This window comes from Dyadobacter chenhuakuii, assembly GCF_023821985.2.
Classification (GTDB): Bacteria; Bacteroidota; Bacteroidia; order Cytophagales; family Spirosomataceae; genus Dyadobacter; species Dyadobacter chenhuakuii.
Genome location: NZ_CP098805.1, coordinates 5,075,001 through 5,132,671, shown reverse-complemented (window position 1 = coordinate 5,132,671; position 57,671 = coordinate 5,075,001). Strand labels below are relative to the sequence as shown.

General features: G+C 45.4%; 47 protein-coding genes and 2 rRNA genes (2 of these 49 cut by a window edge). 29 read left to right on the top strand and 20 right to left on the bottom strand.

What is annotated here, in order from left to right; genetic code table 11:
• Positions 1–568, bottom strand: partial view of an efflux RND transporter permease subunit gene (locus NFI80_RS21440; RefSeq protein ID WP_235166283.1) — the beginning only. It extends 2,540 nt beyond the left edge of the window; only the first 568 of its 3,108 coding nucleotides appear in the window; the start codon lies at positions 566–568; its stop codon lies beyond the left edge, outside the window.
• 54 nt (positions 569–622) lie between these two features.
• A complete protein-coding gene (locus NFI80_RS21435; protein WP_233797542.1) occupies positions 623–1,693 on the bottom strand; it encodes an efflux RND transporter periplasmic adaptor subunit in 1,071 nt (356 codons plus the stop codon).
• A gap of 270 nt (positions 1,694–1,963) precedes the next feature.
• On the opposite strand from NFI80_RS21435, the gene NFI80_RS21430 reads away from it, so the two are divergent.
• On the top strand, positions 1,964–8,071 hold the full coding sequence (locus tag NFI80_RS21430) for an alpha-2-macroglobulin family protein (protein ID WP_235166282.1): 6,108 nt from the start codon (positions 1,964–1,966) through the stop codon (positions 8,069–8,071).
• Between the two features lie 14 nt (positions 8,072–8,085).
• Here NFI80_RS21430 and NFI80_RS21425 read toward each other — a convergent pair whose 3' ends face one another.
• The 5 genes from NFI80_RS21425 to NFI80_RS21405 all read right to left on the bottom strand — a co-directional run bounded on the left by NFI80_RS21425 (position 8,086) and on the right by NFI80_RS21405 (position 16,713).
• Positions 8,086–9,297 (bottom strand): DegT/DnrJ/EryC1/StrS family aminotransferase, encoded by a 1,212-nt coding sequence (locus tag NFI80_RS21425; protein ID WP_235166281.1) that lies wholly within the window; start codon positions 9,295–9,297, stop codon positions 8,086–8,088.
• A gap of 28 nt (positions 9,298–9,325) precedes the next feature.
• Positions 9,326–11,104, bottom strand: coding sequence for a purple acid phosphatase family protein (locus NFI80_RS21420; protein ID WP_235166280.1), 1,779 nt, complete (start codon positions 11,102–11,104; stop codon positions 9,326–9,328).
• Between the two features lie 151 nt (positions 11,105–11,255).
• Positions 11,256–12,974: a SusD/RagB family nutrient-binding outer membrane lipoprotein gene (locus NFI80_RS21415; RefSeq protein WP_235166279.1), complete on the bottom strand. Its 1,719-nt coding sequence runs from the start codon at positions 12,972–12,974 to the stop codon at positions 11,256–11,258.
• 38 nt (positions 12,975–13,012) lie between these two features.
• Entirely contained in the window at positions 13,013–16,357 is a 3,345-nt protein-coding gene (locus NFI80_RS21410; RefSeq protein WP_235166278.1) for a SusC/RagA family TonB-linked outer membrane protein, read from the bottom strand.
• Positions 16,358–16,494: 137 nt separating this feature from the next.
• Complete coding sequence (locus NFI80_RS21405) at positions 16,495–16,713, bottom strand: hypothetical protein (protein ID WP_233797548.1); 219 nt, start codon at positions 16,711–16,713, stop codon at positions 16,495–16,497.
• A 172-nt stretch (positions 16,714–16,885) separates the two neighbouring features.
• Between NFI80_RS21405 and NFI80_RS21400 the strand changes: the two genes are divergently transcribed.
• The 4 genes from NFI80_RS21400 (at position 16,886) to NFI80_RS21385 (ending at position 20,640) form a co-directional block, all read left to right on the top strand.
• Positions 16,886–18,310, top strand: a complete 1,425-nt coding sequence (locus NFI80_RS21400; RefSeq protein ID WP_235166277.1) for a BamA/TamA family outer membrane protein — start codon at positions 16,886–16,888, stop codon at positions 18,308–18,310.
• Positions 18,311–18,428: 118 nt separating this feature from the next.
• The gene (locus NFI80_RS21395; protein WP_235160565.1) at positions 18,429–19,019 is read left to right on the top strand and encodes a hypothetical protein; all 591 of its coding nucleotides are present in this window, start codon (positions 18,429–18,431) and stop codon (positions 19,017–19,019) included.
• 5 nt (positions 19,020–19,024) lie between these two features.
• Positions 19,025–19,732: a peptidylprolyl isomerase gene (locus NFI80_RS21390; protein WP_235166276.1), complete on the top strand. Its 708-nt coding sequence runs from the start codon at positions 19,025–19,027 to the stop codon at positions 19,730–19,732.
• The gene (locus NFI80_RS21385) at positions 19,732–20,640 is read left to right on the top strand and encodes an SDR family oxidoreductase (RefSeq protein WP_235166275.1); all 909 of its coding nucleotides are present in this window, start codon (positions 19,732–19,734) and stop codon (positions 20,638–20,640) included. The genes NFI80_RS21390 and NFI80_RS21385 overlap by 1 nt, the downstream gene beginning before the upstream one ends.
• Before the next feature lie 3 nt (positions 20,641–20,643).
• Here NFI80_RS21385 and NFI80_RS21380 read toward each other — a convergent pair whose 3' ends face one another.
• The 5 genes from NFI80_RS21380 to NFI80_RS21360 all read right to left on the bottom strand — a co-directional run bounded on the left by NFI80_RS21380 (position 20,644) and on the right by NFI80_RS21360 (position 24,917).
• Complete coding sequence (locus tag NFI80_RS21380) at positions 20,644–20,874, bottom strand: Uma2 family endonuclease (protein WP_256565295.1); 231 nt, start codon at positions 20,872–20,874, stop codon at positions 20,644–20,646.
• 3 nt (positions 20,875–20,877) lie between these two features.
• Positions 20,878–22,524 (bottom strand): alpha-glucan family phosphorylase, encoded by a 1,647-nt coding sequence (glgP, locus tag NFI80_RS21375; protein ID WP_235166273.1) that lies wholly within the window; start codon positions 22,522–22,524, stop codon positions 20,878–20,880.
• Between the two features lie 69 nt (positions 22,525–22,593).
• The gene (locus tag NFI80_RS21370) at positions 22,594–23,340 is read right to left on the bottom strand and encodes a hypothetical protein (protein ID WP_235166272.1); all 747 of its coding nucleotides are present in this window, start codon (positions 23,338–23,340) and stop codon (positions 22,594–22,596) included.
• A gap of 94 nt (positions 23,341–23,434) precedes the next feature.
• Positions 23,435–24,001, bottom strand: a complete 567-nt coding sequence (locus NFI80_RS21365) for a hypothetical protein (protein WP_233797556.1) — start codon at positions 23,999–24,001, stop codon at positions 23,435–23,437.
• Positions 24,002–24,152: 151 nt separating this feature from the next.
• Positions 24,153–24,917 carry a 3-keto-disaccharide hydrolase gene (locus NFI80_RS21360; RefSeq protein WP_235166271.1) on the bottom strand — a complete coding sequence of 255 codons (765 nt, stop codon included), beginning with the start codon at positions 24,915–24,917 and terminating at the stop codon, positions 24,153–24,155.
• 192 nt (positions 24,918–25,109) lie between these two features.
• Here NFI80_RS21360 and NFI80_RS21355 point away from each other — a divergent pair, with 192 nt between their 5' ends.
• The 3 genes from NFI80_RS21355 to NFI80_RS21345 all read left to right on the top strand — a co-directional run bounded on the left by NFI80_RS21355 (position 25,110) and on the right by NFI80_RS21345 (position 31,633).
• The gene (locus tag NFI80_RS21355) at positions 25,110–26,954 is read left to right on the top strand and encodes a 3-keto-alpha-glucoside-1,2-lyase-like domain-containing protein (RefSeq protein ID WP_235166270.1); all 1,845 of its coding nucleotides are present in this window, start codon (positions 25,110–25,112) and stop codon (positions 26,952–26,954) included.
• A 29-nt stretch (positions 26,955–26,983) separates the two neighbouring features.
• Positions 26,984–28,918, top strand: a complete 1,935-nt coding sequence (locus NFI80_RS21350) for a c-type cytochrome (protein ID WP_235166269.1) — start codon at positions 26,984–26,986, stop codon at positions 28,916–28,918.
• 174 nt (positions 28,919–29,092) lie between these two features.
• A complete protein-coding gene (locus tag NFI80_RS21345; protein WP_235166268.1) occupies positions 29,093–31,633 on the top strand; it encodes a hybrid sensor histidine kinase/response regulator in 2,541 nt (846 codons plus the stop codon).
• On the opposite strand, the gene NFI80_RS21340 is transcribed toward NFI80_RS21345, so the two are convergent.
• Together NFI80_RS21340 and NFI80_RS21335 are read right to left on the bottom strand one after the other, a co-directional pair.
• Positions 31,621–32,991: a sigma-54-dependent transcriptional regulator gene (locus NFI80_RS21340; protein ID WP_026628732.1), complete on the bottom strand. Its 1,371-nt coding sequence runs from the start codon at positions 32,989–32,991 to the stop codon at positions 31,621–31,623. The two genes, NFI80_RS21345 and NFI80_RS21340, sit on opposite strands and share 13 nt — an antisense overlap.
• A 129-nt stretch (positions 32,992–33,120) precedes the next feature.
• Entirely contained in the window at positions 33,121–33,453 is a 333-nt protein-coding gene (locus tag NFI80_RS21335) for a hypothetical protein (protein ID WP_235166267.1), read from the bottom strand.
• A gap of 536 nt (positions 33,454–33,989) precedes the next feature.
• On the opposite strand from NFI80_RS21335, the gene NFI80_RS21330 reads away from it, so the two are divergent.
• From NFI80_RS21330 to cysM, 13 genes are all read left to right on the top strand, one after another.
• Positions 33,990–34,715: a ferritin-like domain-containing protein gene (locus NFI80_RS21330; protein ID WP_235166266.1), complete on the top strand. Its 726-nt coding sequence runs from the start codon at positions 33,990–33,992 to the stop codon at positions 34,713–34,715.
• Between the two features lie 27 nt (positions 34,716–34,742).
• Positions 34,743–35,534, top strand: a complete 792-nt coding sequence (locus NFI80_RS21325) for a ferritin-like domain-containing protein (RefSeq protein WP_235166265.1) — start codon at positions 34,743–34,745, stop codon at positions 35,532–35,534.
• 229 nt (positions 35,535–35,763) lie between these two features.
• Positions 35,764–36,996, top strand: coding sequence for a sulfite oxidase (locus tag NFI80_RS21320; protein ID WP_235166264.1), 1,233 nt, complete (start codon positions 35,764–35,766; stop codon positions 36,994–36,996).
• A gap of 21 nt (positions 36,997–37,017) precedes the next feature.
• Entirely contained in the window at positions 37,018–37,440 is a 423-nt protein-coding gene (locus NFI80_RS21315; protein ID WP_235166263.1) for a hypothetical protein, read from the top strand.
• A gap of 47 nt (positions 37,441–37,487) precedes the next feature.
• Positions 37,488–38,036, top strand: a complete 549-nt coding sequence (locus tag NFI80_RS21310) for a thermonuclease family protein (RefSeq protein ID WP_235166262.1) — start codon at positions 37,488–37,490, stop codon at positions 38,034–38,036.
• An 18-nt stretch (positions 38,037–38,054) separates the two neighbouring features.
• Positions 38,055–38,717 carry a hypothetical protein gene (locus NFI80_RS21305; protein ID WP_235166261.1) on the top strand — a complete coding sequence of 221 codons (663 nt, stop codon included), beginning with the start codon at positions 38,055–38,057 and terminating at the stop codon, positions 38,715–38,717.
• A 96-nt stretch (positions 38,718–38,813) separates the two neighbouring features.
• The gene (locus NFI80_RS21300) at positions 38,814–39,935 is read left to right on the top strand and encodes a hypothetical protein (RefSeq protein ID WP_235166260.1); all 1,122 of its coding nucleotides are present in this window, start codon (positions 38,814–38,816) and stop codon (positions 39,933–39,935) included.
• Positions 39,936–40,013: 78 nt separating this feature from the next.
• Positions 40,014–41,405 (top strand): hypothetical protein, encoded by a 1,392-nt coding sequence (locus NFI80_RS21295; RefSeq protein WP_235166259.1) that lies wholly within the window; start codon positions 40,014–40,016, stop codon positions 41,403–41,405.
• A gap of 29 nt (positions 41,406–41,434) precedes the next feature.
• Positions 41,435–41,944: a GNAT family N-acetyltransferase gene (locus NFI80_RS21290; RefSeq protein ID WP_235160580.1), complete on the top strand. Its 510-nt coding sequence runs from the start codon at positions 41,435–41,437 to the stop codon at positions 41,942–41,944.
• A gap of 142 nt (positions 41,945–42,086) precedes the next feature.
• Positions 42,087–43,802, top strand: a complete 1,716-nt coding sequence (locus tag NFI80_RS21285) for an AMP-binding protein (protein WP_235166258.1) — start codon at positions 42,087–42,089, stop codon at positions 43,800–43,802.
• Positions 43,803–43,909: 107 nt separating this feature from the next.
• The gene (locus NFI80_RS21280) at positions 43,910–44,641 is read left to right on the top strand and encodes an alpha/beta fold hydrolase (protein WP_235160582.1); all 732 of its coding nucleotides are present in this window, start codon (positions 43,910–43,912) and stop codon (positions 44,639–44,641) included.
• An 82-nt stretch (positions 44,642–44,723) separates the two neighbouring features.
• The gene (locus NFI80_RS21275) at positions 44,724–45,932 is read left to right on the top strand and encodes an alpha/beta hydrolase family protein (protein ID WP_235166257.1); all 1,209 of its coding nucleotides are present in this window, start codon (positions 44,724–44,726) and stop codon (positions 45,930–45,932) included.
• Between the two features lie 6 nt (positions 45,933–45,938).
• Positions 45,939–46,811, top strand: a complete 873-nt coding sequence (cysM, locus tag NFI80_RS21270; protein ID WP_235166256.1) for a cysteine synthase CysM — start codon at positions 45,939–45,941, stop codon at positions 46,809–46,811.
• Positions 46,812–46,888: 77 nt separating this feature from the next.
• Here the strand turns inward: cysM and NFI80_RS21265 are convergent, their stop codons facing one another.
• Complete coding sequence (locus NFI80_RS21265) at positions 46,889–47,308, bottom strand: cytochrome B (protein WP_233797575.1); 420 nt, start codon at positions 47,306–47,308, stop codon at positions 46,889–46,891.
• A gap of 106 nt (positions 47,309–47,414) precedes the next feature.
• Between NFI80_RS21265 and NFI80_RS21260 the strand changes: the two genes are divergently transcribed.
• From NFI80_RS21260 to NFI80_RS21250, 3 genes are all read left to right on the top strand, one after another.
• Positions 47,415–47,717, top strand: a complete 303-nt coding sequence (locus NFI80_RS21260; RefSeq protein WP_235166255.1) for a DUF4286 family protein — start codon at positions 47,415–47,417, stop codon at positions 47,715–47,717.
• A gap of 227 nt (positions 47,718–47,944) precedes the next feature.
• On the top strand, positions 47,945–48,322 hold the full coding sequence (gene hpf / locus NFI80_RS21255; protein ID WP_026628748.1) for a ribosome hibernation-promoting factor, HPF/YfiA family: 378 nt from the start codon (positions 47,945–47,947) through the stop codon (positions 48,320–48,322).
• Positions 48,323–48,454: 132 nt separating this feature from the next.
• Positions 48,455–48,868 (top strand): MaoC family dehydratase, encoded by a 414-nt coding sequence (locus NFI80_RS21250; protein ID WP_235166254.1) that lies wholly within the window; start codon positions 48,455–48,457, stop codon positions 48,866–48,868.
• A gap of 55 nt (positions 48,869–48,923) precedes the next feature.
• Here the strand turns inward: NFI80_RS21250 and NFI80_RS21245 are convergent, their stop codons facing one another.
• Positions 48,924–49,103, bottom strand: a complete 180-nt coding sequence (locus NFI80_RS21245) for a BF3379 family histone-like protein (RefSeq protein WP_026628750.1) — start codon at positions 49,101–49,103, stop codon at positions 48,924–48,926.
• 253 nt (positions 49,104–49,356) lie between these two features.
• Positions 49,357–50,628: an aminotransferase class I/II-fold pyridoxal phosphate-dependent enzyme gene (locus NFI80_RS21240; protein WP_233797578.1), complete on the bottom strand. Its 1,272-nt coding sequence runs from the start codon at positions 50,626–50,628 to the stop codon at positions 49,357–49,359.
• A gap of 250 nt (positions 50,629–50,878) precedes the next feature.
• On the opposite strand from NFI80_RS21240, the gene NFI80_RS21235 reads away from it, so the two are divergent.
• The 4 genes from NFI80_RS21235 (at position 50,879) to NFI80_RS21220 (ending at position 55,455) form a co-directional block, all read left to right on the top strand.
• On the top strand, positions 50,879–52,384 hold the full coding sequence (locus NFI80_RS21235) for an acetyl-CoA carboxylase biotin carboxylase subunit (protein WP_235166253.1): 1,506 nt from the start codon (positions 50,879–50,881) through the stop codon (positions 52,382–52,384).
• Positions 52,385–52,578: 194 nt separating this feature from the next.
• Entirely contained in the window at positions 52,579–53,628 is a 1,050-nt protein-coding gene (gene queA / locus NFI80_RS21230) for a tRNA preQ1(34) S-adenosylmethionine ribosyltransferase-isomerase QueA (protein ID WP_026632829.1), read from the top strand.
• Between the two features lie 83 nt (positions 53,629–53,711).
• Positions 53,712–54,377, top strand: a complete 666-nt coding sequence (locus NFI80_RS21225) for a 2-C-methyl-D-erythritol 4-phosphate cytidylyltransferase (protein ID WP_235166252.1) — start codon at positions 53,712–53,714, stop codon at positions 54,375–54,377.
• Between the two features lies 1 nt (position 54,378).
• On the top strand, positions 54,379–55,455 hold the full coding sequence (locus NFI80_RS21220) for a winged helix DNA-binding domain-containing protein (protein ID WP_235166251.1): 1,077 nt from the start codon (positions 54,379–54,381) through the stop codon (positions 55,453–55,455).
• On the opposite strand, the gene NFI80_RS21215 is transcribed toward NFI80_RS21220, so the two are convergent.
• A complete protein-coding gene (locus NFI80_RS21215; RefSeq protein ID WP_235166250.1) occupies positions 55,452–56,594 on the bottom strand; it encodes an acyltransferase family protein in 1,143 nt (380 codons plus the stop codon). The two genes, NFI80_RS21220 and NFI80_RS21215, sit on opposite strands and share 4 nt — an antisense overlap.
• Before the next feature lie 7 nt (positions 56,595–56,601).
• On the opposite strand from NFI80_RS21215, the gene NFI80_RS21210 reads away from it, so the two are divergent.
• Complete coding sequence (locus NFI80_RS21210) at positions 56,602–57,069, top strand: hypothetical protein (protein ID WP_235166249.1); 468 nt, start codon at positions 56,602–56,604, stop codon at positions 57,067–57,069.
• 62 nt (positions 57,070–57,131) lie between these two features.
• Here the strand turns inward: NFI80_RS21210 and rrf are convergent.
• Positions 57,132–57,243: ribosomal RNA gene (rrf, locus tag NFI80_RS21205) — 5S ribosomal RNA — on the bottom strand.
• 176 nt (positions 57,244–57,419) lie between these two features.
• A 23S ribosomal RNA gene (locus tag NFI80_RS21200) occupies positions 57,420–57,671 on the bottom strand (it continues 2,570 nt past the right edge of the window).

Here is a 57,671-nt window from a genome sequence, read left to right as displayed (position 1 = left end):
CCATCCAGATCCGCATGGCGTATTTTTTCTGCCCAAAGATCCGGATCTCGCTCACGCCTTCAATAGTCTGCAAACGCTGCGCGATCACATTTTCCGCATAGTCACTCACTTCCAGATGCGACCGCGTATCGCTTTTGAATGTCAGCACGATGATGGGTTCCGAGTTGGCATCTGCCTTGGCAACCACTGGCGGCCCGTCGATATCCAATGGCAATGTCCGGGAAGCAGAGCCTACCTTGTCCCGCACGTCGTTGGCCGCGCGTTCCATGTCCACACCAATGTCAAATTCAACCGTTATCTGGCTGGTTCCCTGGCTGCTTGTGGAGTTAATGGACTTGATGCCTTCAATGCTGTTCAGCTGTTTTTCTAGCGGTTCGGTAATCTGGGATTCAATAATGTCCGCATTGGCACCCGTATAACTGGTCCGGATGGACACCACAGGCGGGTCAATGGAAGGGAATTCCCTCATTCCCAGAAATTTATATCCAAGAAACCCGAACAGTATGATCAGCAGGTTCATGACAATCGCCAGGACCGGTCGCTTGATAGAGAGTGTCGATATACTCATAATTGGGGATTAATGTCGGCTGACATTGGTTTTGACATGTTCACGATTCCTTCCTCAGTTCACCCGCACGGCCGTATTGGGCTTGATAGCGATAATCCCGGAGGTGATCAGCGAGTCGCCGGGCTGCAAACCTTCGATGATCTGTATTTTTTTGTCCGTACGCAATCCGGTCACAACCATAACTTCCTGTGCTTTGCCGTTTTTTACAACAAAAACCTTCTTTCCTTTCAAAACCGGCACAATGGCTTCGGTAGGGATCATCATGGCCGATTTGTTGGCATCCAGGTCTGCCAGGATCTTCACAAACATCCCCGGAACAAACCGCCCCGCAGGATTTGGCGCTATGGCCCGCACTTTCAGCGTTCGTAAACTTTCCTCCACTTTTGGATCTATTGCGAGGATTTTCGCATTGTAAGTTGAGGCATCACCGTCGAGATTGAACTTCACAACATTACCAACTCTGATGTTAGGCGCGTATTTTTCCGGGACAGTAAAATCCACCTTTACCGGATTGCTCTGAACGATGGTCACGATGGGCGTACCCGGCGCCAGATATGCGCCTTCGCTAATGTATTTCAATCCTACGCGGCCACTGAATGGTGCCCTGATCTCCGTTTTTTCCAGCTGCGCTTCCAGGACTTCCTTTTCAGCTTCCAGGATCCTGATGTTATTCGAAGTAACATCATACTCTTCCAGATTAATCGCTTCCACATTCAGAAGTTTCTTCTGGCGCGCTTCAATTTTCTTAGTAAGATCCTGATTGTAAGCAACTTTCTGCAATTGCGCTTGTAACTCTCGGTCGTTGATCTTGCCGATAAGCTGACCTTTTTCAATAAATGCGCCTTCTTTGATATTCAATGAAACCAACCTGCCCGATGCTTCGGCCATGACATTAACCTCTTCATTGGGAATCACCGTTCCGGACGCGAAAATCTGATTTTCAATCGTTTCTCTTTTAACAACATACACATTGACCGGCACTGCTGCTCCGCCGGACGAACCGCCTCCTTTGCTTCCCGCTCCTTTCACTTCCGAGGGCTTATCCTTTCCCGGCTTAGAGAAAACGAAAAGTTTTCCCAGCACGAGTACAATGATTATCCCACCAACCAGCATTATCGTACGCATATTTCAATCAAATAAATTTCGTTCAACTTGAATATTAATAAATTATATTTTTCCAAAAGGCTTTATTAAATATACTTCATATTGTACAAAGCGGCAATCAGCTCGTTTTTTACTTCTGCCGAATGTTAAATTCTAATGAAGCCTGGATACTTCATAACCGCCTCCGGATAAATGGTATCCTAAAACATTTCCGTTTTAGACTATATTTAGCGTAACGAGCATTGACGGCACATTACATTCATCATTGCATTTCATTCTCCCTAAAAGAACATGACAGCATTCCGGGCATACTTCCCTTATTTCATCACATTCTTCATTTGCTACTTACCTATGCACACCAACGGACAGGAAAAGCTCAAAAACTACGATGCCCAATGGAAAATCGTTGAAGCACACGAGCAAAAAAAATTACCAAAATCGGCGCTCGAAGAAGTCAGGAAGATTTATGATCTGGCCAAAAAGGAAAAGCAGGAAGCCCAGGTGATTAAGGCCGCAGTGTACATGGTCACGTTGCAAGCCGAAACACGGGAGGATCATCAAACGACAGCCGTTAAGGAGCTGGAAAAGGAGGTTGCGGAGAGCAAGGGCCCGGCAAAGTCCATCCTAACAAACCTGCTCGCTTCCACTTATTACGGATATTACAACAGGATCCGCTGGCAACTTTACCAGCGAACGGCCACATTGAATTTCATAAAAGAGGATATCGGCACCTGGTCTGCCGAGGATTTTCATGCAAAAATTGCTGCGCTTTATCTGGCATCCATTGCGGACGAAGCACTTTTGAAACGAACAAAACTGGAAACCTACGACGCGATCATTACGAAGGGAAACATGCGAAAGCTGCGCCCTACCCTATATGATTTACTGACAAACAGTGCATTACAGTATTTTTCAAATGACGAACGGGACATTAAGAAACCAGCTTACGCATTTAAAATCGACAAAGCCTCGGCTTTTGATCCGGCTGCCGACTTCATTCACCGCAAGTTCGAGACAAAGGACAGCACTTCGCTTGAATTCTTTGCCTTGCAGTTGTATCAGAAACTAATCGCATTTCACAGCAATGATCCGCAGCCTGATGCATTGATCGACATTGATTTGCAGCGGTTACAGTTTGTGCGGCAAAAGTCGGTTCATCCGGATGCAGAATCCCGGTATTATATGGCGATCAATCATGTGGCGGAACAATATGCGCAAACCCCGGCCGCAGCGCAAGCCTGGTATCTGATGGCCGCTTACCATGATACATTTGGAAATACATTCAAAGCAAACGGGGATACGACCCATCGTTTTGCCAAAGTCAAAGCGGCTGAAATATGTGAAAAAGTCATTAAGGAAAACCCTGAAACGGAAGGTGGAATTAATGCTTATAACCTTTTGAACAGCATTAAAAGGCAAGAATTGCAGTTCACTGCGGAACATGTCAACATTCCTGAAAAGCCTTTTCTAACCCTCGTTCAATATAAAAATCTCAGCTCGGTTTTCTTGAAGATCGTAAAAGCGACCGAAGAGATAAAACGGAGCGTTGACAAAAACGATATCAATGAAACCTTCCGGCTGCTTCACAAAGCGCCTGCATTGCGGAGTTGGGAACAAAAACTGCCTGACATGAAAGATTATCAGCAGTATGGCGTGGAAATTAAGGTGGACGGCCTTCCAAGAGGCGAGTATATGCTGATCGCCAGCTCGAAGGCCCACAGTTTGGACAGAAATTTTACCTCCGGTTTCAAGCCTCTTTATGTCAGCAACATCAGCTATGTTCAGCGCGATGAAGATTATTTTATCCTCGACCGTGACAGCGGACAACCACTTGCCGGTGCAAATGCCTCGATCTGGAACTCCGTATATGACTATAAAACAAGCAGTTATGTCAAAGCAAAACAATCCTCTTATATAACCGACAAAAACGGTTATTTCAAACAGAAAGAAAATCCGAAACGACCCCAATCGCAGGGCGTGTTACTGGAAGTCACGCATGGAAATGATCATTTGTTTATTCAGCAACCTGTTCATACTTACTATAACACAAATATTGATACTGCGCGAAGTTCGCACAGTGCCATTTATCTTTTTACGGACCGAAGTTTGTACAGACCTGGCCAAACCGTTTATTATAAGGGCATTGCTGCAAAAGGAAAGATTGTTTTACAAAATCAGCTTGAAGAAATTAAAGTAGTACTTAAAAACGCTAACGGCGAAGTGGTCGAAAAGGCAACCAAAACCGTGAATGACTTCGGGAGTTTTTCAGGGTCATTTGTCCTGCCTTCCGGAACGCTTAACGGCCAGTTTTCCCTCATAGCGAACGACCGGGACGTAACTGCTTTTCATGTGGAAGAATACAAGCGACCGCGATTTGCCGTGCAGTTTGATACATTGCGTGCATCCTATCAGCTGGGCGACAGCATTAAGGTGTCCGGAACAGGAACCGCTTATGCCGGCAATCAAATCGATGGTGCGAAAGTTGTTTACCGTGTGGTCCGAAGCGAGCGATATTTATATCCATGGATTTACAAATCCAGATATTTCCCAATTGCCGCCCCGATGGAAATCGCTCATGGTGAAACTGTTACTGATGCGTCAGGCAAGTTTCACATTGCTTTTGAAGCCATCCCAAATTTGAGGGCGAAGCAAGACCTGGAACCTGTCTTCAACTTTACGGTTTACGCCGACATTACGGATATAAATGGAGAAACCCGGAGTGCGCAAACAAATGTCAATGTGGGTTATAAATCCATTTTAGTTAAAACCGACATTCCGGAAACCATTGAGATCAACAAATTATCCGATTTCAAAATACGCACGGAAAATATGAACGGGACGTTTGTTCCGTCGCCTGTAACCGTAAAGATCACCAGACTTTCGCCGGAAAACAGGCTCATCCGCCCGCGTTACTGGGAGCGCCCGGACGTATTTGTCATGACCAAACCTGAATTTATCGCAGCTTTCCCAAATGATGAATATGATCAGGAAACGGACAAGGAAAACTGGCCGGAGCAAAGTGTCGTTTTCCAAAAAACAGCACAGACAAATGAAAAAGAGCCATTTCAACTCGATAAAGCGAAACTAGCAGCCGGCGTTTATAAAATTGAAATAACGGCAAAAGTCGAGCGGAATGCAGAGGTTAAGGACATTAAATACATGGAGCTGATTGATCCCGCGAACAATACGCTCATTTATCCGCAATACATTCAGGCAAAAGGCAGCATAACAATCGAACCAGGCGAAAAAACGAACATTCAGCTTGCTACGTCTGCCGAAAACGCATTCATAATCACCAGTTCCGGCAAAAAAAGCAAGCCGGACAACTTTTCATTTTTCAAATTAAATGCGGAAAGAAAGTCCTTCGACATAACTGCAACAGAAGCAGACCGGGGCGGTTTTGGTGTCGATTACCTATTTGTAAAGCACAACCGCGTGCACCAGTATCAGGATTTCGTGAGCGTCCCCTGGACTAACAAGGATCTAAAAATTGAATATCAGACATTCCGCGACAAAACCTTGCCCGGCAGCAAGGAAAAATGGACCTTAAAAATTTCGGGTTACAAGCAGGATAAAGTCGCGGCAGAAATGCTTGCTGGCATGTACGACGCCTCTTTGGATCAGTTTTACAAGCATGAATGGAATAAACCTGATCACTGGCCGGTTAGCCCGGGGCTCGCCAGGTGGGAAAACGGACTTAGTTTTATATACAAAGATGCCCAGGTGCTTTATTCGGGTGCTGAACCTTACAAGCATTTCGAGAAGCGCTACGACAATTTGCTAGGCCCTGATTATGGCGACAATGGCATCATATTGAGATTGAGTGGCAGGGCCGGCGGGCTAAGTGGCGGCGGCCGTAATGTGCGAAACAGAAGTATGGTAATGAGCGCTCCGATGTCTGCAAATATGATATCCGAAGAGGAAGTAAAGGAAGCGGTGGTTGCAAAGAAAATACCGTTTGGAGAAGACGCTGCCGCTTTAAATGAAGTGGTGCAAGTCGGTTATGGTGTTCAACGGAAAAAAGATAAGCTTAACACTATCCCACCAGCCTCTCCGCGAAAGAACTTCAACGAAACAGCATTCTTCCTTCCAGACCTTAAAACCGATAGAGACGGCAGCATTACATTCTCATTCACGATGCCCGAAGCATTAACGCGCTGGAAATTCCAGGCATTGGCGCATACAAAAGAGCTCGCATTGGGTTACAGCAGCAAAGAAATCATTACGCAGAAAGAACTCATGGTGCAGCCAAATCCGCCCAGGTTTTTGCGTGAAGGGGATCAGATAAGGCTTGCAGCAAAAGTGGTCAACTTGTCGGATCGTTCTTTAAAGGGGAAAATTTCACTGCAATTGATGGATACAGAAAGCAACGAGGCTATCGACGCATTGTTTGCGAATGTGGGAAATGCAAAGGACTTCAATGTTGCTGCCGGGCAAAGCACGGTGGCGCAATTTGCGATCAGCATTCCAAAACCTTATTCCAAAACAGTTACCTGGCGCATCGTGGCGAGTTCAGGCAACCTCTCGGACGGTGAAGAAAACACATTGCCTGTGTTGTCCAACCGCATGCTGGTAACCGAAACATTGCCTCTGGCCTTGCGCGGAACAGGAAGCAAGCAATTCAAAATGGAAAAGCTGATCAATTCCGGAAGTTCAAAAACGCTTACAAATCAGTCTGTTACCGTAGAATACACCAGTAATCCTGCTTGGTACGCCGTGCAAGCGCTGCCTTATTTAATGGAATATCCGTACGATTGTGCCGAACAAACCTGGAACCGCTATTATGCCAATTCAATGGCAGCCAACATTGTCGCAAGCTCTTCAAGAATTGCCAGGGTTTTTGAAACCTGGCGCAAAAGTGACACGACGGCTCTGCTCAGCAATCTCCAAAAAAACCAGGAACTGAAATCGCTGTTATTAGAAGAGACGCCGTGGGTGCTGGCAGCAAAAACAGAAAGTGAGCAAAAGAAGAACATTGCCCTGCTTTTTGATCTTTTGCGAATGACCAATGAGCTGAGCAGCGCTATTGAAAAGTTGCAACAGCTTCAAAATCCGGATGGCAGCTTTTCCTGGTTCAAAGGCGGCCCCAACGACCGTTATATGACGCAGTATATCGTTAGCGGAATAGGGCATTTACGTAAAGTCAATGCTGTTCAAAAAAGTCAGGAGGAGCAAATTACTAACATTATCAAGGGTGCAATCCGATATCTGGATGCGCGGATTATCGACGATTACAATGATCTGATCAAGCATAAGGCTAACTTAAAAGAGTATACGCCATCGACATTGGTGACGCAGTATTTGTATATGCGAAGCTTTTTCCCGGATCAGCCCGTGCCCGCTGCTTCTCAAAAAGCATATCGCTATTTCATGGAACGAGCTAAGCTTACGTGGAACGTTCAAACCAAATATATGCAGGGGATGATTGCCTTAGCATTGCACCGCTCCGGTGACAAGACCACGCCTGCCGCAATCCTGAAATCACTGAAACAAACGGCTATTATAAACGAAGAGCTAGGCATGTATTGGAAAACGAACCAACGTGGCTGGTGGTGGCACGAAGCGCCCATCGAGCGTCAGGCTCTGTTGATAGAGGCGTTTCAAGAGATTGCAAATGATGTTGCGGCAGTGAATGATATGAAAACCTGGCTTTTGAAAAATAAGCAAACCAACAACTGGGAAAGCACAAAAGCCACTGCCGAAGCCTGCTATGCACTGCTTATGACCGGAAATAACTGGCTTACCGACGACCGCACAATATCGGTGCATCTGGGCGATACCAAAGTGGAGGCGGAGAAGACCGAAGCGGGCACGGGCTATTTCAAAACGAGGATCGAGGGAAGTAAAGTAAATGCTGGCATGGGCAACATTGAAGTGCGCGTAAACGGAGAAAAAAGCATTGTCAGCGCGCCCTCCTGGGGAGCAGTCTATTGGCAGTATTTCGAAGATCTTGACAAAATCACTTATTCAGAAACACCGCTTAAACTATCAAAAAAGCTATTTATTGAAAAAAACTCGGATAGCGGCCAGGTGCTTACTCCCGTAAACCCGGATGACATCCTGCACGTTGGCGACAAAGTAAAGGTCCGCATTGAACTTCGAGCCGACCGGGACATGGAATATGTGCATATGAAAGATATGCGCGCCTCGGGTTTCGAGCCTGTGAATGTGCTAAGCAGTTATAAATGGCAGGGAGGTTTGGGTTACTACGAAAGCACAAAAGACGCCAGCACCAACTTCTTTTTCAGCACATTACAAAAAGGAACATATGTGTTCGAATATCCGCTATTTATTAATCAGGAAGGGGATTTTAGCAACGGCATCACCACCATCCAATGCATGTACGCGCCCGAATTCACCTCGCATAGCGAAGGGACCAGGGTTAGAGTTGGTAAGTAAATGATGCGGGCGGTTCAGCAAATTGCCCGCTGGATTTTCAAGATCGCCTGTGCGAAAGCTTGCATATCTTCCTTTTCGCCTAGTAGTGCATGTTGGAGGATCCAGATAGCCTCGGAGCACGCTTGTTCGGCGTTAGGGCAATGGACCTGGGTGTAATCTACGTGGTCTGGGATAGCGTAGCACATGAAGTTTTTGTTCTGAAAAAGGGGCTGCTTGTATAACGGATGCGGATAACCTTTGAAACTGGGAACGCCTTCTGCTGCCAGCATTGCTGCAAAATCGTTTCTTGATAAGCCGCCAAATTCACTGGCGTCGTATTTAAAGATATAGATATGATAGCAATGCAACGTGATGGCCTCACTGCGGGTTAGTGGCATTAAGCCTCTTATATTCGACAGTAATTCATTCAGAAAAAGACCATTATCATTCCTCTTTTGCGTTTGCATTTCCAGCCTCTTCAACTGCTGTGAGAGCAGCACGGCTTGCATTTGGGTTGTCCTGTAATTGCAGCCGGGATTGTAGTGATCATACCATTGACCGCCTTCAATGCGCCCGACATTCCGCAGGGAGCGCATCATGGCATATAACTCATCATCATTTGTGATCACAATCCCGCCTTCGCCGGAGGTCAGGTTTTTGGATGATTGGAAGCTGAAACTTCCCACATCGCCTATTGAGCCTAGCTTTTTCCCCTTATATTCGGCACCATGGGCGTGCGCGGCATCTTCAATAACGCGCAGCCCATGCCTTTTTGCAATGTCCATAATGGCATCCATATCACAGGCGAGCCCACCGAAATGAACGGGAATGATAGCCTTTGTGCGCTCAGTAATAGCAGCTTCTATCGCTGCCGGACTTATGTTATAAGTGTCGGCATCGATATCCACAAACACCGGAACGCAGTTGCATTCGATAACTGATGAAGCTGTTGTGATAAACGTATAAGGCGGAACGATTACTTCGTCGCCCGGTTTTACGCCGCAGGCAATCAATGCGAGACGGAGCGACACGGAGCCATTTACACAGGTAATGGCATATTTGCTTCCACAATAGGCGGCAAATTCACTTTCGAACCTCGCGACCTCGTCACCGCAATCCGGATTTCCCCATTTTCCGCTCATGACGATCTCCGTGACCGCATTTACGTCATTGCTATCATAGATCGGCCAGGGAAATTCTTTGTCCACGGCTTTTGAGCCGCCATGTATTGCTAGTTTTTCGCTCATTTCCAGCTCATTTAACTAAAAAGACAAGTTACTTTTTGATTATCAATTGGTCCTTTACATTGCCATCGGGATCGTAGCATTTGTACGAAAGTGTGTTTCCCTTGATCGCAATGTGCTGGTAAAGCGGGCCTTCTTTCATTCTTACCGCAGCATATTCTTCCGCTAACCAATATTCCAATTCTCCCGGAATGCCGATAGACACCGTGTATATTGTTCCCTTTGCCGGCGATGCCACGGGCTGTTCGTTGAACATTGGTTTTGTACGCAAATAATAATGCATATGCCCGCTCATGACCATATCCACGTGATATTTGTCAAATAGCGAACACCATTCTTTTATAATCTCATCATACGAATTATCGTAGTTGTAAGGCGGGAAATGGAGCATGACAAATTTCCATTTTGCATCAGAATTTTTAAGCTGTTGCTCCATCCATGCAGTTTGCGCATGAATCGGCAGCGTCGCATCCATCATCAGGAACAGCGCATGCTCATAATTAAAGGCATAGGTCATTTCGGAAGGTTGCTTTTTAGGGCCATTGTCCGGCAGGCTGAACATTTCCTTATACATCCACGCCCCGAGCCCATCCTGGCTGTCATGGTTACCCGGAACAGGCATCAATGGCTTACCCGTAAATACGCTGTCTGAATAATCCCAGAGCTTATCCCATTCGTCGCGGTGCAAGCCGGTGGTGACCAGATCTCCCACAATAGAGAAAAATGCTGTTTCGGGATGTCGTTTCAATGATTTTTTGGCCATATCACCCCAGTCCTCAGAATGGTGCGTGTCACCAAACCAGATAAATGAAAAATCCTCTTCATTCAATGGGGCCGTCGTGAATTCGGCAGGTTGCGACCAGCCGCTTTTGGAAGCCAATACATACTGATAAGCTTGTCCGGGGTCCAAGTAATTGAGATTGGCTGTGAACCGGTTCACGAAACGATCATTCCGAAGGAGCCTGTCTTCCATTTTAAAGACGGAAGCATCTACGTAAAATGTATCTATACCGCCTTTTTCCCAGTATTTTACCTTCCCTGATTTTACTTCCGGGCTGGTTCTCCATTGAATGTCCATGGTTGTTTTCGGGTCGCCGCTCCAAGTGAGCACGACCTGATCGGGCTTTGTACTGGAAGGTGTGTCAGTTGTTCTGAATGCGTTTACCAGATGTGCTTCTCTTGCCCGGCCGCGAACAGTCGTAAAAAGCACCTGATCTTTCAGTTCAACCGAAAGGAATTTCAGCTTTAATTCGTCCCAATCGTGATAGGTAAATTCGTTAAGATCCATGACACCCAATGCATACCGGGGATTCACATTTGTGATTTTGAGCTTATCCTTCTCATTTTGCGGGGCCACGGTAATAAAATAGACAGGCCGGTGTTTATCAAAACCATTTATTCCAAGTCCAACTTGTCCGGCAGGGAATTCCTTTTGCCAAACCTCGTACTCATACTCATCATTCTTGACCTGAAATTGAGTCAGTTTAAACCCGCTCGCCTCCATCCAGAACGGGACCACCTCCTGATCCCTATCCCGCATTAAGGAAACAATTACGGGCACATTGACCTCGAATGTCCAGAATTTCTTTGATAAAATCTCTTTGTCTTTATCTGTCAGCAAGCGTAAAATATATTCATTTGAAATCGTATCAAGTTGTGTTGGCGGGAGGGTTCTGTAAAGTTTTGTAACCAAATTGTCTATCACTTCTTTTACAGTGCCCGAAGGAAGTTCGTTACTCTTATTGCAACCTGTGAAAAGCGCTGCGAGGCATGCAGCGAGGAGGATTGTTTTTAAATAGCTCTTTTGCATTGATTCTTTCTTTCAGAATAAGTGTGGATAATAAATGTTGTAAACAAAAAACCGCAGTAGTGAAAAAGAGCACGAAGCTGCGTTCCTTTTACTCTACTGCGGTTCTGCTATGATCGGGCTATTTGCCAAAAGACAAAAGCCTGTTTACTTGTTACCAGGGTTTTCCCGTGCCCTGCACCAACCATGGTTTCGACCACTGGCTGTTTTTCTTACGCGGTCCTGAAAACTTGGTCTCCTCTAATTTTTCAATTGCACTCTTTACGCTTTCCCCGTTGTTGTTCAGCTCGTTATTGCTGTAAATAAAACGCAGCGGCAATGCGCGGGATGTAGGCGCTACGCCCGGAATCAATGCGGGTAAGCCGGTCCGGCGATAATCAAACCAGCCTTCTGTGGCAGCTGTCCAGCTCGACACCCATTTTTGTTCCATTATCTGCGCTAATGTTCCGTTATAGGCAACGCCCTTTTGCTTGATAAATGTGTCGTATTTATCCGCTACACCCCAGGTTTGCAAAGATTGCTTGATTCCATTGTTATAATGCGCAGCAGCAGAACCGGCAGCCCAGCCTTTCTGTGCAGCTTCCGCAAGAATGAATGAAGCTTCGGCCGCAGAAGCCAGTCTGGCTTTCAAAATCCCACCTTTATTTCCCTGATAAGTGTAGCTCAGCTGCGACGCATGCTGGTTTTGCACTTGCTGGCCCGTCGTAGGGTTTTCATTGTAATAAGTCGGATCAATCATCCCCGGAGGAACGCCCACATATTCGCCTGTATTGATCGGCCCGTTGAATTGTTCGGGACGGCTGGGTTTGTAAGTGTTAGGGTTAAAATGGCGCGTATACTTATGCCCTGCGGCAATTTTCACCCTTAATTCCTGCTCAGTAAGTGATTTTACACCGGTAAGGATTTTGCCATCTTCCCGAATGAATTCATCCATTCCCCTGGCCAGTGTCGGATCTGCCACCCAACGCACGTGAACGGGCTGGAACCACACTTTCAATCGGGGGTCTTCATTGGTTACCAGATTATTGATCAATGTGGATGCCGGTCTTCTCCTTCTCCAGTTGGATTCGCTGACGTCGTATGCCGTTGCATTGGGCCACGAATTGTTCGAATCCGTCCCTATGAAGTCCATTACTGCGTCATCACTGGCATCTTTGAAGTAAATTCCGGATGCATACACGGCCTCAATTCCCGGTTTGGCAATGTCAGGAAGCTTGCTGGAAATGCGCATATAGTAACGGAGCAGTAATGTATTTGCAAATTTTTGCCATTTCTGCGCACTTCCATTGTAATACACATCATAAGCAGGCGCATCCCTTTCATCACCGGAAGAGGCAAAAATGGCTGAGGCCGCCTTCAAATCTTCAATGATCCCTTTGTAAATTACTTCCTGACTGTCAAACACAGGAAGCATTGTTCCCTCATCCCCTTTCAGCGCCTGCGTGTAAGGTGCGTCGCCCCAAAGATCGGAAATGGTGCCGAAAATAAATGCACGCATCGTTAATGCAACCGCTTCATGAAATTTCACCTTAGTCTCAACAGCCCTCTTATACAGCAGGTTGTTGTTTCTCAGAAAGCCATACCACGATTTCCATTCATCGTCCTCTTCGTTCCAGTTGTAATCGTTGAAACCGTCTTTCCAGGCATCTTCCTGGGTATGCTGAATGACGCCGGCGATTCTGCCGTAGCCTAGTTTAACATATTGATTGGCAACGCCCGTCATCACCGTGGGCATTATCAGGTTGGGATTGGCGCGGTTTGGATCGACGCCATTTGGGTTCTCATTGATCTCCGTGAGGCTTTCCTTACAGGAAGTTACCATCAACAGCGAGAGCATGAAAACAAGTCCGGGTATATATTTTAAAATCTTCATTGCTTTATTTTTAAAGTATGATGAGCAAAAGGATCTGATCAGAAATCGAAATTGAGCTTAAATCCAAACGGGATAGTCCAAGGCATCACGTTCTGTCTTTCAATTCCCTGGCGGAAGCCTCCTTTGTTGGGATCAGCCCAGAATGCACGCTCAGGATCGATGCCGATTTTTGAAGCGGTCCACAGCATAATGTTCCTGGTGTACAGCGAAAGGTTCGCATTTCTCACAACCCCGAAAAGGTTTGGAATCTTGTAAGACAATGTTACTTCGCGCAGCTTCACAAATGAAGCGTCAAATGTAACCTGCTGGTTGAAGCTCCACGGATACACAGCCGTGATAGGCAGATATTTGGTGCCTGCTCCACCAAGCCACTCGTGGTACTCCCCAGCCTCATCCTGCCAGACACCCGGAATAAATGCTCCGTCACCATCTGGTCCGAAACCACCTGTTGCAGCCGTATGCCCTCCTACTCTCGGGAAATTTCCGTTTTGCGGGATAATGTATTTTTCAGGATCTGATTTCAGCAAGGCAACCAGCTCGTCGGGGCTATATTGGCTTCCCGGGATCAGGTTATCGATCTGACGTTGTGATTTCCAGTCAGATTCGCCATAGCGATAGGTGAATGACATAAATTCACCGCCTTGTCTCCAATCGAAGCTTAATCCCAGGGAGAATCTTTTGTAAGTCAGATTAGCCTGCATACCCATCAGAAAATCAGGATTGTAGTTACCCACTTTCACATTGTTTTCACGACCTCCCAGGCTCTGCCAGTCCATATCCCCGCCTTCGCCATCATAATTGATGATCGGCCAGCGATAATAAGGAGAAGCTTTGTCCTGAACAGTAGCAAACCCGCGGCTGTACATGTTGCCGATTTGCTCCCCTACGAATGTATAAGCACCCGCTCCGTTCTCTCCCCATTGTTCAAAATACGGGAAGTTTGGTGCCAATTCTTTAACAGTAACACGGTTACGGCTGAAATTAGCATTCAAATCCAGGCTCCATCCGCCTCTGTTGCTGATAGGCGTTCCACCCAGCCCGATTTCCCAGCCACGGCTCACCAGCTTGCCAGCATTGATGTTTTTGCTCGCATAACCCGTCGAAGGCGCCATCGGAACGCTGAAAATCTGGTTCGTATTAGCTCTGTCATAATAAGTAATGTCGAATCTCAAACGGTTATTGAACAAATTCAGGTCAATTCCACCTTCTGTTGACGTCGCGATTTCCGGAAGTAATGCGGGGTTCAGCAAGTTTTCGCCCAGATTTGCCGTTACCAAATCTCCCCAGTTTCCTGTTCCAAGGTTTGGATACAATTGATAGGGATCTGTATCATTACCCACCTGCGCCCATCCTCCGCGGAGTTTCAGTAACGAAACCGCCGACGGCATATTAAATGTCGTGCTCGCCAACCAGCTCAATGATGCGGATGGATAAAAATAAGAGCGGTTGCTTTCGGGCAATGTACTCGACCAGTCATTCCGCGCAGTCAGATCAAGATAAAGCTGATCTTTAAAACCAATTGAACTCAAAGCGTATAAGCTGTAAATGGCTTTCTTGAAACTGCCGTTCCCAACGACCCTGTTACCAACCGGAATGTTGGAAATATTATACAGTCCGGGAACAGAAAGGTCCCTGCCGCCCAGATTTGAGCTGTTTTGGTGTTGCTGCATAATGTTACCACCACCCGAAATGCTGATATCAAAATCGCTGGCCTTTATGGTTTTGGTGATTAAAAAGTCAGCATTGCTTTCATTGCGACCAATGTTTTCAAGATAGTAACCGCCTTTTGCCATGCTTTTGTAGCTCCATGGAATTTTGGTTTCACGGTCTTCATCAAACATATCATGCGAGTAACGTGCGAAGGCAGTCAAGCCCTCGGCAATCGTCCAGTCGAGCTTAACATTTCCGTACAAACGATCGCGTGTATACGCATTGGTTAAATGTTTGGCAAGAAAATAAGGATTGTCCGTTTCGCCTTTTGCTACGGTCATTTGCTCTATTTCTTCCAGGCCCGGTTTCCACACGCCTTTCAGATCCTCAATGTTGTAACTGGGTGAGTAATAAACAGCTTGCAGCGGGTTTCCGTCTCTTTCGGAAGTTTGCGGACGGCTGTTTGAGCTGGAACGAACGAAATTGATATTCGTGCTTAGTTTCAGATTTTTAGCCATATCAAATGTTCCTGCCAACGACAATCCGTTCCGGTAAAGGTCCGAATTAGGGATCAGGCCCCGGTTGATCATATTGTTATAGGAAACCCGGTAAGTCGATTTATCGGTGGAACCCGAAACCGTGAGGTTATTGGTTGAAGTAATTCCTGTCTGCAGGAAGTTCTTCATATTGTCTTTGTAAGATCTCAGCTCAGTCGGGATCGGATTGCCTTTGTCATCCAGCGGGCTGTTCCATTGTACTTCCTTATTACCGGCATCCAGCGGCAAACCGCCCCAGTATGCGGATGATTCGTCCAACTGGAAAGGTCTTTCACCATTTGCATATTTATAATGCAGATCCAGATATCTGTAAGGTTTTTCAAAAACATTGGAAGTGGAAAAAGAAACACCAAGTCCCTTGCCTTTCTTACCAGATTTTGTTGTGATCAAAATAACGCCATTACCAGCCCTGGAACCATAAAGTGCTGCTGCGCTGGGCCCTTTCAGCACAGACATGCTCTCAATGTCGTCGGGGTTAATGTCTGAAATTGCATTACCATAATCGACTTTGTTGCCGCTTCCTTTTTCACTTACGTTAGCAAGGCTGTTGGCCAGCGGCACGCCATCCACAACAAATAAAGGCTGGTTATTTTTCAATGAAGCCGCTCCCCTGATCACAATGCTTATCGAAGAACCGATACCGCTCGTTTGGTTGATAGAAACCCCTGAAACGCGGCCGGAAAGTGAAGTAAGCACGTTTTCATTGGCCACATTGGCAATATCCTTGGCTTCAACTTTGCCTACATTATAACCCAGTGAACGCTTATCTCTTTTTATACCAAGCGCAGTAACAACCGCTTCCTGCAATGTTGCCACATTCTCTTCAAGGACTACATCCACCACACTTTTTCCCTGAACGGCTACTTCAATTGAGTTGAATCCTATGTAAGAAAACACAAGGACTGCATTATCACCGTCGGCATCGATGGAGTACGTTCCGGCAGCGTCGGTTGTGGTTCCAACCTGGGTGCCTTTCACCAGCACGTTAACACCGGGAACAACGGCACCGTCCACAGCAGATGTCACGGTTCCGCGAATCCGGGCTACGGATTGGTCCTTCGCGGCGCTAACAGGTTTTTCACCCGCTACGACCGGCGCGTCCTTTCCGGTAAAAAGCAGCACGGTGAGCAAACACCAAAGCACGCGCCGCATATTAATGATAGAGATTGAATTCATAATCTTTGAATTTTAGGTGATTGTCATAAGTCATGATAACAGGAGAAAAGTCTTCGTGAAATGGCTTTAAATTCGGGTCATTGTTGGGGATAGATACAGTTTAAATGTGTTTCAGATACATTACTTGGGAGATTTGCTTAAGTACTATCGTTTTTGCCGGGAGCATGCCCGTTCCGGCTGTTGCCGTTCGGCTGATTTTGTTGGAGCAGATAGTCGAAGTAAATTTCCAGCGCGTCGGAATATTTTTGCTGGTCTGTTTCACTGTTAATGCCTTCCAGCAATTCGGACAGTTCTTCCCCTGTGAGTTTGTTACTGATCAGTTTATTAATCAAAGTTTCAGCCCGGGAAAGTGACATAGTAATAGCTGTTAAGTCTTTGTAGGATACTCACTGAGTTTATGAAAAGACTATCCCGATTATATGTTTTTTTAAATGCACCGTTATGTGAATTGAGATAACCTTATTTTTACCGAATATTCACCAAATTCAAGGAAAGTATCGTTTCTATGATGAAACCTGGCAGTGACGAATGAACCTTAAAAGACACTATAAGAAGATATACTTTCCGCTATTCGTATTCCTTTTTATTCAAATCGCTAACGCGCAAACAGTTGCAACCGACACTGCCGGAACAATCGTTATGGGCGACATGCTTGTGGAAGGAAATCACCGCACAAGGGCCGGCATTATCCTGCGCGAAATGGCCATTAAAACCGGCGATACGCTGAGTGCCGCATTGCTGGCAGAAACCCTCGAAATTGACCGCAGGAAAATTGTCAACACCAATTTATTCATCACCGTAGACCTGATCCCGAAAAGCAATCCGGACTCCATCCGGACGGACATCAGGATTGTGGTGAAAGAGCGGTGGTATCTCATTATTGTTCCCGTTTTCCAGCTTGCAGACCGCAATTTCAACGAATGGTGGTATGAACGAAAACGGGATCTTTCGCGCACAACTTATGGCGTATATATGAGCTACGGTAATGTTACCGGCCGTGCGGATAAGCTGCGCTTTCTTGCGGAGTTTGGTTTTATTCCAAAATTCGAGGTTGCCTACACTTTGCCCTACATTGACAAAGCACAAAAAACGGGCATTACGCTGGGCTCTTCTTACTCGATTAACAAAACGACGGCTTTCAGGACATGGCGGGATAAGCTGCAATACTTTAATAGTGAAGACATTAACCGGGAAAGATTCTATTCCTATGTGAGCATTAGCCGTCGGAATAAATATTACACGTTCCATACGGCCGATCTGCGGTGGAGTTACAGCAAGATCTCCGACACCATTGCCGCTTTAAATCCGAGTTATCTGTTAAAAGGACGAACAATCCAGCGCTACTTTCAGCTTACCTATTCATTCAGCTATGACAAGCGCGATAATGTTCAATATGCATTGCGGGGGCAAACGCTTGGGTTACAGATTTCGAAGATCGGCCTTTTACCAACCGACGACGTTAATATGACCTATTTTTATGGCTCCTACCGAAAATACATCCCGATTTCTAAAAGGTGGTATTTCAATACAGGCGTCCGGGGAAGGGTTTCCTTGCCAAAGCGACAGCCATATCTGCAAACGATCGGGCTCGGTTACCGGAACGATCTCGTGCGTGGATATGAGCTTTATGTGGTTGACGGACAGGATTATGCATTGCTGAAAAATGAATTGAAATACAAACTCTTCTCATTTCAGAAACACTTTTCCTTTATTCCGATCAAACAGTTCAACACACTTCCTCTGGCCGCCTACCTGAACACTTTCGCAGATGCCGGTTATGTTAAAAACAGTTATCCCGAACTCAGTAACACGCGGCTGGGCAACTCGATGCTCTATGGCGCCGGTGCCGGCCTCGATATTGTTACTTTTTACAATATACTGGCGCGGTTCAACCTTACGCTGAACGGAAAAGGCGAGCGGAGATTCTTTTTCAACGTTTCCCGCGAATTTTGAAATCGTTTTCAAAATTGTCAAATATGGCTACATTGCAGCATTATAAGGCCTTTTCGGAAAAGAAGGCACGACTATTGTAACACTTATACTAAACTGAATGAAAAAAACCTCTACACGCATGAAAAGTTTCAAAACCGGGTTTGCAGCTGTCTTTTTTGCATTGGCAATCTCAGGATGTGACACCAAAACAAACGAGCAATCCGAAGCGGCTACCGACTCTGTGAAGGTGGAAGCGCCAGCCGAGAATGATCTCAACAGCGATCAATCGGCATTGCTGCAAACAATCTTGGGCACCGATAAGGCGGAAGGAACTGTGCTTCGTGGCATTTCGTTCGGTGACCCCATCAGTAAGATCAAAGCTTCGGAAAATTTCGAAATGTTTGAAGAAACGGCGGATCATCTGGGATATACGGCTGAGACTCCGCAGCTGGAAACCATTGACGTACAATATTTTCTGACGCCCGACAAAAAGGTGAACAGGATCACCGTCGACGTTTATCTGAACAGTCCGGAAGCCACAAAGCAGCTCTGGAATGCAGGAAAAAATTACTTCACGAAGGATTATGATGCGCCTAAGGAAGAACCTAATAAGGTTACCTGGAACAAGAAATCTGTTCGGGTTAATATGGAAGATGTTTCAAAAGGGAAGGATTACGGGTTAAAATTCCAGTTTGTCCCAACCGATAAAAATGTACTCGCGGCAAAATAAAATTTATGAAAACCAAAAAATCATTAGTTCTGGCGTTCCTATGCCTGTTTTCTGTGGGTGTTTTTGCCCAAAAGAGCTCTAAAAAAGATGATGTTGTAACGATCAAAACGGATCTGGGGACAATCAGGGTGATCCTGTTTGACGAAACACCAAAGCACAAAGCCAATTTTCTTAAACTGACAAAAGATAAATTTTACGACGGTTTGCTTTTCCACCGCGTCATAGATGACTTTATGATCCAGGGAGGCGACCCGAATTCGAGAAATGCCAAGCCGGATGATATGCTTGGAAAAGGTGATAATGGCTACAAAATCCCTGCTGAATTCAGCCCCAAGCTGTTTCACCAGAAAGGCGCATTGGCCGCAGCACGTGACAATAATCCAGCCAAAGAATCGAGCGGATGCCAGTTTTACATTGTGCAGGGCCGGAAATGGAGCAAAAATGACCTTAATAAGCAGGCCGCCCGCGCTGCCAGAAAGCTAACTGATTCCCAAAGAAAAGTTTACGAGGAAATCGGCGGAACACCGCATTTGGATGGTTCGTACACGGTTTTTGGACAGGTTATCGACGGAATGGAAGTGATCGATAAGATTGGCGCTGTGGAAAAAGATGAACGCGACAGGCCAGAGAAAAATGTTTCTATGAACATGTCTGTCAAGAAAATGAAGAAGAAAAAGATCACCAAGAAATACGGCTGGCAATACGAAGCTTAATGCAAAAAAAACGAATACTGATCACCGGCTCCAACGGGCTGCTCGGGCAAAAACTGGTGGATTTATTAGCTGGAAACGAGCAATATGAAACATTCGCCACTGCCAAAGGCGAAAATCGGCTAAGCGTCTCGGAAGGTTATCATTTCCGCGAAATGGATGTTACCGATGCTGTGCAGGTGGATGAAGTGCTTACGGAGGTAAAACCTGAGATTACCATTCACACAGCCGCCATGACCAATGTGGATCAATGTGAAATGGAGAAGGATGCCTGCTGGAAACTGAATGTTACGGCAGTTGAAATCCTGATAGCGGCCTGTAAAAAGCATAACATTTTTCTCGAACACGTTTCCACAGACTTCATTTTTGACGGAACCTCCGGGCCATACAAAGAAGAAGACGAGCCTAACCCGATCAGTTTTTACGGTTGGAGTAAATATGCAGCAGAAAAAGCTGTAATGCATTCCGACATTCAATGGGCGATTGCCCGGACTGTGCTGGTTTACGGCATAGCGCACGATATGAGCCGGAGCAACATTATTCTCTGGGTTAAAAAATCATTGGAGGAAGGGAAAGCAATCAAGGTTGTTACTGATCAATTCCGGACGCCGACCCTGGCAGAAGACCTTGCTATGGGATGTTATTTGATTGCAGATCAGCGCGCAGAAGGTGTTTTTCACATTTCGGGAGCGGATTTTCTGACACCTTACGAAATGGCCATTATGGCAGCCGATTACTTCTCGTTGGACAAATTCCTCATCTCACCAACCGACGCCTCATCCTTCACCCAACCAGCCCGCCGTCCGCCAAGAACCGGTTTTGACCTAAAAAAATCCCGGAATATACTTGGCTACGAACCGCATACATTCCGGGAAGGAATCGCTTTGGTGGCAAAGCAGATTGGGCATTAATGCTTAGGATTGATCGATCAATGAGAGATCGAGCATAAATCCAGGAAATAATGGATCGCCCGAGAGTTGGCCACCCATGCCTTTTATAATCTTTACTTCTTTACCAGGATTGTAAATAAATACTTGCTCGTCAAAACGATCAATCAGCCACGCAAGTTGACAACCATTTTCCATGTATTCCTGCATTTTATTTTGTAAGTATGCCAGATTATCCCACTTTGATCTTAACTCAATAACTTAATAAAGCTTTTCATAATACTCCCGCGCCATGCGGTCGGAGTTGAATTCTATGCTGACATCGTTCATGCTGTTGAGCACCATCTGCTGCCATTTTGATTGGTTGGCATAGTAAGTTGGAATGACCGATGTTTCCAGCTTTTGCATGAGATTATCGCAATCCTGCTTGTTGATATCATCCCCTTCTGCCACGGGCAGCAGAAATGAATTCTCACCATCCTTCGAAAACTCGCAAATCCAGCCGTCAAATGTCGACAGGTTCAGGGAAGCGTTCATAGCCGCTGTCATTCCGCTGGTCCCCGAAGCCTCACGGGTAACGACAGGTGTATTAAGCCATACATCCGAGCCGTCTTTCAGCAACTTGGAAAGTGCCAGCTCGTAACCCGTTAGCACCGCCATATTGGAATAATGATGGCTTGTATAAAACAGCTTGTTGAAAGTGTCAATCGCGCCCTCATCCTTCGGGTAAGGCTTTCCGGCCCAGATCACCTGCACGGGCTGTTCCTTATTTTCCATGATTTTCTTGAAGCGTTCCAAGTCCCAGATAAGCATATCCGGCCTTTTATAAGCTGCAAATCTGCGGGCCCAGACAATGGTCAGCACATTGGGGTCGAATATTTTACCGCATTGATCAGCCACCGTTTTGAACAAAACCCTTTTCAGCTCTTTTTTTCGGGCAGAAATCCTTTGTGAATCCTTTGCTATCCGTGCGCTTTCCAACTCGCTATCAACCCAGTAGGTGTTGTTCTGCGCATTCGTAATGTGGCCGATATCTGCAATGTTCTTATGTGATTTCCACATGTTTCGTGACACTTCGCCGTGGAGCTTGGAGACACCATTGGCCTTTCTGCTCATGCTTAATGCGGCCAGCGAGTGGTTGAATGTGTCGCCTTTTATGTTACTGATTTTCCGGACCGTGTCCAGATCCAGACCTGAGAAAAATCCGAGATTTTCGAGAAAGTGAATGTCGTGCTTTTCATTTCCTGCTTCCTCGGGAGTGTGCGTTGTAAAAACAACGCGCTTCTTCACCTCAGCCACTTTTTTGAGTTTCTTGAATAAATGAAAAATCCCCGAAACGCCGTGCGCTTCATTAAAATGATACACCTGCGGTTCATAGCTCAGTTCCTCCAGAAGACGCGCTCCGCCGATGCCCAGCACCATGCACTGCGCCACTTTGTAGGTTACATCCGCATCGTATAAGGAATAGCTGATTGCCCGCGTGGTATCGTCGTTGCCGTCGGTGTCCGTGGTTAGCAGAAATAACGGGGCAGATTGAAAAACATCCGGTGGCAGATAATACGCTGCAATCCAGACATCCTTGCCCATGATCGGAATCTGAAAGCGGATTTTTGTATCTACCAGAAATGAATACATTTTCTCATGAAACTCAGGCTGCATACTGCCGTCCTTTGTCTTGCCCTGATCGTAATAACCGTATTTCCAGAGCATTCCTACGCCTATAAGGTTTTGCTTCAACGCATATACGCTGCGCATGTGAGAGCCTGCAAGGAAACCCAGACCACCTGAATAGATTTTCAGCGCCTGATCAACGGCGAACTCCATTGAGAAATAAACAACTGATTTTTTGTATTTGTTATCCGGACTAAATGGATGCTTATAAGGAACTGAAAATGTTTGTTGTGACATTAAAAGGCAGATTATTAGTGAAACCTGCCAGCTTAGATCCGACAGGTTTTAAAGCATTTTTTCCCCAAATCACTTCCCGAACAATCTTGCCCAGAAGCCTTTGGCTTTCGTTTTGGTTTCATCATATTTCTCCGAGGCAACTTCCTTTGCTTCCCTGAGTTCACTGGCGGCCTTGGCCCTCAGCTCTTCCGTTCTCTGCTGTGCTTCGGCCAGTTTTTCGGCTGCAATGGCTTTGGTTTCTTCAAATGCTTCGTTAAGATCTTCTCTGAGGTCCTCATATCTGTCAACAGCCGCATCCTTAATGTCTTCATACTTTTCAGTGGCTGCTTCTTTGAAATCTTCTGCTTTTTCGCTCAGGTCAGAAAAAATTTCTTCTGCTTTTACTCTTCCGGCGGCAATGTTCAGCTCGACTTCGTTCTGTAACTGTTCAGTTTTTTGCGAAAAGCCTGATTTCACTTCCTCAGCATCTGCTTTTACCTCCTCCACTTTATCTTCTGCTGCGGCTTCCAATTCCAGCGCTTCGTCTATGGTCCGGTCGGCTGTCGATTCGCCCGCGGCTTTCAGATCGTCAAGTGTTTCGTAAACCTCCGACTTGATTCCATCTGCTGCCACACCGGCTTCCTGAATTTCCTCTTCCGCTATTGTTTCCAATTCATCCGCTTTGTCTGTCTCAAACAACTCTGCGTCCTCATTTATTTCCTCCGCCTGATCCACGATCTCCTCCTTTTCCTCAGCAGCTTGCTCTTTCAGCTCTTCAACTTTCTTTTGAAGCGATTCTGTCACCTCTTCGGGTGTGGGTTTTTCGTTTTCGGCCATTGGGAAAAGAATTTTAAGGTGAAAAATATGTAACAGTTGATTTCGAAAGCTACAAAGGAGTTGGCAACGTTGCAAGGAACCATTCAGCTTTGTACTACTCTAACCTTCTAACCATCAATTTTTTAATAAGCTCATAAAATGGCTCAGGCTGCATCGTACGCCAGTTATTGAGCTGCAATGTCCCCCCGAAATTGATATAGTAATCGAGCCTGAATTTGTTCCATTGTTCCTCCACATGCTCTCTGAAATTTACCGCAGCGATCCAGCCGTCTTCCACATCGTCAAACCATTCGGCATAGTAATCATCCTCGCTTCCATGAAAGTCCAGAACATTCTCACCCATTAGAATAAACTGGTTAATGCCTTGATCCACAAGCGGATCGACAACCTGTCTTTTAAAAAACATAATGTCATTGTGCAGCGCATCATTCCACTCTCCAAACATTTCGATCACTGCATAACGCTTCGTATAATCGGCAAAAAGGATCTTTACATACAGCGTTTCGGAGCCGATTTCGTCCCATAACGGATGGATGTAGTAACCATAAATCGCATTTTCGTAATAATCCAGATTGTAGGTCCTGCCATGGAACGGCGATTTTTCGTCATGGCTGGCTATATAATGTTTTTCCCAATTGTAATAAGGCTCTATCTCCTGCATGACATTGAATTCTTAACGCAAATGATAAACTAATATAACGATAACAGAACAAAAAAATGGCTTAAACAGTCTGTTAAACCATTTAAGCCATTAAAATATTATACCTGAATTCAGCCGTGCCCGAAGCACCGGCCGCCGGATCGCCTGCTGCTTACAGCTCGCGGATCCAGATGTTGCGGAAACTCGTTGTATTGTTATGATCCTGTAACTTGATCGGGCCTTTTCCGTGTGGCTCGATCGTTGGCTGGCCTACGTAAGGAGTTGTTCCCTGGATCATAGTGTGGTTTTGAACCAAAACACCATTATGGATCACCGTAATGTATGGAGGAATCGTCATTTGACCATCCTTATTGAAATGCGGCGCTGTGTAAACAACATCATAAGTCTGCCATTCACCTGGCCCTACGGTTGCATTCACAAGCGGCATGGTTTGCTTGTAGATAGATCCGGCTTGTCCGTTGGAGTAAGTTGGGTTGTTATAGCTGTCCAAAACCTGCAATTCATAAATGCCCTGCATAAAAATACCGCTGTTACCACGTCCCTGGCTGTTGCCTTCTACTTTCGCAGGTGTACGCCATTCAATGTGCAGCTGGTAATCTCCGAAAGTCTGCTTGGTTTGTATATCGCCTGATTTGGGTGCAACGGTCATTGCTCCGTCCCCAACGGTCCAGGGCGCAGCGGCTTTGCCATCTTTGCCTGAAACCCATGCATCCAGATTTTTTCCATCAAATAAAACGATTGCGTCCGAAGGTGCAGTAAAACCGGAAACAGCCGTCGACGGTTTACCAGGCGTTACAAAGCGGGGAACCGGGCTCCAAAGTTCACTCGATTCAGGCGTTTGCTTAGCAGGTTGCAGCTGGGCATGTGCAGCAAATGCCGTTGCAAGGCTGAACGCGGTTAGGATTAGTTTTTTCATTTTAAAAAATAACTTTTTGGACTAATTACTATTGAAATAATATCAAAACACAACATTAGGTAAAAAGCATTAACAAACGCGGTTCTCACCTAATTAAATGTAATATTTTGGATTCTTATCACGTAATTTGCACCCGCGTCGACCGATGGCCGGGCAGCATTTTAAATAAACCGATACAAGCTTACTTCACGTATGTTTAGAATTAACCGTTCTCTTTTCCAACTTCTTGCAGGTGGGATTGCTGCATTTGCTATGCAATCCGCTTATGCACAGCAGCCTATCCCTTTAAACGACCTGAGTGCGTTCACTACCAAATCCGACAACTGGAAGATCGTCGGTAATGCAGCAGCTGATATTTCCAAAGAAAATGTACTGATCACGACACCCGGGAAAGGTGTGCTGGCTTGTACACACGAAAAAGGAAAATACGGCAACCAATATGAACTGATCTCCAATTTCAAGCACGGCGATCTGGACATTGAGCTTGATTTTATGCTGACCAAAGGATCTAATTCCGGAATCTACTTGCAAGGCAACTACGAAGTGCAGCTTTTTGACAGCTGGGGTAAAAAAACAGCCAAGTACAATGATAACGGCGGAATTTACGAGCGCTGGAATGATTCAAAACCCGAAGGCGAAAAAGGTTATGAAGGTTATGCGCCGCGTTTCAATGTGGCCAAAGCACCCGGATTATGGCAAAACATTAAGATTTCCTATCAGGCGCCCCGCTTTGATGCAAACGGAAAAAAAACCGCCAATGCAGTATTTCTTTCAATCGTGCTGAATGGCGTTACGATCCATGAAAATGTAGAAGTAAGCGGCCCTACCCGCGGTTCATTAACCGGCGAAGATGTGGCGATGGGCCCGATCCGCATTCAGGGTGACCACGGATCATTGGCTATCAAGAACATTGTGATCAATAATTTTGATAAAAAGCCGGGAACGTTATCGGAGCTGACTTACAAGACTTACTATGGTGCTTTGTCCGAAACAGAGGACCTTTCTAAAATGACAGCCGCTGAGACAGGCAAAGCAGAAGCGTTGAGTTGGGAAATACTGAAAGAGAATAATAATTACTCTTACGTATATACTGGCCGCTACAATGCTGCTACGGATGGCGATTACAACTTCAAGTTACAGGCTTCCGGAAATTCATACTTGAAGATCGACGGAAAATATGTGATCGATGCTCAATGGAAGTCCAACAACGAATTCCGTGAGGGAAAAGTGAATCTGAAAGCGGGTGACCATACCATTGAAATATTCAATAACAAAAAAGATGGCTGGATGCGCCCGGTTCTTGGTCTTTGGGTGAGCGGACCTGGTTTCAGGGAAATTGCTTACCATACCAAAAGCTCTGCCATGGCTGGTGGCGTTAATGACCCGATCCTGATCTCTGCCGGAACAAACAATGTTACCCGGAGCTTTATGGATTTCAAAAAAGGCAAAGAAAAAAGACAGCGTGTGGTGCATGCAGTTTCGGTGGGAAGCCCTTCTAATCTGCATTACACTTACGACCTGGACAAAGGTGCAGTTTTGCAGGTTTGGCGCGGTGAATTCCTGGATGCAACGCCGATGTGGCACGACCGCGGCGACGGATCTTCCCGTCCAAGAGGAAGCGTGACGCTATTGGGCAATGATATGGTCCTTGGCAAATCGGCAAAAGGAAAATGGCAGGCCGACACAACCGGCAGCGGTTACCGCCCGAAAGGCTATGTTCTGGACGACCAGGACGTTCCTACTTTCCAGTATCAGGCATTTGGATCGGCTGTAACAGATTACATTTCCGTAGTGAATAACCAATATTTCGAGCGAATTATTAAAGTAAACAATCCTTCGAAAGACCTGGTTGCCAGACTGGCTGACGGATCGAACATTGAAAAAGTGGCAGACGGACTTTATGCAGTTGACAACAAGTCGTACTACATTCAACTGGCTGATAAAAGTGTTAAACCTGAGATCAGAAGCGCTGACGGCGCGCAGGAATTATTGGTGCCGGTTACAAATGGTGAAGTGAAATATTCGATCCTGTTCTGATTCAAAATCCTTATAGACATTCATATATAATGAAAAAAATTGCTCAAATAGCGTTTGCTCTTCTGGCAACGATTTCAATGCTGAAAGCACAGGAATCACCCAAAGAAGAAGACTTTTACAAAATCGTCACCCCGCCCATTCCAGAAGGCATTATCCTTGAAGTGGGTGGATTAACGACCATGCCAAACGGCTCACTGGCCATTTCCACACGCCGCGGAGAGGTTTGGATCGTGGATAACCCGACCAGCCGGACGCCTTATTTCAGAAAGTTCGCGACGGGTCTGCATGAAATTCTTGGCCTTGCTTACAAAGAAGGTGCATTATACTGCGCACAACGCGGCGAGCTGACTAAGCTGGTTGATAAAAACGGCGATGGCAAAGCGGATGTTTACGAAACCGTTTACGCATGGCCATTATCCGGACATTATCATGAATATTCTTTCGGGCCTAAACTGGCACCGGACGGAAGCTTTTTTGTGAGTGGTAACGTGGCTTTTGGTGACGAAGAATGGTGGAGAGGCGAAAGCCGTGTGCCTGGCCGTGGCTGGATCTTTCACATTACCAATGACGGAAAATTCGAACCATATGCAACCGGCGTGCGCTCTCCGGCGGGAATCAGCATGCTCGATGGCGAGCTGTTCTATACAGACAACCAGGGCGACTGGATGGGAACTGGCGGAATTTTTCAGGTTAAAAAAGGAGGGTTCATGGGCCACCCGGCTGGTTTGAAATGGGCTGCCGGCACACCGGTGAAGCTTACAGAAAAGCAATTCTTTGCTGAGCGCGACAACCGCCAGAATAAAGACGACAAAGGACGGGCGATCAAGCCGGAAAACACAGGCAACGAAACGCCGCAGTTCCTTTATCAGCTGAAAGAAAAATATGATATGGTGCAGCTTCCGGCTGTTTGGTTGCCATATGGTGTACACGGAGTTTCTACATCAGAATTGATTTTGGATAATACCCAGGGCAATTTCGGACCATTTACGGGACAGGTTTTCGTGGGCGACCAGGGACAAAGCAACATTATGCGTATTGTTCTGGAAAAAGTAAAAGGCGAATACCAGGGTGCGAGCATTGGTTTCCGCAGCGGTTTCCAGTCGGGCGTTTTGCGTATGGCTTTTGACAAAGACGGTTCTATGTTCGTAGGTGAAACAAACCGCGGATGGGGTTCGGCTGGTGATGCTAACCAGGGTTTGCAGCGCTTGGTATGGAATGGTAAAATGCCGTTTGAAATGTACACAGTGAAGGCTCAGCCGGATGGTTTTGAAATAGAATTCACAATGCCGGTTGATCGTAAATCTGCGGAAGATCTTGATTCTTATAATGTGAGCAGCTATTTGTACAAACATTACCCTGTTTACGGAAGCCCTCCGATCGATACGAAGGAAGTGAAAGTAGTGGGTGTAAAGGTTTCTGATGATGCCAAAAAAGTGAGAATCGTATTGGATGGCATGCGTCAGTATTATGTGCACAAAATCCAGCTGGAAGGCGTTCGTGCTGCTACAAACAGCTGGTCGCTTGTTCATACGGATGCTTACTACACATTGAACAACATTCCTGACGGAGAGAAATTGAAAGTTTCTGACCTGAAAACGACCAGATCAGGAAAAGCGGCTGCTTCGGTTGCTGCACCTGAAAAAGAGCACGTTTCTCCGGATGGAAAAGGCAAAGCAACTACCGGCAAATCCGCAGCCGTGAAAGTGCCTACGTTTGCAGAGGTAAAACCGCTTTTGGAAAAAAATACATGTCTGGCTTGCCACGCTGCCGACAAGAAGGTGGTTGGACCATCTTACCTGGATGTTGCCAAACGCAAATACAGCAATGAAAAGATCGTTGATCTGATCTATCATCCAAAACCTGAAAACTGGCCGGATTATGCAACGCCAATGCCTCCTATGCCGCAGGTTTCGAAGTCTGATGCAATGAAAATTGCTTCATGGATTAATTCCCTTGCAAAATAATAAACCTGCATTTCGCAGCTGCGGGGTGCATTTTGAAATACGCTTGGAAAGGCTGCCCAAATATGCGGGGCAGCCTTTTTTCGTTATATTCACATTCTAAATCAGACAGATGCAGCTGAATTGCACCTTTTACGATTGTAAATTCGTTAAAGACATTGCATACTACATTCCGATATGTCCGTTCTTCGTGACCTTTTTTTCCTAAAATCAGTTAAAGGCAAAGTCTTGCTGGGATTTCTGTTGGCGTCGCTGGCATTGGGCACGTCGTGGATTATCAGTAAAGAAGCATTTGAAGATATGCTGATCAAGCTGGAAGTAATGTCTACGCCGAATGATAAGCTTCGGCTGGTCAATAAAGTTTTTAAAAACATCATTCAGCTCAACCATTTACAAAACACACGCACATTAAAAGGGGAAGAAAAAAACGAGCAGGTTTTAGCGCAATCCAAAGAGCTGATTGCAACACTGGATTCGCTGAGCAATATGAGCCTGGACGACCACCTTCAGATCATTCGCATTGACTCTATGAAAAGCCTGCTGAATGAGCGGGAAAAAATTTACGGAAAGTATGTCAAGGTCCGATCCAAGCTGGTGAATAACAAGGATCTGGAAGAAGAAGTAAAATCCATTTCCGGGCTGATCACTACAAAACTGAAACCGGATAGCACGGTTGTAAAAACGGAAAAACGAACGACTACGACGACCGTTTACACGGAGTTACCTGACTCTTTACAACAAGCCAGCGAGAAAAAAGGATTTTTTAACCGGGTATTTGGCGGTTCGAAAAAAGCAAAGAAAAACGCCCCTCCGCCACCCGCGAAAGTGGTACAGAAACAGGAAGTGAATGTTCAGGTCGATACAATAACTGTTGCACAGGAGGATAGCACCATTGAAAAAGTGGGCGAAGCGGTGAACGCCATTGAAAAATCACAAAAAATCCGAACAACCAGCTTTGTAGACCGGGAGCAGGAACTTGCCACAGCAGGTAATTCACTAGTGCAGCAATTGTTGGATGTAATGCAGGAAGTGGAAGCAGAAGTGCTGAAAGAATCCAATCTGGAAGGTTCCAGGTCGAAAAACATTGTGACCGGCAGCATTAATACATTGGAGTATATCATGCTGGGATTCTTTTTCCTGACTGCGATGCTCTCCTATCTCATTTTTACGGACATTACCCAAAGCAACGCCTATCGCAGCCAGCTCGAAGAAGCCAAAGAGGAAGCCGAATATCACAGCATGGCCAAACAGCGGTTTTTATCCAATATGAGCCATGAGATACGCACGCCGCTGCAATCCATTATAGGTTATACCGAAGCATTAAAAAAGGACGAAAAACCGAAGCGACAGGATCTGGAAACGTTGCATTCGGCGTCAGAGCACCTGCTGCATCTGGTCAATGAAGTCCTGGATTACAGCCGCATTATCTCGGATCGGTTTACTTTTGAGGAACGGACTTTCGCTATTAATCCCTTGCTCAATGAAGTTGTTCAGATGCTGCGGCCAACGGCGGTTTCGAAAGGACTTTTATTGCAATTTGAAAATGGGCTTTCTCCAAAACTCTATCTAAACGGCGATCCGTTCAGGCTGCGTCAGGTCCTTTACAACCTTCTTACAAACGCTATCAAGTTCACCGAAAGCGGCGAGGTCGTATTGCGGGTTACGGGTTTTGAGAGTGACAGCGATCTTGAAATTGAATTTCAGATCTCGGATACCGGCATTGGCCTATCGCCGGAACAAGTTCAGCGCGTGTTTAACCAATTTGAACAGGCCGATCCTTCCATATCACGTAAATATGGCGGCACAGGTCTGGGCCTTAGCATTGTAAAGGCTTTGGTTGAAGGCATGTCGGGCAAGATTAAAGTCAAAAGCACACTCGGGAAGGGCACGACTTTTTTTGTAACCACCCGTATGAAAAAAGCTGAAACATTGGAAATAGCGCCCGAGGAAGCGGACAACAGAAATTATAATGTGGTCGGAAAAGTATGGCTCGTCGACGATGATGCCTTTATCCTGAAATGGTGTTCGTCCGTTTTGGACAGGAACGGCATTCCGCATACATGTTTTTCATCAGCAGAGGAGGTTTTGAGCCGTCCGTGGGATCCGCAGGTGAAGTTTGTACTTACAGACATGCGTATGCCTGGCATGAACGGCGCAGAACTTTGCAAACGCCTCCGCCAATCTGCTTCCGGGAGCACCAAATTCTTCGTACTAACCGCGCAAGCGCTTCCTGAGGAGCGAAAAGGCTTGCTAGGGATGGGATTTGACGGTTATCTGATGAAACCTTTCCATTCCAATGAACTGCTGGAATTACTGGAAGCCTCGTCCACAAAAGCCGAAGTTCCGGAAAAAACCGTAACCGAAAACTCCGCAACGGCGCTTGATTTCACATCATTGAATGAAATGACTTTTGGTGATGAAAGTCTGCTCAGGGAAATCCTGGAACAATTTGTAAAGGATTCGAGAAAGGATGTAAGCGATCTGGACAGTTACATCCAAAACAACGACCTGGACAAAGCGCAGGAACTCATGCATCGCCTGGCCGGCCGCACGGGGCAAATAGGCGCCCGCGAGCTTTCGGCCAAGCTCCGTCAATATGAAGTCGCTTTACGGGAAGACCCTTCTAAAATTTCAATCGCGGAAATGCAGCAGGTTGTGAAAAACGCTGCCATTGTGGTTGAGCAGGTTGAGGAAAGGGCCCTGGCTTACTCAATATGATATTTTTCTATCTTGTAATAAAGCGTTTTCCTGTCGATGTTTAACAGTTTCGCAGCTTTGCTCTTATTGTAGCGCACTTCCTGCAAAACCTTTTCGATCATCTCCTTTTCATGTGTTTCCTGCAAAGCTTTCAGATCTGAGCCCGTTGGCTTTTGCTGATCTTCCAGAGCGGTGATCATTTCTGCAGGCAACGCGCTTAATGTGGCTACTTCTTCTTTCGAGAGCAACACCAGGCGCTTGATGACATTGTTCAGCTCACGCAAATTCCCCGGCCAGTCGTATTTATGGAAAACGTCCATTACTTCTTTGGACAGTTCCCGCACATTTCTGCCCAGTTCCTCGTTCGCTTTGTCTACAAAATGTTGAATAAATATGCCCAGGTCCTCGCCTCTTTTTCTCAGCGCAGGAACTTCTATCTTAAATTCGTTTAATCTATGATAAAGATCTTCACGGAAATCGCCATTCGCCGCGCTGGTCATCAGGTCCTCGTTGGTGGCTGCGATCAACCGCACATCTACCTTAATCTGCTGTGTAGCGCCTATCGGCACAATGATACGCTCCTGCAAAGCGCGTAAAAGCTTGATCTGAACGTCATATCCAAGGTTACCGATCTCATCCAGGAACAATGTGCCGCCATCCGCTGCCTCAAACTGCCCGATCTTATCTTGCAATGCACCGGTAAATGCGCCTTTTTTGTGACCAAAAAGTTCGCTCGCAGCCAGTTCTTTGGATAATGACCCGCAATCGATCGCTACAAACGGCCCGTTACTACGTTTGCTCATCTTATGGATCGACTTGGCGACATGCTCTTTTCCTGTACCACTTTCCCCCTGGATGATCACCGACATATCCGTAGGCGAAACCAATCGAACATACTCGTAAAGCTGCTTTGAAATCTTGCTTTTCCCTTCGATGAATTCAAGCGATTGCTTATCGGCTTTCGCATTGACCTTCGTTTTTGGAGTCGCCTTCGTATCTGTTGATTCGGCTTTGTTAAGTGCTTCTCGTAGTACCATAAGCAGTTCCTCCGGGTTAACCGGCTTGGTTATGTAATCAAAAGCACCGATCTGCATGGCTGTAACAGCAGTACGCACATCGTGAAAACTTGTCATGATGAATGCAGCAGTACGGTTTCCTTCACTTCTCAGTGCTTTCAGAAAATCGACCGAATTACCATCCGGAAGACGATAATCCAGCATTAACACTTCAAACGGTTCTTCGGTATCGCTACTTTTCAGTGCTTCTCTTGCTTCTTTGATATTTGAACAGACTTTAACCGAATGGCCATGCTTACCAAGGAAATTACTTAGCAGCTTTGAGAATGTAGTATCGTCTTCTACGAGGAGCAGGTGGGCCATGGGTTTTCTGATTATCAAAAATAAATACTAACTAACGAGCAGGGGAAATGTAAAATTATAAAAACAAACGCCAAAAGCCGGATAAATGTCCGGCTTTTCATTTTGAGCTAATAAATATAACGTGCAGTCCTAATCAACTTTCTTTCCGTATTTGTCTAGATTGATGACAGTTGACTCTTCGCCTTTCCTGGCATTGATCTCAAAATACTGCGAGTTATCTTCCTTTGTAACCAAAAAAGCACTGGTAACCTGCCAGCCTGCATAAGCTTCTCCCGAAAGCGTATTCTTAACTGCTTCGGGCAGGTCATCCGGCCGAACAGCAACTTTATCCTGGCTTACGTTTAATTCGGTTACGACCGGGCTTGTTACATTGGCCTGCACATGGGAGGCACCCAGCATGGCAATGAATGTAGTGGAAAGTATGATGTGCTTCATCTTGTTAATCGTGTTAGGTAAATTCATAAAAGCTCCTGATAATTTAGTGCCACAACCCAGCGCGATACAAATTAAGTTGATACTCAGATATTAACAAATCCCTTGTTCCATACATACGGCCCCACATGTACGATCTTTCAACAAGTTGTAGCATTAAACGTCAGAACAGGAACCAGTTAGCAAAAAAGTGCGTATCCGACTTATTCAGGCTGATTTACGAAATGATCCGAATTTTTTCAAGCAAAAAGTGCTTAGAAGAAAAGGATTAAGCTATCTTTGCATAGAAATTATTACTTAGTAACTGATAGTATTTAATCTACAATGCTCCGCAATATAAGGTCGTCCAGGCGATTTGGTATAAACGAATATTTACTCAACGTTACTTTCTAATATCGGATGATCCGAAAGCATCAAGAGCCTGGCAACAGGCTCTTTTTGTATTTAAGCCCCCCGCCAAAATCGCTTTCATTTTTTCGTTAACTGATCTAAAGTAAATAGGAGGTCGTAGGTCTGTTAAATCTTTTCGATAAACGGAAGGAAAGTCAAGAAACCTTTTTATTGCTATGAACAGACAAACGAAATCAAAAATCGACTCCGGAAAAGAAGAGGGAGCAAGCGCGTCAGTTGTCAACCGACGTCTATTTTTGCGTTCTGCCGGATTGGCCACGTCTTTGGGAACCATTGTAATTGCTGCCGCTTGTAATGACGACGATCCGGATCCAATGATCCCTGGAACGGGCGACAGTGTGGACCTGGGCTCAGGAGATGTTGGTGTATTAAACTATGCATACGCGCTTGAACAATTGGAAGCCGCTTTCTATACACAGGTTATTGCTACGCCGTTTGCCGGCATTACCGACGCGGAAAAAACAATTCTTACCGATATCCGCGACCACGAAATTATTCACCGTGACTTTTTCAAGAAAGCATTAGGTGACAAAGCGATTAAAGATCTTACTCCAAACTTTGCAACGATCGACTTCACAAAACGTGACGCAGTATTAGGTGCTGCGAAGCTTTTTGAAGATACAGGTGTTGCTGCCTATAATGGTGCAGGCAGATTGCTTAAAGACGGCGGAAATCTGCTTCTTGCCGGAAAAATCGTTTCTGTTGAAGCCCGCCACGCAGCGGTGATCCGTGATTTGTTGAAACCAAAGTCGGCTGATTTTGCTGGCGATGATATCATCAACGAAAACGGGTTCGACAAAGCTGTTGCCCCTGCTGATATCCTTGCAGCCGTAAAAGGTTACGTGAAGGATACGATCACGGGAGCAAATGTGGGTAAATAATTTAATAACTAATTTGATTCAGAAACAATGGATATTTTCAAAATTATAGATGACTTTCAAAAAATTGATGGGGATGCAGCAGGCCGCCTTGAGTTTGCCACACGTCGTCACTTTATGAACAGAATCGGCAGTAAGCTTGCAACAGTTGCAGTTCCTACTGTCTTTGCTTCAATTGTAAACAAAGCGTATGCGCAGTCTGCGAAAGCAATCGACGTGCTGAACTTTGCACTGACACTTGAATATCTGGAAGACGAGTTCTACAAAGCAGGAAACGCAGCTGCGAACCTGATCCCGGCCTCGGATAAAACGATCTTCACACAAATCGGCAAGCACGAATCACAGCACGTAGCATTCCTTGTGAAAGCTTTGGGCGACAAGGCGATCAAAAAACCAACATTTGATTTCAAATATGGTGGCGCTTTTAATGATGTGTTTACCAATTACAAAACTTTTGTAACAGTTTCCAGCGCACTGGAAGATACAGGTGTGCGTGCTTACAAAGGACAGGCTGGCGAATTGCTTGCTGACGCGCAAATTCTGGAATACGCATTGCAGGTTCATTCGGTAGAAGCACGTCACGCGGCTATGACGCGCAGACTGGCTGCAACGGTAACAGCAAACCCGGCTATGAAAGGCTGGATCACCGGTAAAGAAGGCGCAGTAGCGGCTATTTACGCAGGTGAAGACAATATGACACAAGGCGGTGTAAACCTGAAAGGCCTTGCTTCGAAATCGGATGCAGCTATAACAGAGGCATTTGACGAACCATTGACGAAAGCCGCAGTGCTTGCAATTGCAGGTCCGTTCATTAAGGCATAACACGAGTTAGTAAGCATTAGTAAATTCTCCCTGTTGGACGTATACATGCACTTTTTTAAGTGAGTAATGTTCGAATGTCAGTACACACTATTATCGTAAGTGAGAGGTTGTCCAGCGGGCAGCCTCTTTTTTTATTAAAAATCGCTTAAATCGGGTTGATTGGGTGCTATACTAATATCGTTTATGTAAATTCGACCGTTGATATTTCGAACTATTTCTGAACCTCATAATGAATTCCGGATCCGACAGACGTGGCTTTTTGAAGCAAAGCAGCATGGCAGCACTTGCTGCAGCAATGGGAACGAACATTGTTTTTGCCAACAAAATGCCCAAAGGTTATATCCCGCTCCTATTCGATGAAAAGGACGCGCTTAAAGGCAAAAGCCAGGAAATGATCGTGCAGGGAGATAAGCCCTGGAATGTAGAATCGCCCGTTCATTTGCTCGACGACCGCATTACGCCGGTTGACAAAATGTTCATCCGGAATAACGGGCTCATTCCGGAAACGATCGACGTGGCTTCATGGACATTGACAATTGATGGAGAATCGGTGAAAGCGCCGAAGACATATACATTGGCTGAATTAAAAAAGAAATTCAAACCTTACACTTACCAGCTGGTGCTGGAATGCGGCGGTAACGGCCGTTCCGGCTTTCAGCCGCAAGCCTCGGGAAACCAGTGGGGACAGGGTGCGGTGCATTGCGCGGAATGGACGGGCGTTCGCTTGAAAGATGTGCTGGCCGATGTGGGCATTAAAGGTGATGCGGTATACATTGGTTATCATGGTAAGGATCAGCATTTGAGCAAAGACCCAAAAAAGGAAGCTATTTCACGCGGTGTCCCGATGTCCAAAGCCCTGGAAGACGAGACGATCATTGCATGGCAGTTGAATGGTAAGGACATCCCGGAATTTCACGGTTATCCGTTAAGACTGGTTATAGGCGGCTGGCCAGCTTCTGTTTCCGGAAAATGGCTGAGCCGGATCTCGGTCCGGAATAAAGTGCATGATGGTGCCAAAATGGAAGGCCATAGTTATAAGATGCCCAAAAGCCCGGTTTCGCCCGGTGAGGATGTGCCCCAGACGGACGAGTATTTTAAGATTATTGAATCCATGCCCGTTAAATCGCTCATTACTTTTCCAAAATCGGGCGCAATGATCGCACCTGATGCCGAACTGGCGTTACGCGGACACGCATGGGCGGGCGACCATGCTATTAAAAAAATGGAGGTTTCGATTGACTTTGGTGCAACCTGGAAAGAATGCAAGCTCGAAGCCCCCGCTAACAGACTGGCTTGGCAGCATTGGAATACCAAGGTAAAATTCCCTTCCAAAGGTTATTATGAAGTTTGGGCCAAGGCAACCGATGACAAAGGAAATGCACAGCCCATGGTCATCCCGGCCTGGAATCCGGGCGGTTACATGAATAATGCCTGCGAGCGGATCGCTGTTAAAGTCGGTTAATCACAGAGAAAATTTCCTGCAATGCATTTGATAAAAAATAAAAATGTTGGCCTGCTGCTCACACTATTCCTTTTTTTGGGATTGGTTTCAACGGCTTTTCGTACAGAAACGCGTGTTGAGAATCAGGCAGGGTTTGCCAGTATGCCTTTGGATACAGCGAAAACAGATAAAGAAACCGGCCTGGTAACGGATCCGAACCTGTATATGGTGAAGGCGCAATGTACGAGCTGTCATTCGTCTAAGCTCATCATTGCCAACCGATTCACAAGGGACGGCTGGAAACAGAAGATCCGCTGGATGCAGGCCAATCACAATCTGTGGGACCTGGGCGAAACGGAAAAACAGGTCCTGGATTATCTGGAAAAACATTATGCTCCTACGGCAACAGCAGCCCGCAGGAAGCCCCTCAACGACATTAAGTGGTACAAGCTTGAAGAACAGTGAAAGTGATTAGCGTGAAATTTTTTAGAGTAAAAGTGAGTAGAGTGAGAGTGAGTAGGGTAAGATTCAATGTGTTGATTGCGCTGACATGCTTGTTGACGCTTTCGTCTTTCAGTGATAACAATGCAATTCGCCTTCAAAATGGCAGCATTCAGCAGCATTACGACTTACCAAATCCTTTAAAAGCAGAGGTTATCGCGATTCAGGACGGCGACACCATTGAGCTCAAATTCCTTTATGCAGGAAAAAAAGCGGGTCAGAGAATGGGGAAACCGATCAGGATCAGGCTTTTGCATGTGAATTGCCCCGAACGCGGGCGGCCTTATTATAAAGTTGCAAAGCAATACACAAGCCAGCAATGTTTCCGGAAAACGGTCCAGATCAGGCATGCTGGTAACTTTGATAAATATGGCAGGTTACTGGGCGAAGTTGTGCTTCCCAATGGCCGGATTTTGAATAAGGAGCTGGTTAAAGCAGGACTGGCTGTACATTTCAAAAAATATTCGAAAAGCCAGGAATACGCTAATCTCGAAATTCAGGCAAAAAAGCAAAAGGTTGGTATATGGAGCCAGTCGTCGTTATTTTTAGGTCAATTATAATTCTGATAAACACTATAAATGTCTTCTGCCTCGGCACTTTACCAGATACTGTATCAAAACGAAACATTGTTCCGTTTAGAAGGAAGCATTGTGCCTGAGGTCCTGGAAAAATCAGTTGTAAATGAGCCTGAGCGTGATCCTGCAAATGCACCCGTACAAGCATCTTCATCTGCACCTGTACAAGCACCAGCAACTGCGCCTGCTGCTCCTGAAGTTCCGCAGCCAATAGCAAAATCAACTCCCAAAACTCCTGCTATCTTGCCCAATCCAGGTCCGGCGCCTGCATTACCCAATGCAGACTTCCCGGCATTGCTGCACAGCATACTAATCCTGATGGACGCGCCTAATCAGAAAGAAATGGCTGCGTCGGAAGCATTGTTCCTCGACAGCATTCTGAAAGCAGTCGGACATTCCGTGGAGAAAGCAGACATATTGAATTACAGCTTTCTCAAAGGTCCGGATGCCCGGAAAGTTTTATCGGAGAAGAAAACGAACTTCTTTATCACCTTCGGCGTGCCGCTCATTAAGCTGCATTTGGACCTGTTACTCATGCCCTACACGCCTAAGCTGGTCGACGGCGTCTGGTTTCTGCTCACCGATCCGTTGCATGTTATTGAAGCCGACAGGACTCTCAAGAAGAAACTGTGGCAGGCTTTACAGAAGATGTTTGAAATGTCCTAATCGTCAGCTGGTTACCTTTTTTAATCCCCGGTCATCACAATAATGTAGCAATTTTCTCTGTTTTCATGGATAATCGCAGGTTAACCATGAAAAACTATGGCAAAATTGACTGAACTAATTGCGAATTGGTTCCGCCCCAACGCATCCGACGCGGACCAATACTATGATGATGAGCCTGTTGAAAACGCAACAGCTCCCAACGCTCCCTCCGATTATACGCCTGTAACCTACATTCAACCAACACACGTACAGGCGCCTCAACCTGCTGTTGCCGAAATTCCTGAAATACAGAAAGTGGAAGTGCCCATGCCGTATTGGCTGGAAGACGAAGATACATTGCGTGATGAGGGTGTTTTGTTTGGACTTTCTGAGTCTGACCCGAATGAAAAGACGGACATTATCCATAAGTATTTTTCAAATCTCGTTGCCGGCCACATTGCCAGCATTGAACAGCATAATGAACGCATTCAGGAACTTAACCTCTTTATCGGGCAGAAAAATAACCGGATTGAGGAATTAAAGGACAAGTTAAAAAACCCGGTTAGTAACACGGAACGCGAGCACCATTTGCCCCGCACATTAATGGGCATAACACTCTGCGTGGCCATGTGTATCGGCAACTTCTTCCTGATCCGGGAATCATTGAAACCTGCATTTGCAGATAATTCGTGGATCGCGCTCGGTGTGTTCCTGGCGGGAATGTTCAGCTTATTTGGCAAAATTTCCCTTTTCCATGACACTGAATCCCGGGTGACCTGGAAGTCGCTACTGGAAGAGATCGGGCTTCCGTTTGCAGCAGCATTGTTTGTGTTTGCCAATGTTGTTACACACCAGACCTGGTGGCAGGCATTAGCGCTGTTTATATTCGTTTTCTTCCTTTTTATGTTCGCAGGCAAGCTTTTGCTGAGCAACATTACGGTTTTATGGAACGATACAAAGGCTTGGCTCCATATCCGGAAAGACAGCCAGGATTCCGCTGACAATAATTACAACTGGGAAAACGAATGCCAAACCCTTCAAGTGGAAATTGACGAGTTGCGCGTCAAAAAATGGCAGATCCTGCGTGAACAAAGCACTTCAGAAACGGAACGCGACAAGCTTTATGCAAAGAGGGATATGCTGGTAAAACTGTTTGAAAGCGAGTTTTACCTGGCCCGCAGAATGAAGAACGAGCTTACCGCAAGACAGCTGAATCTGATCCGCAAAAGCAGGGATTAAGCTTACAGGCACAGCTTTTTCGAAGTAATGTGCTGATAATTAGAAAATTGATTTCGATCATACAAAATACGAAACGTCATGAACGAGCAGAATCCAAACCAGGGCGGCGATTTCCAGCACGGATATTCCAGCGGAATCGAAGGCATTGACCGCCAGGTATATGAGGCCTATCTGTCCAGCAATGTGAACCACGACTGGGTTATTGATAGAATTAACACCAAAAGAGAAGAACTTTCTTCGGTCAAAAATAAGCAGCAGGAAACCATCAGGCAGCATAAAACTGCTTACGACAAACTGCAAAATGAAGTGATGGGCCTTAATAATGCTGCCAAAAAAGTGCAGGACAGCGAGAAGTCCATTGCTGAAATCGACTCTATAACCGAGGAATTGAGGGAAAAACGTGCGAGCAAGGCGCCATCCTACTCCTTAATTGCCGGACTCATATTTCTGGCAGCAGGAATATCCTTTATAGCGGGTGACCTGATCATTTCCCACGAGATCGTGGCCTATGCCTTGAATATCCGTAACTCCAACGAAGCCTGGGCATTTGCGATCGGTTTGGCCATGCTTTCCATCCTGTTGAAGCCAGCTTATGACCGGTTGGTAGAAGAACCTTATCACAAAAATGAAACGCCCAAAGCGAGGTCACGTTATGCCGGATTTAAACTGGTGCTTTCCATTTTTGCGATTGTTACCCTGATCATTTTGGGTTGGTTCCGTTATGAAGCCTATCGGACAGATAAGCTGAAAGAAGCGATCAATAAATCGGTTAAAAACCTGCAATTGAATGCAGTTGACCCACTTACGGGTGCGCCGGTGAACAGTCCCGAGTTGACGAATAAGATCGAAGAAGCGCTTCGTAATTCGGATCAGCTAAATCTGGATCTGGTTAATAGTCCCTGGGCGTTGCTTTCTTTCGTCATGAGTGGTGTGCTTTTTGCGATTGCCGGTGCCGTCTCGCTAGGTATGGCATTGCCTGTCTTGCAGGGTTTCTGGTATAGATGGCTGCAAATTGACCCAAAACTCTGGCGTTTGAGACGCAGAAGAAAACGCATTCTCAAACAAATGGAGCCATTACAGGAAACGCTAACCGCACATTTGACACAAAAAAGCATCCTGGAAAATGATATTGCGGTGATGCCTGCTCTGGAAGAATTGAAACAGGAAGAAGCCAAGATCAAAGCGGAGATAGAAAGCCTGGAAGCAGAGCGGAAACAAACATTAACCGACACACGTGTACATTCATACGGAGACGGATATGCGCATGGTCAGGTGAGTCGGGATGTGATGGGCGAAGAGGAATATGATGCTTGGAGAAACAGCCATTTAACCGTTTCCAACCTGGCATTACGCGCCAAATCCAATGCCTCGGCAGACCGCGCTGTTCCCCGCTCACGCGCTACGGGAATGCGCCCACACCAGGCAATCCGGAAAGCAATAACGGACCGGTTTGACGAAAACAACTCATAATGTTCTAAATTGGGGGTTAAATTATTGATATGATTCTAACCCCCAATTTAAGGATTGTACCCTGCGACGATACGCTTTTTGACGCCATACGCATGGGTAATAACACATTAGCACGCGTAATGGGTGTGAATGTACCTAAAAAGTGGACCGAGTTCCGGGATACTTTTACGCCATCGTACCATCGCTGGAAAGCCCACCCTCCTTTACGGGACTGGTGGGTTTATTTGGTTATACACATGCCTGATAACATGCTGATCGGCTCCTGCGGCTACAAAGGCGAACCGGATGCAAGCGGAATGGTCGAAATAGGTTATGAGATCATGCCTTCACACCGTTTGAAAGGTCTGGGATTGGAAATTGCAAAAGGGCTTACCGAACATGCATTTGCACAACCCGGCGTTCATAAGATACTGGCGCATACATTAAGGGAGGAAAATGCATCTGTGAAAATCCTGGAAAAAATCGGTTTTAAGCAAACTGAGGATATTAACGATCCCGACGAAGGGCCGCTGTGGCGTTGGGAACTGGCACGAAAATAATTCCTGAGAGGCTTTTGCGTTATCATTTAAGAATTATTGTTTTTCAAAAAATTAATTGGACACGATCAATAATTTTCTTTTGTTATTGATTACCTTGATTTTTGGAAACGCACCTATTCCGAACCCTTTTCCTTTTTGAATTATGATCGCTATATCTAAGGAAACCTATCCGTGGCTGAAAAATTACCCCGAAGGAATTCCCTACGAAATAAACCCTGACGCTTACGTTTCCCTTGTTGACATGATGGAAACGACATTCCGCGACAATGCGGACAAGCCTGCTTACACCAATATGGACAAGCAGCTAACGTTTGGCGAAGTAGATGTTTTGTCCAGAAATTTCGCGGCCTATCTGCAAGGACTGGGCCTGGTTCAGGGCGACCGCATTGCTATCCAAATGCCGAATCTGCTGCAGTATCCGGTGGCCATGATGGGTGCATTAAGGGCTGGATTGATCATTGTGAATACGAATCCGCTGTATACGCCGCGTGAGATGCAGCATCAGTTTAAGGATTCAGGCGCCAAAGCGGTTGTGATCCTGGCGAATTTTGCCATGAACCTGGAAAAAATTGTTGCTAACACCAACATTCAGCACGTAATCATCACCGAGATCGGGGATCTTTTAGGGTTTCCTAAAAAGCTGATTGTTAATGCTGTTGTAAAATATGTGAAGAAGATGGTGCCGAAATACAACCTTCCGGACGCTGTCTCTTTTACCAAAGCATTATCCATAGGCGCGGGATGCGAATATAAAAGGCCAAACATCTCAGGGATTGACATTGCATTTATCCAATATACGGGTGGAACAACAGGCGTTTCAAAAGGCGCAATGCTCACCCATCGCAACCTGATCGCCAATGTAGAGGGAATCAATGAATGGCTGATGTCTAAAATGAGACGTTCGCCAGCCACAGGCCAGCTTACCATTGTAGGAGCATTGCCATTGTATCACGTTTTTGCTTTGACCATTAACGGCTTGTGCGGCATTAAATGGGGTGCGCTCAATATCCTGATCACCAATCCAAAGGACCTTCCGGCATTTGTGAAGGAATTGAAAAAATTCCGTTTTCACATCTTTCCGGGCCTTAATACATTGTTTAACGGGCTCCTCAACAACCCCGATTTCAGCTCCGTTGATTTTTCTGAACTTAAAATAACCATTGCCGGCGGCATGGCGCTGCAAAAAGTAGTTGCCGAGCGCTGGGAAAAAGTAACCGGCTGTCCGCTGGTAGAGGGATACGGCTTATCGGAAACGTCACCGGTGCTTTCTGTAAATCCATTGGATGATCATCATAAGCCAGGCACAATAGGACTTCCCTTTCCGAGCACGGAAATGCGTATCCTGAAAGATGACGAAACCTGGGCAGCCGTTGGCGAGAAAGGTGAGATTTGTGCCAGAGGGCCACAGATTATGCTGGGCTATTACAACCGCCCCGACGAAACTGTAAAAGTGATATTTGAAGACGAAAGTGGTAGATGGTTCAAAACGGGTGACATTGGTTATGAAGACGCAGATGGTTTTTTCAAAATCGTGGACCGTAAAAAAGATATGATCCTGGTTTCCGGGTTTAATGTGTATCCTAATGAGATTGAAGATGTGGTTGCGCAATGTCCGGGTGTTATGGAAGTTGCGTGTGTAGGCGTTCCTGACGAGAAGTCGGGTGAGCTTGTAAAAATATATGTTGTGAAGAAAGATCCGGCGCTTACGGAAGAAAAAGTGAAGGCCTTTTGCAAGGAAAATTTAACGGGCTATAAGATCCCGCGCCAGATAGAATTCCGAAATGAATTGCCAAAAACGAATGTTGGAAAAATCCTGAGAAGGGCACTGCGGGAGGAAGAATTGGCCAAAGCTAAATAGCGGATATCTGGTATTATTTCACAATTCCTTCATTTCAAAAAGCCCGTAAAGCGCAAGGTTTATGTATATTTAGCCAAACAAGTTCTCAACCTTGAAAGCAAATCTATATGAATCTACACCGTAAAACTCTGGTATTGCTGCATGGACATGGCATAGATGATACGATTTGGGATAACCTTGATGCCGCGCTTAATAATGATTTTACAATAGTAAGGCCTAATATTTCCCTGTTCACATTCTGCCAGTCCGTTGAAGATTATGCAGATGAATTGCATCGGTTCCTGACCAATGCCAACATTACGAAATGCGTGCTGATCGGCCATTCGATGGGCGGTTACATTGCCCTCGCATTTGCAGACAAATACCTGGACATGCTCGAAGGTTTCGGGTTATTCCACTCCACTGCCTATGCCGACGACGAGGCAAAAAAACACCAGCGCAACCAGACCATCGATCTTCTTAAAAATCATGGAACGGAAGCATTTGTTAAAAACACGGCTGGAAATCTTTTTGGGGAAAGATATAAAGAACTTTACCCTGAGAGGATTAAGGAACACATCAACCATTTTGGCAAACTTCCCGCGGAAGCGCTTATCGCAGGCATTGCAGCCATGCGTAACCGGCCCGACCGCACGGCGGTGCTCACACGCATGACGTTCCCGGTTTTGCTCATTATTGGTATGCAGGATAAGCTCATTCCTTTTGAAAGCGTGATCACATTGTCGGAATTCCCCAGACAGAGCTATCCATTTATCCTTGCAGAAGCAGGGCATATGGGAATGGTAGAGCGGCCCGATGCCACGGCGCGTATGATCAACTGGTATATGGGAAAAATTTAAGTCAGAAATTTATCCATTTCACGATCTAAAAAAGGTCATCGTTCGTTATCTAAACTTGAACGATGACCTTTTCTTTAAGAATATGCAAAAATTTACGATCGTAGTGTTTCAGAGGAGGTTATCCTTCCTGCTTGTGTGGAGTTTGTTGCTGCTTTACTCCTGCAAAGACGACAAACCACTGCCTGTGGATCCGCCGGTTGAGAATAAATATCTCACTGAAAGCACTGTTATCACCGAAATGACCAAAGAACAGGTGATCGAGAAAGCCGGTGACCTTCGACCATTGGTATCCGCATATGTCAAAAACGGCATTAAGGTTTTTAAAATCACTTACAAGACAAAGAATACGGACGGAACGGACATTATGGCTTCCGGCGCATTGATTTTGCCGTCGACGCCCAATCCCGCTTCTATGATCAGCGTTCAGCACGGCACAATCCGCGACGACGCATCTGCACCTTCCAATTTCAAGGACGGGGCCGAAGCAGCTTCCTTCGGGGCATTATTTGGCTCAATGGGATACATTATTGCTTACCCGGATTACATTGGTTACGGCGCCTCCAAAGATCTTCCCCATCCATACGAACACAGGGCGAGCCTGGCCTCAGCTTCACTGGATATGCTGCGCGCTGCAAAGGAATTTTTGAAAGCGCAAAAAGATGTGAAATGGGATGAGAAACTGTATGTCGCAGGTTATAGCGAAGGCGGTTACGCAACGATGGCGCTCCATAAGATGATTGAAGAAGAAGCGGCTGGTGAATTTGACCTTCGTGCTGCCAGCTGCGGCGCGGGTGCTTATGATAAAACGGCGTTCATGAAGCACATTATCAATACAAAAACGCACGGAATTGCTTCCTATAATGCACTTTACACCTGGGTGTTGTTAACCTATGACCGCATTTATAAACTGAACCGCCCGGCTTCCTACTATTTTAAAGAACCGTTTGCGACTAATATTACGGCAAATGGGATTTCTGCACCGATTGGCCAAAGCTTTGATTCCGCTTTAAATGAAAGCTTCAAAACAGATTTGAATGATGGCAAGGATGAGAAGTTTATTAAGGCCATTGCAGATAATGATGTTTACAACTGGAAACCCAAAGCACCTGTCCAGCTATATCACGGCGATAAGGATGAACTTGTTTTTTACTTCAATTCGGTAAAAGCATATGATACGATGAAAGGATTGGGTGCGAATGTGACATTAACACCGGTGCCGGGCGGCACGCATAGCAGTTCCATATCTTCATTCCTGATTGGAACGCTTGCATTTTTTACCTCTACAAAATAACATTACATGTTTTCACTTCTTGATCTGGTTGGTAACACCCCTCTTATTGAATTAAAAAAGATCAATCCCAATCCGGACGTAAAAATTTATGGTAAGCTGGAAGGCAACAATCCGGGCGGCAGCGTCAAGGACCGTGCAGCATTCAGTATGATAAAAGGCGCGATGGATCGCGGTGAAGTAACTTCCGGCACCAAGTTGATTGAGGCCACCAGTGGAAATACAGGCATTGCCCTGGCAATGATAGCACGGCTGTTTGATCTTGAAATAGAGCTTATTATGCCTCAAAGCTCAACAAAGGAACGTGTGCTGACGATGGAAGCCTATGGTGCAAAAGTTGTACTGTCGGAAACAATGGAGAGCGCGCGGGACATTGCGGAGGAGAAAGCAGCTGCTGGCGGTTATTTCATGCTGAACCAGTTTGCAAACGAGGATAACTGGAAAGCACATTATAGAACTACGGGACCCGAGATTTATAAGGATACCAATCAATCAATCACCCATTTTGTGTCTTCTATGGGCACTACCGGCACTATTATGGGTGTTTCGCGCTATTTGAAGGAACAAAATCCGAACATTCAGATTGTAGGCTGCCAGCCTACCGACGGTTCGAGCATTCCCGGCATCAGGAAATGGCCTGTCGAATATCTTCCTAAAATATTTGAAAGAGAACGTGTTGACCGCGTAATTGAGGTTACACAGGATGATGCGGTGCTCACCACGCGTAAACTGGCAAGAGAAGAAGCTGTTTTTGCCGGAATGAGCAGCGGAGGCTCAACCTGGGCAGCCATTGAACTTGCCAAAGAATTGAAGGAAGGCGTGATCGTTTGTATCATTTGCGACCGCGGCGATCGCTATTTGTCAAGCGATTTGTTTGGCTAAAAAGAAAGGCTTTTCAAATTCCTGAGACTATGCTGCCGGATTTGAAAAGCCTTTTAATTAAAACTCAATGTCGCGGATCAGAACCAGCCGGAGCCAAGGTTTCTGAAAGGCCATGGAATAGCCACAAGAATGATAATGAGGCCCATTGTGTAAAAGTAGAGCACTGTTCTGTGCTTGGCAGCGCCGGTCAGCTTTTTCGATCTGATTCTTCCGACGGTGATCAGCACAATGGCGATCAACATCATGAATATGTGCTCGATTGAATAAAAACGAAACACTTTCTCGCTGATCAGGTCAAAATTCACTTTTGCGCTCATGGTATAAAGGATCAGCCCAAGCAGCAGCTGCGTGTGAGTTGCAATGAATGCGAACAGATAGACTTTGCTATCGCCCTGAGATCCTTTCTGCCAATTGGAATAAGCCGTGAAAATCGCTGCAATCAAAAGTGCTAACACTACATAACGGAGGCCTGAGTGGGCACGTATAAGCGCGTTCATATCAAATCAGTTTATGGTGAATAAGTAAAAGTATGCAAATGTAACGCTCAACCGAGCATTATGCTTGATATTTGCACAACAAAAAGTCCCGATAAGTAAAAATATCATGATCATATTTAACATTACAGTAAACATTAGTTATGCCGCCGAAAAGGATTGGCTTGATTTCATGAAGACAGTCCACATCCCCGAAATCCTGGCGACAAAACTGCCGCTTGAGTGTAGACTTTTCCGCTTGCTCACCGAGATAGAAAACGAAGGTTCGACTTACACCACGCAGTTTTCGTTCCGGACCATGGAAGATTTCCTTGCTTATCAAACCGGCTTTCAGGCCGACTTGCAGGAGCGCCACCATGCGCTTTTTAATGGTCAATATGTATCTTTTCGGACACTTTTGGAGGAAGCATGACGCTTTCCATCCCCACTTTTGAGGTAAAATAAATATATTTAAAAACAACCCGGTTTACTTGACATTACCCTATTATTTCCTTTTATTTAATATACCATTAAGATCAAAAATGGTGTTTGGGGAGCGATTTGAAATTGGGTGGAGAGGATCGAAACTTGTATTGGCGGCCCCGGCATACATGTTGACAGGATGGTTTAAAATATGTTTTACCTTAAAACAAAGTGCTTATGAGACTGCAAATGCAAGCAATTCATTTTGACGCCGATCCTAAGTTGTTGAGCTTCATTCAACAAAAGCTAGATAAACTTGATACCTTTTATGACCGGATTACTAGCGGAGAGGTGTTTTTGAAATTGGATAAAAGTGACAATGCCAAGTTACAGACCAAACTTCTTGAGGTTAAGCTTTATGTTCCGGGAGGAACCATGTTTGTGAGAGAGCAAGGGACGACGTTCGAGGAAGCAACTGATTTAGCAATAGATACATTAAAAATGCAGGTTAAAAAGTTTAAAGACAAACGTAACAATGCCAGGGCACCGAAGATTATTGAAGGTGTAGCATTAGAAGACGGCGTTACGCTCATAACGGAGGAAACTGAAGAGTAACAACATATATATTATAAGCAGAGAAGCCGCCCCGGTCCGGGACGGCTTCTCTTGCTTTAAGGCAAACGCGTTTGTTTGCAACAATCGGATAATTGAGCGAATTTAGATTTTTGTTAATATAAAAGCGATTTTATGAATATTGAACCTGTTGTGGATAGTAGTTTCGAACAGCCATTTCGTCTGACCCAGGAAGAAGTTCAGCGGTTTGCAGATCTTACCGGTGATAACAACCCCATTCACCTGGATGCGGAATATGCTGCAACGACCTCATTTAAAAAGCCTATCATTCATGGCATGCTGGGCGCCACCATTTTCACAAAAGTGCTGGGAACACAATTTCCGGGCTTTGGATCTATTTACCTGAAACAAACATTAGAATTCCTCCGCCCTATGTTCGTTGAGACGGATTACAAAGCCGTTTTCACGATCAAAACCATTAATCCGGAAAAGCACATTGCTGAGATTTCCACTGAGATTGTGGATGCGACAACCAAGAAAGTGGTGACGCGTGGTGTGGCGACAATGATCAATACAGAAAAGTTCTAAAGATAAAAGCCCGGACAGGAATGCCCGGGCTTTTATATCATTTATCCTTCTCAGATTATTCTGCAGTATTCTTCTTATTTTGAACTTCGGCACGGATATCCTGAGCCAACGTTTTAAGGTCTTGCATTCCTTTACGTACACGTGTTCCAGCAGCCTGGTTGCCTTTGTCATAAAACTTATCGAAATCGCCTTCCAGTGAAAGGATCAGATCTTTAACTTCATCAAATCTTGCCATGTTTGTGTTTGTTTTTTAGTTTCAAAATGCCTTTTACACGCTAAAAACGCATGTTTTGACCGAAATTTAGTAATTAAAAGCATTTCCGCAACCCAAAAAACAAAAAAAAACACTTCTAAAATGCAATTAATTATTTGCAAACACCTAAATATCTTAAAATCAGACATTTAGTAATTATTAAATTTTCAAAATAAAAATAAAAAAAAGAGGGCTTTTGCGAAAAAAGCCCTCAGAAAGCGAAATATGCCGATTTTTACTCGATAACCTCTTGAACGTCCTCAACCTGGTAAACCCTGTTTTTCAGTTTGTCGGCCAGCGTCGTGAACGCATTTAATGTATATTCCACATCATCCAATGTATGTGCAGCAGTTGGAATAATGCGCAGCATGATCTGACCTTTCGGCACAACCGGATACACGACGATAGAGCAGAAAACGCCCATATTTTCGCGAAGGTCACGCACCATGCGCGTTACTTCCGGCACGCCGCCTTCACTGTGAAGGAAAACCGGAGTAACCGGAGATTCTGTTTCACCAATGTTAAAACCTCTTCCCCTCAGTCCGTCCTGCATAGCCTTAACATTCTCCCAAAGTTTTGCGCGAAGCTCCGGCATTGTCTTGATCATTTGAAGACGCTTGCGGCAACCTTCTACGTATGGCATCGGAAGCGCTTTCGCATATGTTTGCGAGCGCATGTTATATTTCAGGAACATGATAATTTCGGGATCGTCAGAAGCGATAAAAGCGCCAATTGCGGCCATCGATTTCGCAAATGTTGAGAAGTAAAGATCAACCTCTTTTTGAACGCCCAAAAGCTCTCCTACGCCTGCGCCGGTTTCGCCCATTGTGCCAAATCCGTGAGCATCATCCACAAGCAGACGGAAATCATACTTCTTCTTTAATTCCACAATCGCTTTCAGATCGCCAACTTTACCAGACATTCCGAAAACGCCTTCGGTAATAACAAGCACACCGCCACCTTTCTCGTTGGCCAGTTTCGTAGCACGGATCAGGTTCTTTTCAAGGCTAGCCATATCATTATGGTTGAACTTGTAGTATTCACCTAATTTGGCCTTGTGCAGGCGAATTCCGTCGATGAGGCAGGCATGTGATTCCGCATCGTAAACAATCACATCGCGGTGGTCACAGATACACTCGATCGCCGACATGACGCCCTGATATCCGTAATTCAGAAGAAATGCGTCTTTTTTGCCTACAAACTCAGCAAGTTCTTTTTCAAAAGTCTCGTGAAGCTCGGAATTTCCCGACATCATTCTGGCTCCCATTGGATAGGCAAGCCCCCATTTGGCAGTCGCTTCCGTATCAGCTTGTCTGATTTCCGGATGATTAGCCAGCCCCAAATAATTGTTCAAGCTCCAATTTAACACCTCACGGCCCATAAATCTCATGCGCGGCCCCAAGTCTCCTTCCAACATTGGAAAAGAAAAATAATGGTGGCTGTTCAGCATTTTGGCCGGTGTCCCGATAGGGCCGGAGTTGTTGCGTAATTTCTCAAAAATATCCACTCGCTTTTATTTTATGTGGGTAACCAATTGATATAAATGTTAGATAAATGCAAAATTAACAAAATTTGCGCTTACTTTAATACAATCCAGCCCCTGGCCTTGATTGTAATTTAGTAAAATAACAAAAATCGTGCGCTAACTGACATCATAAAATCGGGTATTCTCCCACCAAATAAAAAATCCTGGCATTTCTATTAAGAATGCTTTTGTTATCTTACAATCATTGATTGCAATAATCCCGTCTATCTGAATGTCATCAATCAAAAAAATACTGGTTGCCAATCGTGGCGAGATTGCATTGCGCATCATGCGTACGGCGAGAGAAATGAACATTGCGACGGTTGCTGTTTTTAGTGAGGCGGACAGGAAGTCTCCGCACGTGCGTTATGCGGATGAGGCGGTTTGCATTGGTCCTGCCGCTTCGTCTGAATCATATTTGAGAGGTGATAAAATCATTCAGGTTTGCCGGGAGCTTCATGTAGACGCCATACATCCCGGCTATGGCTTTTTATCCGAAAATGCCGGCTTTGCTCAAATGGTGAGAGAAGCAGGAATTATTTTCATAGGCCCATCGCCTGAGGCAATCGAGATCATGGGCAGTAAGTTGGCCGCAAAGCAGGCAGCCAGCCGATACAACATCCCTATGGTGCCTGGCACAGAGACAGCCATAACCGATCGCATGGAAGCCAAAACGAGAGCGCGGGAAATTGGTTATCCTATTTTGATCAAAGCTTCTGCAGGTGGCGGTGGAAAAGGCATGCGGGTGGTTGATAACGAAAGTGATTTTGACGAACAAATGGACCGGGCCGTTAGCGAAGCGCAAACTTCTTTTGGCGATGGTTCTGTATTTATTGAAAAATACATTACTTCCCCCAAACACATTGAAATTCAAATTTTAGGCGATCAGCATGGCAACATTATCCATTTGTTTGAGCGCGAATGCTCCATTCAGCGCCGGCATCAGAAAGTAATCGAAGAAGCACCTTCTATATCAATCACAAATGAAACCAGAGTAGAAATGGGCCGCTGTGCCATTGATGTGGCCAAATCATGCGGATATTATGGAGCCGGGACGGTTGAGTTTATTCTGGACGAGCAAGGAAATTTCTATTTTCTGGAAATGAACACGCGCCTTCAGGTGGAACATCCTGTAACGGAACAGATTACAGGTGTTGATTTGGTAAAACAAATGATCTTCATTGCAGAAGGAAAGCCTTTGACATTGAAACAAAGCGACCTTGCGATCAAAGGCCACGCGATAGAAGTGCGCGTTTATGCGGAAGACGCCACCAATAATTTTCTTCCCGACGTGGGAACATTACATACATACATCAAGCCGGGCGGGAATGGCGTCAGGGTTGATGATGGATTCGAACAGGGCATGGACATTCCGATCTATTACGACCCGATGATCGCAAAACTTATTACTTACGGTGCGGACCGTGAAGAAACCATTCAGAAAATGATCCGGGCCATTGACGAATACCAGATTTCGGGCGTGCAAACCACGCTGCCTTTCTGCAAATTTGTGATGAACCATCCTGTATTCAGATCGGGGAATTTTGATACGAACTTTGTAATAAATCATTTCCTGCCCCAAATGCTGACGGAGGAAATTAGCAGCGACTCTGCCCGGCTAGCGGCCATCATCAGTACGCATCTGTTGCAGAAAACGCAGTCTGATACTGACTTGAATAATGCTTCTGAAAATAAAAAAGCTTCTCTCTGGAAGCTCCGCCGCATGCACAATCTTTAACGGATGCTTTTCTTGCATTTTCCCGGGAAATTGCCTACTTTTGCGGTCTTAATTTTTTGGAATGTTGGATTGCATAAAAATTACAGAATTTGGAATAACTATGCAAGTAATCCAGCCCTCAACATTTCTTTCATAAGAAGTACACTATTGCCTTATTTGGCTCACGACTAAAGAAATTCACAGAATATTCAGCTATGAAGCTATCCGAATTTAAGTTTGATCTTCCCCAGAGTTTAATTGCACTTCATCCTTCAGACCGCGGCGAATCCCGCCTTATGGTTGTTCACCGTAAAACAGGAGAAATAGAACATAAAACCTTTGCAGACCTTATCAATTATTTTGACGACGGGGATGTAATGGCCATTAATGACACAAAAGTTTTTCCGGCCCGTCTGTTTGGTCAAAAGGAAAAAACAGGTGCAAAAATTGAAGTTTTCCTTTTGCGCGAACTGAACCGTGAAATGCGTCTTTGGGACGTTCTGGTTGATCCTGCGCGTAAAATCCGTGTTGGTAACAAGCTTTATTTTGGGGACAGCGACCTGGTTGCTGAGGTGATCGACAATACAACTTCACGTGGCCGTACGATCCGTTTTCTTTATGACGGTGACAACGACGCGTTCATGAAACTTGTTGACGAATTGGGTGAGACGCCGCTTCCTCCGGAAATTATTTCCAGACGTAAAGTTGAAACATCTGACAGAGAACGTTTCCAGACCATTTTTGCTGAACACGTTGGCGCAGTTGCAGCCCCTACGGCTGGAATGCACTTTACGAAGGCGATCATGAAGCGTTTGGAGATCAAAGGTGTCAATTTTGCGCCTGTAACCTTGCATGTTGGGCTTGGCACATTCCGGACTGTGGATGTGGAAGATCTCACGAAACACAAAACAGATTCTGAAAATTATAGAATTACACAAAGCAGCGCCGACATTGTCAACGCAGCTATTGATAACAAAAAACGCATTTGCGCAGTTGGTACGACTTCATTGAAAGCGGTCGAATCTTCTGTTTCTGCGAGCGGACATTTAAAAGCAGTTGAAGGCTGGACAGACAGGTTTGTGTTTCCTCCTTACGATTTCAAAATCGCGACTGCATTGCTATCTAACTTTCAGCTTCCTGAGTCCATTTTATTGATGTCGGCTTGTGCATTTGGAGGTTTTGATCTGGTTATGAAGGCTTACGACCTTGCTATCAAGGAGAAATATAAATTTTTCACCTACGGCGACGCGATGCTGATTATTTAAGGTTTAAATAAAAATTCAAGATGGTCATTTGTGGTCAAGGATTTGATTTCCTGATACATAAATGACCATTTTTTTTGACTGCTATGCAAGAATATGTCATTATAGTTGCCGGAGGAAGTGGAAGCCGCATGAAAAGCGAGCTTCCCAAACAGTTTTTGAAAATCAATGGTCTGCCAATCCTGATGCATACCATTCACGCATTCAGGAAATATTCTGATGCACTGCAAATCGTTTTGGTTCTTCCTGCTGAGCAGATGATATTCTGGAAAAAGCTTTGTGAAGAACATTCATTTCAAATTGCATGCACATTAGTTGCCGGCGGTGATTCCCGCTTTGCATCTGTAAAAAACGGGCTGGGCAGCATTCAAGATCATGAAGGATTGGTTGCGGTGCATGATGGCGTAAGGCCTGTTATCAGTAAAGAAATTATCGCCGCAGGTTTCGTAAAAGCTGTTGAGCAAGGCAGCGCCGTTACCAGCGTTCCGCTCAAAGATTCAATTAGAAAAGTTGAAGAGAGCGGGAAAAACCAGGCTGTGGACAGAACCGCATTTCAATTGATCCAGACCCCTCAGACATTTCGCCTGGATTGGATGCAGGAAGCGTTCGCAGTAGATTACAATGAGCAATTTACAGATTGCGCCAGTGTCTTGGAGGCCGCAGGCTATCCGATTCATCTGATTCCCGGTGCCTATGAAAATATAAAGATTACAACACCGGAAGATTTGCGGTGGGCCGAAATATATCTTTGATATGACCATCAACGACATCATATTACTGCGCCTTCATAATCAACAAATTTCCCATAATCCGTCCAATACACCGGAGGAAGTCGTGGCGTGGATGGGCGCTATACAAGCGCAGGACTATGCGGGCGCGAAATGGTCGCTCGGTTTGAGGCTGCCAAAAAGTACCGAATCAGACATTGATAATGCCATTGCGCGGAAGGCGATCATTCGGACGTGGCCTATGCGGGGAACACTGCATTTCGTTGCTGCTGATGATGTGAGGTGGTTGCTTAAATTATTGACGCCCCGGATAATTGCGGGATCAGCCGGTCGGCACCGGCAACTGGAATTGGACGAAGCGACATTTAAAAAAAGCGAGGAACTGCTGTCTAGTGCATTGGAAGGCGGAAAGCAACTGATGCGGAGCGAAGTATATGCCATTTTAGAGCGTTCAGGTATTGCAACGGCAAATCAGCGCGGCATGCATATTATCAATTATCTTGCTCAAAAGCAGGTTTTATGCCACGGTGTGCACAATGAAAAGCAACCAACATATGTACTGCTGGACGAATGGGTTCCTGATTCCAAGCATCTGGAACGCGATGAAGCATTGGCAGAACTGGCATTGCGCTATTTCAGAAGCCATGGACCGGCCACGCTCAATGATTTTGTCTGGTGGTCTGGATTGAAGATCTCCGACGCACGAGCAGGTTTAGATTCAGTTTCATCGGCTCTTGAAATGATTGAGTGCGAAGGACGAACTTATTGGACAGGAGCTGAGCATCCTGAAATGAGCGCCATCCCTTCAACATTTTTACTACCAGATTTTGATGAGTATATGCTGGGCTACACGGATAGAACGCCGATCCTGGCAGCTCAATATGCGGGTAGAATCGTTCCTGGAAACAACGGAATGTTTATGCCAACCATTGTATCGGATGGGCAAGTGATAGGCCTTTGGAAGCGAATTTTAAAGAAGGATAAGATTTCAGTTGAAGCTATGCCTTTTGAAAAAGTCAGTAAGGCCAAAATTAAATCTATCGCGACAGAAGCTAAGAGGTATGGTAAATATCTTGGCAAAAGCGTCTCGCTTGCTGACTAGACTTTTACAAAGATTTTATGTCTGTAAAGAAAATAGAGGAAAAACCAGACGATTACAAACCCTCCTAATGCATTAAATACTTCATGCCATTTTTCTGGCGAATACTTATAAATCCCTTCAAAGAGAAGTTTCGAGGATGCATTGAAGTCGATAAACCGGACTGCCAGATAAATTACAAGAGAGTTCATTCCTATCACCTGGAAGAAAAAAGCCCACTTCTTATAGCCTTTTACATCTATGATCCAGTAAAATATAGCCAGTAATGCAAAAGCCATTCCGGAGGTAAGCATGATGAATGAGCTGGACCAAAGGTGTTTGTTTATTGGAAAAGCTAAATTCCAAATTAAGCCGGAGAGAATCCCTACAATTCCGCAGAAGAAAAGCTGCATAAGCTTGGTTCTGGCAACGTGGCTGCGCAGCATGATGTCACCGGCAATGGTTCCAAATAACGTCAGACAAATAGATGGAAACTGTGTCAGTAGTGCGAGCTCATCATAAGTGCCTTGTTTCAGTTTGCCTGGCATAAAGTTCCGGTCAAACCAGCCCACAAGGTTGCCCTCAAACGAAAGGTCTCCCGCTCCGTAACCGGGCACCGGAATGAATATCAACGCCAAGTAATACAGGATAAGCGTCGAGATTGCAATCCAAATTCTATTGGTAAAGGAGAAATTCAGGTAAAGAATAGCCCCAATGAATGTGGCCAGGCCTATCCTTCCCAAAACGCTTCCATAGCGAATCTGCGCCGGATCAAATAAATCGATCGGGGCATTTTTATCAAGAATACCAAGCGCAATCAATATCAACATTCGTTTGAATGTCTTTCTCAAAATTTCCGACTGGGAGATTCCTTTTGCTAGTGCTCCCGTTACACTAAACGCCAGCGATGTGCCCGCTAAAAACAGGAATAGGGGAAAGATAAAATCATAAAATGTAAATCCGTGCCATTCGGGATGTATGAATTGCGCTGAAATTGCGTCTACGGCATTAATACCCGTTTTACCACCCAATAGGAAAATAAAAGCACCGCCTCCGGAAATCATTAGCATGTCAAAGCCGCGGAGCGCATCCATTGAAGCAAGTCTTTTGACATTGCTCACTTCCTTCTTATTTGCTGTTACGTTGGCCGAAGCAGTCTCCATAATTCTGATGTTAGCACTAATTGAAAAGCCGCAGGCTTTGGCTTTTTACTTAAAACGCTGCTTATCAGATTTCTTTCAAGATTTTTCAAACTCAAATCTTCCTCATATGAAAGACTTAATGGATGACTTTCGGTTGTATGCGGGCATCTTACGCTGGGTTGGTAGTACGCTCACAGTGGGAATGACAAGATCTGATCGACGACCTGCACTGCTATCTCTTTATCATGCGTATCTCAACAAGCAGTCAGTCTACTATACGCCGATAGATCCATACATTATTCCCAAAACCGATGTGTTTGAGTTATTTGGTAATGATTCGGCTGTTTACGAAGGCATATATGAATATGGGTTTGAGCATATCAAGGAATTCGAACTGAAAGTAATCAGTATATTTAGTCAAGAAAGCCAAAAAGACGCAAGATTTAAAGACATCAAACACATAGGAGGGACAAGTATCTTGATTCTTCAACTGTGAGTTTTAGCTAAAAGCTCAGGCACAAAAAAAGACCATCCTTTTGAGATGGTCTTTGAATGGTATTGTGGCGGCTACCTACTTTACCAGGTTTGATCCAAGTATCATCGGCGGTTCTGGGCTTAACTTCTCTGTTCGGGATGGGAAGAGGTGAACACCAGGCCAATAGCCACCAACAAGGTCTTTGTTGGTCTTTCAGTGATATCGGTTATGGCAAGAGGTGAAGCGAATCGTCGCACCGTCCAGGCCAATAGCCACCAACAAGGTCTTTGTTGGTTTTATCACTCAACAATATCTTTGAGTAATCAATGTCATATTGGAAGTAGAAGAGATCAAAAAGTGTTAAGATGTTAATGTGCAAGCTGTTGGGTAATTAGTACTGCTCAGCTGAATGTATTTCTACACGTACACCTGCAGCCTATCAACGTCGTAGTCTACAACGACCCTTATGTGGAAGATTCATCTTCGGGCTAGTTTCGCACTTAGATGCTTTCAGCGCTTATCTATTCCCCACATAGCTACCCGGCCATGCCACTGGCGTGACAACCGGTTCACCAGCGGTGGGTCCACCTCGGTCCTCTCGTACTAAAGGCAGCCCCCGTCAA

Coding starts and splice junctions, on each gene's coding strand:
- NFI80_RS21435 (WP_233797542.1), bottom strand. CDS start 1,693: ATGCGTACGATAATGCTGGTTGGTGGGATAATCATTGTACTCGTGCTG.
- NFI80_RS21430 (WP_235166282.1), top strand. CDS start 1,964: ATGACAGCATTCCGGGCATACTTCCCTTATTTCATCACATTCTTCATT.
- NFI80_RS21425 (WP_235166281.1), bottom strand. CDS start 9,297: ATGAGCGAAAAACTAGCAATACATGGCGGCTCAAAAGCCGTGGACAAA.
- NFI80_RS21420 (WP_235166280.1), bottom strand. CDS start 11,104: ATGCAAAAGAGCTATTTAAAAACAATCCTCCTCGCTGCATGCCTCGCA.
- NFI80_RS21415 (WP_235166279.1), bottom strand. CDS start 12,974: ATGAAGATTTTAAAATATATACCCGGACTTGTTTTCATGCTCTCGCTG.
- NFI80_RS21410 (WP_235166278.1), bottom strand. CDS start 16,357: ATGAATTCAATCTCTATCATTAATATGCGGCGCGTGCTTTGGTGTTTG.
- NFI80_RS21405 (WP_233797548.1), bottom strand. CDS start 16,713: ATGTCACTTTCCCGGGCTGAAACTTTGATTAATAAACTGATCAGTAAC.
- NFI80_RS21400 (WP_235166277.1), top strand. CDS start 16,886: ATGAACCTTAAAAGACACTATAAGAAGATATACTTTCCGCTATTCGTA.
- NFI80_RS21395 (WP_235160565.1), top strand. CDS start 18,429: ATGAAAAGTTTCAAAACCGGGTTTGCAGCTGTCTTTTTTGCATTGGCA.
- NFI80_RS21390 (WP_235166276.1), top strand. CDS start 19,025: ATGAAAACCAAAAAATCATTAGTTCTGGCGTTCCTATGCCTGTTTTCT.
- NFI80_RS21385 (WP_235166275.1), top strand. CDS start 19,732: ATGCAAAAAAAACGAATACTGATCACCGGCTCCAACGGGCTGCTCGGG.
- glgP (WP_235166273.1), bottom strand. CDS start 22,524: ATGTCACAACAAACATTTTCAGTTCCTTATAAGCATCCATTTAGTCCG.
- NFI80_RS21370 (WP_235166272.1), bottom strand. CDS start 23,340: ATGGCCGAAAACGAAAAACCCACACCCGAAGAGGTGACAGAATCGCTT.
- NFI80_RS21365 (WP_233797556.1), bottom strand. CDS start 24,001: ATGCAGGAGATAGAGCCTTATTACAATTGGGAAAAACATTATATAGCC.
- NFI80_RS21360 (WP_235166271.1), bottom strand. CDS start 24,917: ATGAAAAAACTAATCCTAACCGCGTTCAGCCTTGCAACGGCATTTGCT.
- NFI80_RS21355 (WP_235166270.1), top strand. CDS start 25,110: ATGTTTAGAATTAACCGTTCTCTTTTCCAACTTCTTGCAGGTGGGATT.
- NFI80_RS21350 (WP_235166269.1), top strand. CDS start 26,984: ATGAAAAAAATTGCTCAAATAGCGTTTGCTCTTCTGGCAACGATTTCA.
- NFI80_RS21345 (WP_235166268.1), top strand. CDS start 29,093: ATGTCCGTTCTTCGTGACCTTTTTTTCCTAAAATCAGTTAAAGGCAAA.
- NFI80_RS21340 (WP_026628732.1), bottom strand. CDS start 32,991: ATGGCCCACCTGCTCCTCGTAGAAGACGATACTACATTCTCAAAGCTG.
- NFI80_RS21335 (WP_235166267.1), bottom strand. CDS start 33,453: ATGAATTTACCTAACACGATTAACAAGATGAAGCACATCATACTTTCC.
- NFI80_RS21330 (WP_235166266.1), top strand. CDS start 33,990: ATGAACAGACAAACGAAATCAAAAATCGACTCCGGAAAAGAAGAGGGA.
- NFI80_RS21325 (WP_235166265.1), top strand. CDS start 34,743: ATGGATATTTTCAAAATTATAGATGACTTTCAAAAAATTGATGGGGAT.
- NFI80_RS21320 (WP_235166264.1), top strand. CDS start 35,764: ATGAATTCCGGATCCGACAGACGTGGCTTTTTGAAGCAAAGCAGCATG.
- NFI80_RS21315 (WP_235166263.1), top strand. CDS start 37,018: ATGCATTTGATAAAAAATAAAAATGTTGGCCTGCTGCTCACACTATTC.
- NFI80_RS21305 (WP_235166261.1), top strand. CDS start 38,055: ATGTCTTCTGCCTCGGCACTTTACCAGATACTGTATCAAAACGAAACA.
- NFI80_RS21300 (WP_235166260.1), top strand. CDS start 38,814: ATGGCAAAATTGACTGAACTAATTGCGAATTGGTTCCGCCCCAACGCA.
- NFI80_RS21295 (WP_235166259.1), top strand. CDS start 40,014: ATGAACGAGCAGAATCCAAACCAGGGCGGCGATTTCCAGCACGGATAT.
- NFI80_RS21290 (WP_235160580.1), top strand. CDS start 41,435: ATGATTCTAACCCCCAATTTAAGGATTGTACCCTGCGACGATACGCTT.
- NFI80_RS21285 (WP_235166258.1), top strand. CDS start 42,087: ATGATCGCTATATCTAAGGAAACCTATCCGTGGCTGAAAAATTACCCC.
- NFI80_RS21280 (WP_235160582.1), top strand. CDS start 43,910: ATGAATCTACACCGTAAAACTCTGGTATTGCTGCATGGACATGGCATA.
- NFI80_RS21275 (WP_235166257.1), top strand. CDS start 44,724: ATGCAAAAATTTACGATCGTAGTGTTTCAGAGGAGGTTATCCTTCCTG.
- cysM (WP_235166256.1), top strand. CDS start 45,939: ATGTTTTCACTTCTTGATCTGGTTGGTAACACCCCTCTTATTGAATTA.
- NFI80_RS21265 (WP_233797575.1), bottom strand. CDS start 47,308: ATGAACGCGCTTATACGTGCCCACTCAGGCCTCCGTTATGTAGTGTTA.
- NFI80_RS21260 (WP_235166255.1), top strand. CDS start 47,415: ATGATCATATTTAACATTACAGTAAACATTAGTTATGCCGCCGAAAAG.
- hpf (WP_026628748.1), top strand. CDS start 47,945: ATGAGACTGCAAATGCAAGCAATTCATTTTGACGCCGATCCTAAGTTG.
- NFI80_RS21250 (WP_235166254.1), top strand. CDS start 48,455: ATGAATATTGAACCTGTTGTGGATAGTAGTTTCGAACAGCCATTTCGT.
- NFI80_RS21245 (WP_026628750.1), bottom strand. CDS start 49,103: ATGGCAAGATTTGATGAAGTTAAAGATCTGATCCTTTCACTGGAAGGC.
- NFI80_RS21235 (WP_235166253.1), top strand. CDS start 50,879: ATGTCATCAATCAAAAAAATACTGGTTGCCAATCGTGGCGAGATTGCA.
- queA (WP_026632829.1), top strand. CDS start 52,579: ATGAAGCTATCCGAATTTAAGTTTGATCTTCCCCAGAGTTTAATTGCA.
- NFI80_RS21225 (WP_235166252.1), top strand. CDS start 53,712: ATGCAAGAATATGTCATTATAGTTGCCGGAGGAAGTGGAAGCCGCATG.
- NFI80_RS21220 (WP_235166251.1), top strand. CDS start 54,379: ATGACCATCAACGACATCATATTACTGCGCCTTCATAATCAACAAATT.
- NFI80_RS21215 (WP_235166250.1), bottom strand. CDS start 56,594: ATGGAGACTGCTTCGGCCAACGTAACAGCAAATAAGAAGGAAGTGAGC.
- NFI80_RS21210 (WP_235166249.1), top strand. CDS start 56,602: ATGTTAGCACTAATTGAAAAGCCGCAGGCTTTGGCTTTTTACTTAAAA.